This window comes from Bacillus cereus group sp. BfR-BA-01350 (genome assembly GCF_022663775.1).
In the GTDB taxonomy this organism is placed as follows: domain Bacteria; phylum Bacillota; class Bacilli; order Bacillales; family Bacillaceae_G; genus Bacillus_A; species Bacillus_A paranthracis.
Genome location: NZ_JAKUGD010000011.1, coordinates 115,343 through 173,013, shown reverse-complemented (window position 1 = coordinate 173,013; position 57,671 = coordinate 115,343). Strand labels below are relative to the sequence as shown.

Below are 57,671 nucleotides of genomic sequence, written 5' to 3'. Positions count from 1 at the left end.
ACACTCATCCTTTGTAATATATTTCCCATCAATTAGCTCTTTTAGCGAGGGAATTTTATTATGTTGTAGTTGATATACTTGTATTTGCGCTTCTATAGATTTCACATAGGCTTTACATCCTTTTCCTTCGACGGATGAGCGCTGCGTAACTACATTTGGAATAATTAATAGTAATAATACAGTGATGACGACCATAACTAATAACATTTCTAAAAGGGTAAACCCTTCCTCATTCTGCATGTAAATGCCTCCTATATAGAATTCATCATTTGAAACATTGGCATAATCATCGCTAAATACATAAGAACAACTATTGCTCCAATACACGTAAATAAAATCGGTTGAATAATCACTAACATACGTTTAATTTTTTGCTCCATCTTTTCCATAATCAGATCACTATAATCACCTAATTCAATCGCCAAATTACCGTTTGCTTGTCCATGTGTAATAATATAAGAAAGTTCTTCCTCATAATATCCGCTTTTAGCAATAATAGATTGCAACGGTTCTCCCGCAATTAATTGGCGTTCAATTCGCCCCGCTTCATATTGAAAGAACGGATGATATTTTTGCTCCATCATTATTGTTAGAGCCTCAAGTACTGATAATCCACCGTGTAATAAACCGCTCAATTGAGTGGCGAAATAATGCGAATGCTTTAAAATAAGAAATGTTTTTACGAGGGGGATACGAAGTATAATTTTTACTCGCTTCATATGTGGGAGTTTTCGAAAGTACAATATATATACACTACAGCCAATCATAACGATAAAAATTGTGCTAAAAATAAGATAGGGTAGTAGCTTAATTGTACTTAATATTTGTTCTGTGAATAACGGTGCTGTAGAACCAAATGAACTATATACCATGTCAACTTGTGGTAATAAAATGCGGTTAAAAATCAAAATCATGATTATTAAAAAGAACGCCAAAAACATAGGATACTGCATTATTTTCATCATATCTTTCCTATACTTATCCTTTTTATAAAGAAGTGCACTCCCTTGTTGCAACGCAAAAGAAATATCACCATGTTGCTCGGCATAAAATAAATAGCTTAACATCTCCTGATGAAACTTTAATTGATGAAAAGAATCGTGTAGACTTTTTCCATTCTTTAATCCATCAATCATGTGCTGCAATTGTACTTTCTTTTCTAAAGGTAATTGAAACCGTAAAAATTCTAATGCCTGCAAAAGAGAGTATCCTTTTTCTAATAGTTCTCCTAATCGTTTCAATAATATGACTTGATCACTTAAACTCCATATTTTCTTAAACATAAACATCCTCTTCTAAAAATCCTAAAGCGTATCCTTTTCGCAACGAAGACTCTAATGTCTCATGCTTGTACGTGACACATTCCCCGTTTGCTTCTTTAATCGCTTGTTTTAACTCATATCCATATAACAACTCATAAATACTCGCTTGCCTTACTTGCCTCATTGATTTACATACAGTTGAGCACTTTCTTTTGCAAAACGGACACTTCAATTCAACAAGTCGCTGTGCAGCTATAGCCAATAAAGATTGTTCAATCTCTTGCCTTGTTATGCCAAAGTCCATAAACCGAAGTATTGCTCCTTTCGCATCATTCGTATGCAGTGTCGTCATTACTAAATGGCCAGTCAAACTTGCTCTTATAGCGATTTTTGCTGTTTCTTCATCACGAATTTCACCCACTAAAATAACATCTGGATCATGACGCAAAATAGCCTTTAGTCCCGCCTCATATGTGATACCTGCTTTTTCATTTATTTGAATTTGTAATACATCGTCATTTCTTTTTTCAACTGGATCTTCCAGTGTAACGATGCGGCGTGTTTTCTTTTTTCTAATTACCTCTAATAATGCATACATTGTTGTTGTCTTCCCCGATCCAGTCGGTCCAGTAAATACGAGTAACCCATGGGAATAATGTAAAAAAGAAAGTAGTTTCTTCGCTGTACTTGGAAATAACGAAAGATGAGATAACGGCTGAATAGATGCTTGTAAATGAAGACGAATAACGAGACTTTCTTGATATACAGTTGGAAGCGTGGAAAGACGTAAATACACTTCCTGTCCATCCATTTGTAAATACAGTGAACCATTTTGTGGCTTCCGCCTCTCCCCTATATCCATGGATGCTAAAAATTTAAAGTGTGAAACAAGTTTTTCTCCAAAGTCCTTTTCAATGTATTGTTTCGTCATTAAATCTTTCCCTATGCGCAGTTGAATCACTACATCCTTCTGTCGGGGCACAATATGTAAATCCGAAGCTTGTACCCTACACGCCTCTTTCAAAATCGTATTCGCAAAGCTTTCAATTCCATTCATCATTTTCCCTCCCCACTATGTATATAGCATGAAAAAATTCATAAGAAAAATCGTTATTTTTGTATTTTCACTAGATTAAAAAGGAAAAATATGTTTGTGAAATTATGAACAATTTCCGAATTATTGTCTGAAATTACCTATACTCATGTTTATCTGTATTATAATGTTATTATCTTGGATAAAGTGATAAAGGTGGAGATCCTCATGGAACAAGCTTTAAAAATTACTGGTGTATTATCTGACCCAACTCGTTATTACATTTATAAATATATTTCTCAAAAACATAGTTACGTAACTGTACAAGAAATTGCAGATGAGTTTGAAATTCATCCAAACGTAGCGCGTTTACATTTATCTAAATTAGAAGATGTTCATATGCTGAAATCTGAAACGAAGAAAACTGGAAAAGGCGGACGACCAAGCAGATTATATGTATTATCTGAAGATGTTATCCAATTACAATTCCCATTCCGTGACTATCAATTGTTAGCAAGAATCGCGTTTAATTCTTTACTTAGCCTTGGTGCTGCTGGTGAAAAAGCGCTATACGAAACAGGGAAACAATTCGGGGCCGAATTAATGCAACAACATATGCAGCGTTTAAATGTGAGTGAAGATGCTTTAACAGTGGAACAAAAAGTTCAAATTGCAAAAGAAGCCTTTTCAACAGCTGGCTTATCACCTGCATTTGAATTAAGTGCAGATGGAACGAAAATTTTCTATGATGTACACAATTGTCCATTTAAAGAAGTTGCTGTCCATCACCCAACTGAAATTTGTAATATGCACGGAGATATGATGAAAGGGATTTTTGAAATCCTATTCCCTAACACGGAATTAACACGAAACGATAGTTTACTAGATGGATGTAAATCTTGTAATTATAAACTAACAATTTAATCTCTCATATAAAAAGAAGCCAATTATAATTGGCTTCTTTTTATATGAGAGAATATTTACAATAGTAAGAAAAATAAACTATAATGAAGTGAGGTTTACTTTTTTTAGAAAAGGAGGGAGATGGCATGGAGCGCATGTTTCGCGTTCTCGGCTTTTGGACTGGAATTTTCTCGGTTATGTTTTACGTAGGGGATATGCAACAGGCCGCACTACTATTTTTAGGACAAACAGGATTCTTCGTACTTTTAAGCTATTTAAAATTAACAGAGCGTATGTATATATACGTATTCGGGGCATATTTGACTGTTTTCTTCATAGGATTTACATACTACACGACATTCTTACTTGTCCCTGGGGCTGGACATTAAAAGGTGGCATTTTGCCATCTTTTTTTTAATTCCGGAATTCCCTAGTTGACTTATAGGTTTTATTGATTTATATTCTATATAACAGATTGGAATTAGGGGGAATCATCATGAATACACTGCTTGTCGGAATTAACGTTGCAGTCATGCTCATTTTAGTTGGCGTATTATATTATATGCAACGTAAGCATGTATCTTTTAATAAACGTGTATTTACTGCTTTAGGAGTCGGAATTATCTTCGGTCTTATATTACAATTTATTTATGAGCCTACTTCTAAAGTCATTATTGAATCAAATACTTGGTTTGGCTTAATTGGTAACGGTTATGTGAAGTTACTTCAAATGATCGTTATGCCACTTATTTTAGTATCTATTATTTCAGCATTTACCAAATTACAGTTAACGAAAAACCTTGGTAAAATTAGTGGTCTTATTATCGGAATTTTAATTCTGACTACAGGAATTGCTGCAGCTGTCGGTATCGCTGCAAGTGCAGGATTTGATGTATCTGCAACTGGTCTGCAACAAGGTAATGCAGAATCTGCTCGTCTGAAGCTAGTTGAAGAAAGATTTACTTCTATTGAAAAAACAACAATTCCAGATAAATTATTAGAACTATTGCCTACAAATCCATTTCTTGATTTAACAGGCGCTCGTCCAACATCAACAATTTCTGTTGTAATATTTGCAGCCTTTATCGGCATCGCCTTTATAGGTGTAAAACGAAAATATCCAGAACAAGCAGAGCTATTTAAGAAAATGCTTGATGCTGTATATGCAATTGTAATGCGTATGGTAACATTAATTTTACGTCTTACTCCATACGGCGTATTAGCTCTTATGGCAAAAACAGTTGCTGGTAGCGATATAAATGCTATTTTAAAACTTGGTAACTTCGTGTTAGCGTCTTACGTAGCACTTATCGTAATGTTCGTTATCCACTTATTATTAATTGCTCTATCTGGTTTAAATCCAATTCAATATTTGAAAAAGGTGTTCCCTGTATTAACATTCGCATTCACATCTCGCTCTAGTGCCGGTGCAATGCCATTAAATATTGAAGCACAAAAAGAAAAACTTGGTATTTCTGAAGGAATCGCTAACTTCGCAGCATCATTTGGAGTATCTATCGGACAAAATGGTTGCGCAGGTATTTACCCAGCAATGCTTGCAATGATGGTCGCTCCAACTGTAGGAATTGATCCATTACAACCACAATTTATTTTAACTTTAATCGCTGTCGTTGCAATTAGCTCATTTGGTGTTGCCGGCGTTGGTGGCGGTGCAACATTCGCAGCATTAATCGTACTATCTACAATGAACTTACCAATCGGTATTGTTGCTCTAGTGATCTCAGTTGAGCCATTAATCGATATGGGGCGTACAGCTCTTAACGTAAGTGGTTCTATGACAGCAGGTCTTATTTCAAGCAAATGGCTTGGTGAATTAGATCAAGATACGTACAATCAAGATGATACAAAAACTGGTGAAATTGCTTCATAATGAAAGAAAGACGCTAACATACAATTGTTAGCGTCTTTTTTATTCCGTTCCCTCTTTATAGATCTTATCTTGAGAATTATCACACCAAGTATTCTTCTAGCTGCTCTTTTAACTCCTCCTCAATCTCATCACAAGATTCATCAACTAGTTCCCCTACTTGCTTACTCCCAAAAATGTTTGATTGAATTGACATTCCTAAAAAGATTCTTTCGCATTTCCAAATTGAAATATTGTGAAATTCAATCATCTCTTTTTCTTCATCTAATATAGCTATAGCAACTGATGAATTATATCCCACCTCAAAGGGATTCTCTTTCTCTCTTGCAAATCCCATATCTAATTCCATGTTTTTTTCTATGTATAAATGCGAATACTCTTTATACAGTTTAAGTGATATTCGCTTTATTTCCTTCTCCATACACTGAATTTTCTCTTTTAGCTCCAATGTAAAATCCCGTTCTTTATACTTCATCTCCGTCTCCTTACACATAGAAAAAGAGAATACAATAACATATTCTCTTTCCTCACATATATTTCATTATCTCACAGCCCGTCCTTTTCACAAATAACCATTTTGTTCGCACCATTTATGAAATTGTCCTACATCTACTCCAACTAACACGATATCCTTGAGCTCTACATCAATACTTTGTTCTCCAATTACAATAGCAAACTGCGATTCTAATTTTGTCTCGTTTTTCTTTACAATTCCAATTCGGTTCCGATGCGCTCCATCTTTTATATATGCTTTTTGTCCTACAATATCAAAGTTCAAGATTTTCACCTCTTTTACTGCGCTCAAATTGGAAATACAATCTCCACCTCGGAAAATTTCCTTTCATTGCACTATTTCTCTATATATATGACGAAACAATAAAAGAGTCCTTCCTTCTTTACAATTATTTTTTCTTTGTTTCATTTTTGTGATTGAAACGTAAAGTTTATAATAAAATACACTTGGAAGCGCTTTCTATGTAATTTTTTATGTTATAATGTATAAGTAGAACTTCGTAAAGAGGGTTAAAAAAAATGAATACAAAAATGATAAAAAAAGTAATTGAAGCATTAAAAGTATATGGCTTTCAGAATGTATCATTCTGTGACAAAACGAAGCAATTTTTATTTCATAACGAAACAGATATTATGAGCGGCTATGCAGAAATAACATATAGTAGTCAATTTGAAAAATTCAACGTACAAATTCATCCTATTGAAACGCATCACCAAGCAGAGTTACAAGAGGTTGAAAGACATATACAAGCCTGTATAAGAAAAGTGGAATATTTAAACGCACTTCTTAGCGGACAAACGAAACTAGATGATAAAATTATTATAATGTAAAAAAAGAACGTGAGGTGATCACGTTCTTTTTTTACATTATACATTCATCTTTTCTTTCAGTTGTAATCCTGTAATAGACTCTAATACATCCATTGCTTCTCCAAATGTCATGTCAAAAATTGTTTTATCTTCTACGTATGGAAATTGTCTGAAACGCTTTTCTAACATTTTCACAGCATCCGACGTAAAGTGTGCACTATCGATGCCAAATTCTGTTTCAAGAAGAACGATCCAATCTAACACATGAAAACCTAATCCATTTACGAATGAAATAAGTTTTTCTTCTGACTGTGAAGATAAGAATACGTGTCGTTCCATCTCACTAAAAAGTTCTTCTCCTAAAATATCAGCTAATTCATCATCATGTTCGCGGTCAATGATTTCTTCATAACCATAATCATCTACAAGCTCCTCAACTTCTTCACTATCTGCAAAAAGTAATTGGCTAAGAAGTGCCTCTTTCTTAAATTCGCTATTTTGTACGACTTCTAAAAAGCTCGTTTCCCATCCATTTTCTAATTTCATATTATGTACTCCTTTATATATGTTTCTTATCATCACTGTACCCAAAAGATCACTTTTATAACCTTTTAGGTAGTTATTATTATTTCACATGATTCATAACATAAGATGCAAATTCTGCTGCATCTCCTTCAAAAATATTTATTTCTGGCAAATGATAGAACGTTGTTTGGAGCGGATTTCCTTCATGATATACATATATTTTTTTCTCTAACGCGATCGCCATTCCAAACTCTGTATGGCTCCCGTTTCCGCCATCTAATATAAGTAAAAATATATCCGCTTCTTTAATAGCATTCTTTTCTGCCTGACCAATTTCTCTTAATTGCTCTTGATTCACAGCTCTTTCGTTTCTTGTCCAATCATATGTATGGTGCCATCCTGCATATTTCAGTTCATTTGCTATAGAACTTACAAGATGTTTATTTTGGAATCCTGAAGCGATGTAAAAATTCATTTCTATACACCCCTTCTTTATATACGGGAAACTCCTTTTTAGCGTTACTTGCTATATAATAAAAAACGACTTCAAAAAAAATCCCCATCTTTAAAACTTATTTGCGTTTAAATGATGGGATGCCTCATGGTCTTCTTTTATTTTTTGTTTTTTATAACTTTCATCAGCTAACATTTCTAGTTCAGCTGTTATTTCTGATTTTTCAAGCTCTCTTTCTTGCGAAAACTTCCTTGAAATATAAACAATAACACTACCAACGTACAACACAAAGCATATAATAAGTGCAGTATTTTCATAGAGACTTAGCTCCAACACAGTCACTCCTAATCCATTCGTATTTTCACGCTTCATTAATTGGAATTTCCCTACTAATCTATTTGCTATTGTAACATAAAAATATCAATCCTTGGAATCTTTCATTATATTAAAAAAGGCATGATTGTTTCATCATGCCTCTGAAATATGTTGAATGATTGTTTGAATTGCTTCTTTTCCATTATATTTTTTTAGAGCTGTTTTATACACTTCATTATTTTGATTTAATTCTTCGACATGCCTTATAAGAGATTTCACAGTCACATCTTCTTCATACAATACGGAAGCATATCCTTGTCTCTCAAAAGACTCTGCATTTAGTATTTGATCTCCACGACTTGCAAATTTCGATAGTGGAATTAAAACCATCGGCTTTTGCAATGTTAAAAACTCAAAAATGGCATTAGAGCCCGCACGTGAAATAACAAAATCTGTTATGGCTAATATATCTGGCAGTTCTCCGTGTACATACTCAAATTGTTTATATCCTTCTTTATTTTGTAAACTATCATCAAGATTACCTTTTCCGCAAAGGTGAACAATTTGATATTTTTTCAGAAGTTCTGGTAACGCTTCTCGAACCGTTTCATTAATTTTTTTTGCGCCCAAACTTCCTCCCATGATTGTAATAACTGGCTTTTTACGTGAAAAACCTAAAAATGCTAAACCTTTTTCACGATTTCCCTTTAGTACTTCTTCACGTACAGGAGATCCTGTATAAATTACTTTTTCTTTCGGTAAATGTTTCGCAGCTTCTTCAAATGTAACAAATATTTTCGAAGCGAAACGGAGCGCAATTTTGTTTGCTAGTCCTGGCGTCATATCAGACTCATGTAATAAAACTGGTACCCTGTTTAACCATCCGCCTATTACGACTGGTACAGATACGAAACCACCTTTTGAAAAAATCACATCCGGTTTTAATTTTCGAATCCTTACATACGCGTCCATAACACCCTTCATCACAAGAAAAGGATCTTTTATATTTTTTAAATCAAAATAACGGCGTAGCTTTCCGCTCGCAATACTATAGTACGGAATGCCTTCCTTTTCTATAATCGTTTTCTCAATTCCTTGATGAGAACCAATATAAGAAATATCCCAATTCTGTTCTTGTAAATGTGGAATGATGGCTAAATTAGGTGTTACATGCCCTGCCGAACCGCCACCTGTAAAGACTATTTTTTTCATACGTCTCCCCCTTCTAGACTATAATACACTAAAATATCTTGCCTCGGGGTGAGAAAATACCATAGCCGTTACAGACGCTTCTGGCTCCATCATAAATCCTTCCGTTAATGAAATACCTATTTCCTCTGGATGAATTAAGCGAAATAACTTTTCTTGATCTGCGAGTTCTGGACATGCTGGATAACCGAAGGACACTCGTATCCCTCTATATTTCGTACGGAAGCGTTCTTCCATCGTCAATTCTGGCGAATCTGGAATCCCCCAGCGATCGCGAATGAGCATATGTGTTTTTTCAGCAAGTCCTTCTGCTAGTTCAAGCGCTAACGATTGAATAGCATGACTGCGTAAATAATCACCTTTCGCTTTCCACTCTTCAGCAATGTCACGAACACCTTCTCCAACCGTAACAGATAGGAAAGCAACATAGTCCATCTCATCTCCAACTGGGCGTAAATAGTCACCTAAAGTACGATATGGTGCTTTTCCTTGTCTTGGGAATGTGAAACGCTCTATAACACGCGTATGATCTTCTGGATCATATATTACAATATTCTGTCCGTCGCTTTGCGCTGGGAAAAATTGATACACTGCTTTCGGTTTTAACCAAGATTGTCCTTCCTGCAATAATTCATCTATTAAATCATTTAATTCATGCGCTCTTTTATCTCCCTCTCGCAAAAGTTTCTTCACACTTCCCTTTAGGCCAAGGTGATGTCCAAGCAGCATTTGTCTATTTAGAAATGGCGCGAGATGTGAAACAGGAACATCTCTTAATACAATTCGTTTTGTTGAATCCGGCACGATAACCTCAGCCTTCGGCAATGGCTCAATTACTGCTGGAATTTCTACTTTCTTCTCTTCTTTTGTTACGATATGAAGATGACATTCTTTTTTATCCTGCTTCATCTTCTCACGCTCTTCTTCTTTTTGAAGCTTATTAATAATATCCAGCCCCGTCATCGCATCACTCGCATAACATACGAGCCCTTTATAAGATGGCGAAATGCGATTATCTGTAAACTTTCTCGTTAACGCTGCCCCGCCTACAACAATTGGAATATCAATATCCGCCGCTTTTAAATCTTCAGCAGTCGTTACCATTTGTTGAGCCGATTTTACTAATAAACCAGAAAGACCTATAATATCAGGCTTCTTTTCTTGTACTTCTTGCACAATTCGATCCGAGCGAACATTAATTCCTAAATTAATAATCTCATATCCGTTATTTGCTAAAATAATTTCAACGAGATTTTTCCCAATATCATGCACATCACCTTTTACAGTTGCTAATAATACTTTTCCTTTTTTCGCACTATCGCTAGATTCCATATGTGGCTCTAAATAACTTACAGCAGCTTTCATACTTTCAGCACTTTGCAATACTTCAGCAACGATAAGCTCATTATTATTAAATAATCGTCCTACCTCATCCATTCCTGTCATAAGTGGGCCATTAATAATATCCAAAGGTTTTCTTCCTTCTGTAAGTGCGAGACTTAAATCTTCGTGTAAACCTTGTTTCGTACCTTCTACAATGTAATTTGCGAGCCTTTCATCAAGTGTTAATGTTTCTTGGACAACAACATCTTTCTTTTTTGCCACGCGATAGAAGTTTGTAAATTTTTCTAACGTCTCTTGCGTCGTTTCAAAAAGCAATGCATCTGCAAGGCGTTTTTCTTCATCAGGAATTGACGCATAGCGCTCTAATTTTTCCGTATTTACAATCGCGTAATCTAACCCTGCTTTCGTTGCATGATATAAAAAGACGGAATTTAACACTTCGCGACCAGCTGGTGGTAAACCAAATGATATGTTACTTACACCTAAAATCGTTAAACACTCTGGTAATACTTCTTTAATAAGGCGAATCCCTTCTATCGTCGCAGCCGCCGAGCCAATATACTCTTCATCACCTGTCCCTACAGGAAATACAAGTGCATCAAAAATAATATCTGATGGGCGTATACCATATTTCGTCGTCAATAACTCATAACTTCTTTTCGCAATTTCTAGTTTTCTTTCCGCACTTACTGCCATTCCATCTTCATCGATTGTTCCAACTACAATTGCAGCACCATATTTACGAAGAAGCGGTGTCACTTTTTTAAATCGCTCTTCTCCATCTTCTAAATTAATTGAATTAATAACAGCTTTCCCTTGAATATAAGTAAGAGCTCGCTCCATCACATGTTCATCTGTTGAGTCAATCATAATCGGTACTTTTAACACTTTCGTAACTTCTGCCAAGAAGTTTTCCATATCTTCTATTTCATCGCGGTCCGGGTCTGCCATACAAATATCAATAATATGAGCATTTTTCTTCACTTGCGCTCTAGCGATTTCAGCAGCCTCTTCAAATTTCCCTTCTGCTACTAATCTTTTAAATTTACGTGATCCAATAACATTTGTTCTTTCACCAACAAATAACGGTCTCATAGAGTCATCATATTGCAGTGCCTCTAATCCACTAACCCCATGTCCCGCTCTCTCTTGCTGTTCACGAGGTTTAAGAGACGTTAATGCGGATTTCATTGCTTTTATATGTTCTGGTGTTGTACCACAACAACCACCGATAATATTAACCCATCCTTCTTCAGCAAATCGCTTCACTTTTTCAGCGAGAGAAGATGGAGATTCATGATAATGTCCATCTTCATCAGGAAGACCTGCATTTGGATAACAAGAAATGTAACACTCCGATAAATCAGATAGAGAACGAATATGGTCTCTCATAAACTCCGGACCAGTCGCACAGTTTAATCCAACAGATAATGGCTTCATATGTTCTACCGATAAGTAAAAAGCCTCAATTGTTTGCCCAGCTAGAGTCGTTCCCATCGGTTCAATCGTTCCCGAAATCATGATAGGTACAACTGTATTTAGTTCATCAAAAGCCGCTTGAATTCCAATATAAGCAGCCTTCACGTTACGCATATCTTGACTCGTCTCAACGAGTAATACATCCACTTCTCCTTTCAACAATCCTCTTGCCTGCCGTGTATAAGCTTCAATTAATTCTTCAAACGTTACACCACCAGTAACACTAATCGCTTTCGTTGTCGGTCCCATTGCTCCCGCAACATATACTTCCTTCCCGCTTTCTTCGACTGCTTGCTTCGCTAAACGCGCTGCCTTCTCATTTAGCTCCTCGTCTAAATGAGATAACTCATAATCACTTAGTACAATATTGGTTGCCCCAAATGTATTTGTTTCAATAATATCCGCTCCAGCTTCAATATAGGCTTTATGAATCTTTAAAATAACATCTGGTCTTGTTTCTACTAAATACTCATTACACCCTTCGTACTCCTCTCCTCCGAAATCTTCCGCAGTTAAATCCTCTTGCTGGATCATCGTTCCCATTGCACCATCTAATATTAAGATGTTATTTTGTAATTTTTCTTCTATACATTTCATCAATTAATACCTTCTTTCACTTCTTGCTTTTCTCTCACATATTTAACAAGATGTTCTGTAATTTCATATTTTAAAAATGGTGTAATAAGATAAATGCCGTTAAAGTATTTCATCGCCGCATCGATCAATTCTTGAGAAATACGAATCCCTTCCTCAATTGCTGCCTCTTTCGTTTCATGTCCATCCATTCTCTCTCTTACTGCTTCAGGTAAAGTAATACCTGGCACCTCAAAATGAAGAAAATCTGCATTCCGTTTACTTATTAATGGCATAATCCCAATAAAAATAGGTTGTTCTAAATGCTTTGTCGCTTCATACACTTCTTCAATTAACGCGATATCATAAATCGGCTGCGTTAAGAAATATTCTGCTCCAGCATCTATTTTCCGTTCCATTCGCTTAACCGCTGCTTTTAAATGTCTTACATGCGGGTTAAATGCACCGCCCACAGAAAACCTTGTTGCCGGTCCAATGGATTTCCCTAAAACGGAACGCCCATCGTTCATTTCTTTAATCATTTTAATGAGCTCGATAGAGGACAAATCATATACAGAAGTGGCACCTGGAAAATCACCAACGCGCGCTGGATCTCCAGTTAAAGCTAACACTTCTTCCATGCCTAACGCTGATAATCCTAGTAAATGAGATTGTAGTCCGATGACGTTATGGTCTCTACATGTTAAGTGCGTCAATACCGGAATATCATGCTTCGTTAATAATGCTCCCATTGCCATATTCGAGATACGGGGCGATGCTAATGAATTATCTGCTAGAGTAATAGCATCTGCTCCAGCTCTTTTCAATGCTCTTGCGCCTTCAAAAAAACGCTGCGTATCTAACGTTTTTGGTGGATCTAATTCCACTACTACGGTCGTTTGTTTTTTTGCTTTCTCTGCTAAAGTGACATGAGCTTTTGAACGTTTCTCATGTGTATGAACTACTTTCGGTCTTTGAACCGTATCCTTTTCTATTACAGGCGTAACATTTAGAGTCGCACGTTTCATACTTTCAATATGTTCTGGAGTCGTGCCACAACAACCGCCCAATAACCGAATGCCTTGCTCAATAAATTTCGGTGTCATCGCTTCAAAATAAGCTGGACTTCCCTCATATACGTATCGTCCCTCTACATAATTTGGGAGACCTGCATTTGGATATGCTGACAAGTAACCATTTTTCGGAATCGATATCATTTTAAAAGCTTCCGTCATATGAAGTGGCCCTAGTTGGCAGTTCAATCCAACAACATTTGCACCGTAATCTAAAAGCTGTTTTAATATTTCATTTACATCATTTCCATTTTGAGTCGTACCCGCCTCATGTAACGCCAATTGCGCTACAATTGGAATATTTGTTTCTTTTCGTAACACCTGGACAGCATGAAGTAATTCAAACTCATCATAAAAAGTCTCTAATAGCAGTCCATCAACCTGTTCTTCTAATAATGCACTTGCCTGTTCCAGTAACATAAATTCTCGCTCCATATCAGTTGTCGTAACCGCCCCGATATGTTTCATACCACCAATTGTGCCTAAAATTGCATTTCTGTCTGTAACAGATGCTTTCGCCAGTTTTACTGCCGCTCTATTAATTTCAGTAACTTGATTTTCTAATCCATACATACGTAATTTCGCTTCATTTGCTCCGTACGTATTTGTTTGAATCACATCTGCCCCAGCCGCTACATATTGCTTATGAATCGATATAATTAAATCTGGATCAGATATATTCAATTCTTCAAAACTACTTTGCAAACCATGTGAATGTAATAACGTCCCAACCGCACCATCACCTATTACAATTCCTTTTGATAATAAATCTAGTAATTTCACAAATCTCCCTCATTTCTATCAATATAAAAAACCCCCTCTTCACTTTGAAGAGGGGGACATAATTGTTCCTCCTCTTATTATGCAAAACATTCGTTTTGCAGGTATTAGCACCGTTTCAAACATTTCGTTTGAAGGTTGCCGGGTTTCACAGGGCCTTTCCCTCCACCGCTCTCAATAAGAGTTTGTCTTTATTATTTTATTTATGTAGCTAAAAGGAAATGCGTTCCCCTTTTAACAATGTTTGTTAATTTTTTTATAAATTTAGCACGCACAAATACAAAAGTCAATGACACTTGCGGAAAAATAAAAATTATTTAAAATAAAGTTGCAATTCAATTATCTTTTGTTGTAAAGTTAAAAACATAATAAAATTTCATACGAACATTCTTATCTAGAGAGGTAGAGGGACTGGCCCTATGACGCCTCAGCAACCATTAACATTTGTTAATAAGGTGCTAATTCCAGCAAATTGTGAAAGATTTGACAGATGAGAAGAAGACTCTATTCAAACCGAAAGCCTTCTTCTTAGAAGGCTTTTTTATTTTATATTCAACTAATGGTTCAATTTAAAAAGGAGGAATTTTCACATGTCAACTATCGAAACAAAATTAGCGCAAATCGGAAACCGGAGTGAAACTACAACAGGAACTGTTAATCCACCTGTTTATTTTTCAACTGCTTATCGTCACGAAGGAATTGGTAAATCTACTGGATTTGATTATTCACGAACTGGAAATCCAACGCGCGGCCTATTAGAACAGGCAATCGCAGACTTAGAATGCGGTGAACAAGGTTATGCCTGTAGTTCAGGGATGGCAGCCGTTCTTCTGGTCCTTTCCCTATTCCGCTCTGGAGACGAACTTATTGTTTCCGAAGATTTATACGGTGGCACTTATCGATTATTTTCTGAGCACGAAAAAAAGTGGAACGTTCGATGTAGATACGTAAATACACAATCTATTAAACAAATTGAGCAAGCCATCACAACGAAAACGAAGGCTATTTTCATAGAAACTCCAACTAATCCATTAATGCAAGTTACCGATATTGCCGCTGTTGCAACTGTAGCGAAAAGACACGGACTACTTCTTATTGTAGACAACACATTCTACACACCTTATATACAGCAGCCATTAACAGAAGGTGCCGATATCGTACTTCATAGTGCAACGAAATATTTAGGTGGTCATAACGATGTACTAAGTGGACTTGTCGTTGCAAAAGGAAAGGAACTTTGTGAGGAAATCGCTCATTATCATAATGCCTCTGGTGCAGTCTTAAGTCCATTTGACTCATGGCTATTAATTCGTGGTATGAAAACGTTAGCGCTTCGCATGAGACAACATGAAGAAAATGCAAAAGCAGTTGTTGCTTATTTAAATGATGAGGATGGGGTGACAGATGTATTTTATCCTGGAAGAGGCGGCATGATCTCGTTTCGTCTGCAAGATGAAACATGGATTAATCCATTCTTACAATCTTTATCCTTAATTACATTTGCCGAAAGTCTCGGTGGTGTTGAAAGTTTAATGACATATCCAGCAACACAAACACACGCTGATATTCCTGAAGAAATTAGAACAGCAAACGGTGTATGTAATCGTCTTCTTCGATTTTCCGTTGGTATTGAAAATAGTAACGATTTAATTCAAGACTTAAAGCAAGCCATTAAACTTGTAAAAGAAGGTGTAAGAATATGAGTTATTCTATAGATACACTCTTACTGCACAACCAATATAAACATGACTCGCAAACAGGAGCTGTTAACGTTCCCATCTATAACACATCAACATTTCACCAATTTGATGTAGATACGTTCGGAAAATATGACTATAGCAGGTCAGGCAATCCAACTCGTGAAGCTCTTGAAGACATCATTGCTTTATTAGAAGGCGGAACAAAAGGATTTGCCTTCGCATCAGGAATTGCAGCGATTTCTACTGCATTCCTCCTCCTTTCACAAGGTGATCACGTACTCATTTCAGAAGACGTATACGGAGGAACTTATCGAATGATAACTGAAGTTCTCTCCCGTTACGGTGTTTCACATACATTTGTTGATATGACCAATTTAGAAGAAATAAAGCAAAACATTAAGCCAAATACAAAACTCTTTTATGTAGAAACACCTTCCAATCCACTTTTAAAAGTGACAGATATTCGTGCTGTTTCTAAACTTGCAAAATCTATTGGCGCCCTTACTTTTGTTGATAATACATTTTTGACACCACTATTCCAGAAACCACTTGACCTTGGCGCTGATGTCGTTCTTCATAGTGCCACAAAATTCATTGCCGGTCATAGTGATGTTACTGCCGGATTAGCAGTTGTAAAAGATACCGATCTCGCTCAAAAACTTGGCTTTTTACAAAATTCATTCGGCGCTATTCTAGGCCCGCAAGATTGTTCTCTCGTACTTCGTGGTCTAAAAACATTGCATGTACGTCTTGAGCATTCAGCTGCTAATGCCAATAAAATTGCACACTATTTACAAGAGCACGCTAAAGTTCAAAATGTCTATTATCCAGGATTACAAACACATCTTGGATTTAACATTCAACAATCTCAAGCTACATCAGCAGGAGCTGTCCTATCTTTCACTTTACAATCAGAAGACGCACTTCGCCAATTTTTATCAAAAGTAAAATTACCTGTCTTTGCGGTTAGTTTAGGGGCTGTCGAATCGATCCTTTCCTACCCAGCTAAAATGTCACATGCAGCACTATCGCAAGAAGCTCGTGATGAAAGAGGGATTTCAAATTCATTACTTCGGCTATCCGTCGGTCTTGAAAATGTTGACGATTTAATATCCGATTTTGAAAATGCCCTTTCTTATGTAGAAGAGCCTGTAAATGCATAGAAAGCAGAGAAGATATGAAATTAAGTTATCATATCTTCTTTTTTACGCTGATAAGTATATTTGTCAACCCTTCGTATAATTCATAAAAAAAAATGACAGATCACTATCTATTTCCAAGTAATGAATTAATTGATATATTAAGAAGTAAAAAAGGGGCAAAAATAATGGATACATGTGCAGATGTTTTAATCGTTATCGATTTACAAAATGGAGTATGTTATAGTGAGGAGCATTTATTTAATTTACAAAATTTACTTACAAAAGTAAATAAAAGAATTTCTTCATACAGAAAATCAAATAAACCAATTCTTTTCGTTCAACATTGTGATGATGATTTAGTACCTGAAAAAGAACTTTGGGCTATTCATTCAGATTTAGATGTTCAAAAACAAGATTTTTTTGTAAGAAAAACACATGCCAATTCTTTTTATAACACAAACTTGAAAGAGATTTTAGATCAATTATCTGTACATTGTATTGAATTTTGTGGTGCCCAAACAGAGTACTGTATGGATACCACGATTAAATTTGCCCATGGACTAGGGTACGAAAACTTCATGTTCCAGAAAGCAACCTCTACGTTAAATAATCCATTTATGTCCGCAAAAGAGACGATTGATTTTTATGAAAATATATGGAACCACAGATTTTTAAAATTGATGAAAGATGAAATCTAGAATACATAACTAACGTCTTGGTAATTATAAGATTTATCAGCTATATTCAAACATTTCATTTTCACCATAAAGAAGCTGACTACATTCGGCTTCTTTTCTTTTAACCTGTTTTATATTCTATATATAACATTATAATTCCTTTGTCATATTATTTTAAAAATTTCGTATATTCATTTGAAAGAATAAGAAAATCATGATAAAATTGTGTTACAAATATATCTATATCTTTCAATTTTTAAAATGCATCGAAATTTTCACCCAAAAATGTCATTTTACAAAACCGTGCTAAATTATCTACTTTATTTACATCAGGGTCTCTTTTCTTACAATTTCTTTACTTTAGGAATGTTTTTCTGCAACAACTGTTTTCTTTTCTTTAATTTTTTGGTATGTATATTATGGTATAACAGCTCACACGGAGGTGGAAAAGAACATGTTAGAAACCTTTCAAAAAGAAATAGAACTATATGAAAGCAATGCAGAATTATTGAAAGTACTTGCTCATCCTGTTCGCTTATGTATTGTAAAAGGATTAATTGAACGCGGTCCAAGCAACGTTTCTACAATGTACACTGGCTTAAACATGCCACAATCTACAATTTCACAGCATTTAGCAAAGTTAAAAAGTGCTAAAATCGTTTCAAGTGAAAGAAAAGGATTGGAAATTTATTACAAAGTAGAAAACGAGACAATTATTCAACTCGTTCGCGTATTATTGGGTTAGGGACTCATAGACAGAGAAAAAGGACGTATTTTATATTTTTTATCTCATATCTTTAATATAAATATATATCATGAGAGGAAATATATGATGCTACATAAGTCGTATTAAAAAACAAGACACAGAACTATGCTGTGTCTTGTTTTTTATATTTTCAAATACCGACCCAAGTGTAACTGTTGCATATGTTTCGTATGTATAACAACATCACATGCACTCCCTAATCCTCCGCTCAAAATCATAGAATGAACTGCACGATTTTGTTTTTGAATTTCAGAAAAAGGATTCCGATCTTGATGATTCGTAAGCAGCTCTAGTATTCCTGCTGCTAACAAAAACTCAGATTGTTTCTTATGCCATACCATATTCATACCTTGCAGGCTAAACATTTCTTTCAGTTCGTCCCAATGAATATGAGTAGTAAGATCCATTTCACCTGGATACGCTAAAGGATTACGAATTAACTTATGCTCGTAATATCCTCGTAAACTACCTTCTTGATGTGCAGGATGCATCCATTCTTCTTTTGTATATCCATAATCAACTGTAATACATACACCTCGTTGAAACCATTTCGCAATTTCTTTTATATATTCTTCCATCGCAATTGGCACTTCAAAACGCTGGCCTTCAGCGAGATGAATATTATATTTCAATAAGTATCGACCAATTCTTTTATGTAACGGCCTACATACTTCTGCAAGTTTCCCTTCCTCTGTGTACGTAACACGTACTTCATACAATATTCCATTTCTCTTCTCAATTACTTCAACAGGAAATGCATCAAATAACTCATTCGAAAAAAGAATCCCCTCGAACGATTCTCCCATTTCACTATGCGACGTATAATATGACACATTAGAAAACGAACAAAGAGTCTTTTGCTGCAATTTTCTATGAAAAGGGCTCATTTCAATTATCGAATAGTTTAAATCAATAAAGGTTTCCGGTGATAATTGCTTCCATTCTTGTAAAACATCATAGGCAAACCTTCCTGTCCCCCCACCAATCTCACAAATATGTGGAGCAACTTCACCATTTTCAACAAGACGAATAAAAAACTTAGCAAAAGTTTTTGCAAACACAGAGGATACGTTGCTACTTGTAAAAAAATCCCCTTGTCTTCCTATTTTTTCACGTTCTTTCATATAATATCCATGTTCCTCTGCATATAATGCGAGGTTCATATATGTACTGTATGAGATTGAATAATCCTTTTCTTTTTCCATCCATTCTTTTAAAATGAGCTCCATCCCCATACTAGCTCCTTACTGTAAAAATGGATTATTTTCTTTTTCAAAACCAATGCTTGTTTCTGGACCATGTCCACATAACACCGCTGTTTCATCAGGTAATACAAATAATTTCTCTTCAATACTTCCAATCAACTCTGCAAAACTTCCACCAGGTAAATCTGTTCTTCCAATACTCATTTGGAATAATACATCTCCAGAAAATACAGCATTCGCCTCTTTACAGTAATAAGAAATACTGCCTGGAGAATGTCCTGGTGTCTCAAAAATTTCAAAGTTAAATGAACCAATTGCTAATGCACCTTCTGCATCAATAATATGATCTGCTGGTTTTGCTGTAATGCTGCGATTCATCATAAAGATTTGAGAACCATTTACAGTTGCATCGCCTAACCAATCTGCTTCTTCTTTATGTACGTACACAGGAATATGAAAAGCGTCTCTTACCGCATCAACAGCACCAATATGATCAAAGTGAGCATGTGTTAATAAAACAGCCAGTGGCTTTAATTGTTCTTCTTGTAAATATGTAACGAGCTTCTCTCCTTCGTGACCAGGATCAAAGATAATACACTCATTTTGCTCATTCGTTAAAATATAAGCATTTGTTTGTAATGGGCCTAACGGCATTTGTATCCATTTCATATGAAAATCTCCTCCAATTATTAAACTTACTTTCAATGATACAACATTTTTTTCTCTTAGGAAAAGAAAGGATGCTATCTCGACAATCATTTTTAAAACATGTACAATATAAAAGAGTAAATATTCCAAAAACTCATATTAAGGAATGGGTAGACAGAGGAGGATATTGTATGGGCCTTGTTATTATTTTTACGCTTGTCACTCTGTTAGCTGTATTTGCTACGCTTAGAACACTTCGCGAAAAGAATTTTCTCGCGGGCGGCTTTGCAATTGCAACTGTACTCGTTTTCGGATGGTTTACAATCATGACTGTTCTATATAACGGGTACCCACCAGCAGCTTAATTCATTTACATGCTCGTTTTCATCAAGATTTCGCACAAAAAGAGGAAGGGTTTCCCCTTCCTCTTTTCATACTTCACAACTTATATCATCTTCGCTTCGTATTTGTGCTTTTTTACAAGCCAAGCTCCTCCGATAACACCTGCATCATTACCAAGTGTTGCAATAGCTAACTTCGTGCTCTTTACAGCACGTGAGAAAGCATATTGCTCAAAATAGCGTTGAATTGGTTCTAAAAGTGCATCTCCAGCTTTAGAAACGCCTCCGCCAATAACGATTTTCTCTGGGTTCAACGTGCTAGAAAGGTTCGCTACAGCTAATCCTAAATAAGAAGCTACCTTTTCTACTACTTCGCCTGCTAGTTCATCACCTTGTCCATGTGCTTCAAATACGTCTTTTGATGTGATACGTCCTTCTTCTGCTAACATAGAACGTAGAATACTTTCTTTATCAGTCTCTTGTATTTTTTGCATAGCAACACGCACAATACCTGTTGCAGATGCTACAGTTTCTAGGCAACCAGACTTCCCGCAATTACATGGGAAAGCATTCTCTGTAACGACTGTAATGTGTCCGATTTCACCAGCAGCACCGCTTACGCCGTGTACAATCTCTCCATTGGCAATTACACCGCCGCCAACACCAGTGCCAAGCGTCATACAAATTAAATCTTTTGCTCCTTCACCAGCACCTTTCCACATTTCACCAAGCGCTGCTAAGTTCGCATCATTATCAATCACAACAGGTAATCCTGTTTCTACTTCTAATAAATCTTTTAACGGATAGTTCTTCCATCCTAAGTTAACCGCTTCATAAATCATTCCAGACGCCACGTGTACAGGGCCAGGAGCTCCCATACCAATACCGATTAACTTACTTTTTAATTCGCCTAACTCTTCTAACTTTTTATCAATTGCTTTCGCTACATCAAGTGTAATATGTTTTCCTTGCTCATTTGTATTCGTAGGGATTTCCCACTTATGTAAAATTTCACCGTATACATTAATAAATGCTAATTTAATCGTTGTACCACCAAGGTCAACACCAACTAACCATTTCTCTTCCATGTTACTTACCTACCTTTATCTAATTCTTATTTAGCTCTTTTTGAATTTCTTGCTTCAATAAAAATAAAGCTGTTTGATAGTCTTGTGAATCGATTAGCTGTGATTGATTTAATTCACGCAATTCATCTTGCATTAATTGTAAATCTGCAATTCGATCTCCTGTATAAATAATCGTACCAAATTTCTTTAGCAATTGCTGAATATCATATATAGATAACATTTCATCACCCTCTATGCTCACTTACTATAAAAAATTATAATAAGAAAACGTTCACATATTTTATTATAATCAAGAAGAAAAAGTCTCGTCAATTTTTATTTGTCTATACAAGCCCATTTTTAACCATTGTTCCTTTTTCTGTAATAATTTTTTCTATATTTTTATCAAACGGCTCTATTGGAATATGGTCTACCATTTGAAAACTATAAGCTAATGATAGCGTTTTCCCTTTATAATGCATGAGATAACGATCATAATAGCCACCACCATATCCAATCCGTTCTCCTCGCTCTGTATAAGCTACACCTGGTACAATTTGAAGGTCAATTTCATCTGCATTCACTTCTTCCGTAAGCGCTGGAATTGGCTCACGTAAATTCATATACACTGTTTCCAATTGATCAAAATTACTAATTTGCCTAAAGGACATTGTTCTTGTTTCTTTATTACACTTCGGAACAACAACTTTCTTTCCTTCTTCCCAAGCTTTTTCGATAATAGGATATGTATTCACTTCATTTTCCATTGAAAGAGTGATTCCAATTGTTTTAGCTTCAGCCCACTCTTTTTGTGCATACAACGAAAATGCAATTTGCTCTGATAAAGTTGTATACCGTTCTTTTGATAAAGAATTCATGTGCTCTATTATTTGTTTACGTAAACGTAGTTTCTCTTCTCTCACACATTTTCCCCCTCACAGTGATACTTTGCTCTACGATGATAGTGTATCACTTTTAAGAGAGGAATCGAATAAAAAAAGAAACAGTAGGAAAATATTCCTACTGCTTACTTTGTTTCACGGTGTAACGTAGACTTCTTGTCACGCTTGCAATACTTTTTAAGCTCGATACGCTCAGCGTTGTTACGTTTGTTTTTCTTTGAGATATAGTTACGATCTCCGCATTCTGTACATGCTAGAGTAATATTCACACGCATTCTTATTTCCCTCCAGTACTAATAACTTAAATCAGACTATACTATAATACCACTTTTAAAATAAAAATTCTACACCTTTTGATATTGTCTAATTTTTTCTATAAGATTTTTCATGTTTTCCCTTGCTATTACTGGGTTTCTAGCATGTGAATACACTAAAAATTTCGGTTGTTTTGTGTCAGAAACGATATAAGACCACTCTTTTTCGGTATATTTGAACTGTACTCCTTCAAATATGCCTTCTTCCTTCCTTTCGATATCAGCCAATAATTTCCTCATCACCTTCCCTTTTTCATTCCACGAACATACAACTTCATCACAAAGTAAATAAAGCGGCGGGGATTGCTCTACTATGCTGAGAAAGGTTTTTCCCTGCAATGCTATTAACTCGAATAATTTTCCAATTCGATATAAAATATCTCGCTTCCATCTCGCTTGAAACGATTTTTTTTCATCCTGCGTATAAAATAGAAGATAACATTCTCCTAATTTCAAAGACATTGGGTAAATATTTCCTGCCGATTCCAGTAATAAATCTGGAATATCAATCTCTTCAAAATCCGTCCCTTGGTAAATATTACTATGATTATCATATAACTCGAAATAATTTCCTTGCTCTGAAAACATAAGCGCCATATTTGCTTTACTTGATTTCATCAAAGCTTTCACATGATCCTTTTGTTCGCCCGCATAAATCCACGTAACTGTGCATCCGAGCCTTTGCAAAAAGAGCATAAGCAAATGCTGTAACATATCATTTCTCTTATTAATAAGAAGATGGAACTTCTGTTTTTTTATTTTCTCAATATCAATACGCTCTAATACAGCCTCTATATAATTATGTAAAGAAACGTGTACTAGCTTATTCCGCCCCATTTCCTTCTCACATACGTAATAAAACGACTCAGACATATACACTTGTTCTATCGCTTTTTGCTGCTTATACGTTAACTGTGCCCCATCCTTACCATACAACTTTATAACAATCTCTTTTTCTTTTTCCGCTTGAATGAAAACCCCGCCCGCACATTGCAAATCTTGAATGCTGTACTGAAAAAGTGATTCGTTCATTTCTTTGCATTCCATCGTATGAATCCCAATACCATGAATTGCATGAAGAAAAAGATTTTTATAAGAAGTCGTTTCTATATGTTCTTGACTCCCGATTAATATACTTTCCCCTTTTGTAAAAAGAGATCCGTACGCCATCGCAACCTTTACAATAAATTGAGGCGTAATCTCCACATTACCTCTTCCTACAATGCGGCTTTTTTGCAACCATCCTGCACTCTTCTCACTTTCTTGAACACCAGCCGATCCTACTACCGAATGACTATCAATCGCCTTATATGGCCATAGTTTTCCCTTTTGCTTAATTACCGTACTTTTCCCTATATGACAATGGTCCGCTACAATGCTTTTTTGAAACAATGTAACATCATCTTCCACCATTGTATGTTCTCCTATTGTCGTTTCTAGTAACTCACAATATTTCCCAATGTGCGCATTTGCAAAAATAATACTCTTTTGAAGATGAGAATAACTTGAAACAACACTATTTTTCCCGATAATAGAGTATGGCTCAATTACAGATCCAGCACCAATTCTTGCTCCTTCACCAATAAAAGAAGGACCATGAATTTTCGTTCCTTTTCCAATCGTTACCCCTTCTCCCATCCATACCATCGGTAATACTTCCGTATATGGGATAGGTACTTGCAATTTTTTCGTTAACAAATCAAATTGTGCTTGTCGATATTGATCAAATGTACCGATATCTAACCAGTAACCTTCTGACAAATATGCAAATAATGCGTTCTTATTTGCCAATAACGGAAACACATCTTGACTAAAATCAAAAAATTCTCGGGGCGGTATGTAAGAAAAAATTTCTGGCTCCATAATATATATACCTGTATTCACAATATTAGAGACTACTTCATTCCAACTCGGTTTTTCTATGTATCGTGTAACCTCTTGTTCTTTGTTCATTACAACTAAACCAAATGAGAGTGGATTTTCTACTTCCTTTACAAACATAGTTACCATTCTTTTCTTTTGTTCATGAAACGTAATTCCTTCTGATAATTGAAAATCAGTTAACGCATCCCCACTTATGACAACAAACGGTTCATCCAAAAATTTTTCCGCTTGTTTGATACTCCCTGCAGTTCCAAGCGGTGGAGAGTCTTCAAAGTAGTACAAGTTAACGCCCCATTTGCTACCGTCACCAAAATATTGCTTAATAGCCGCACTCATATACTGAACAGTAATTGCAATCTCACGTATACCATGCTGACGCAATAATTCAATGTTGTATTCTAAAACTGGCTTTTCTAATAATGGCAACATCGGCTTTGGAGTATTACATGTTAATGGTCTAAGGCGTCGTCCTTTTCCTCCAGCTAAAATAACCCCCTTCATATACTTCAGCCTCCACTTATATAATGTTCAGTAACTTCATATACGATATGTATATTATCTACCCAGCATTAACTAGCAGTATAAAATAAAGTGAAACTTTAATCAGTGGGAGTTTTCTTCATCCCCTATTGATTATTAGCCTTGACCAATCGGGCCGGCAGGCAGTAAAGTTCCCCTTATATACATTCACCTTTCAATAACCGAAGAAAGCGCTTACTATTAACTTTTAAAATATTACTTAATAAGCGAATAACATATACGCCCTATTTTTTCCATTATATTATGATACATCTTATCATCATAAACTAAAGGAAACAACGAGCTTTTTTTGTCATGTTTTGACTAAAAAAAGCAGGTGATGTTTCACCTGCTTTTTTCTTTATTCATTTAATAAGTAATGCTTTCCCTTTACTAAATAAAAAACATTTTCAGCAATATTTGTAATATGGTCTGCTACACGTTCGATATATCTCGCTACAAAGGATAATTGTGTAATTTGTGTAATTGCTTCTGGTTGTTCTGGAACTGAAGATATAAATTCACGAATCGCTTTCCCATATATTTCATCAACAGAATCATCCATTTCGGCAATTTGCTTCGCAAAAGTTAAATTTTCTTGCTCATATGCATCTAGCGCTAACTGTAACATCTTATTTGCAATCGCAAACATCTCATCAAGATTGTGCAAACTAACAGACACGTCTTTTTCCCCGAGACGAATGGTTGATTTCGCAATATTAACAGCATGATCTGCAATCCGTTCTAAATCTGTCGCTGTTTTAATTGAAATGAAAATCCTTCTTAAATCACTTGCTACAGGTTGCTGCTTCGTAATGAGCATAAGCGCAAGATCATTTATTTCCTCTTCTAAATTATCCATACGATAATCACCATCTATTACCTCTAACGCTTTCTCTACATCCTTTTTATGAAGCCCTTCCATAGCAAGCAATAAAGCTTCTCTCGCTAGTTCACCAAGCTCAATCACCTTTTGCTGTAACGTTTTTAAATCACATTGAAATTGTTCTCGTACCATTGTTTCTTCCCCCTCAATATTATGTGCCACTATATATAACTCTCCTACCTAGCCTACTTATAATAAACCTTAAGATAGGAGAAGTATTACTTCTCCTATCTTAAATAAGGTAAAAATAAGAAATACCCTCTGTTAAGAGGGTATTTGCTCTTAGCCTTGCTAGCGACATCAACCGAATCGGCCTGTAATATAATCTTCTGTACGCTTATCTGAAGGTGTCGTAAATAATTTATTTGTATCTGTATACTCCACAACTTCTCCACTTAAGAAGAAAGCAGTTTTATCTGAAATGCGCGCAGCTTGTTGCATGTTATGCGTTACGATAACGATACTAAAATCTTTCTTTAACTCTTGAATTAATTCTTCTACTTTTAATGTTGAAATTGGATCTAGTGCTGATGTTGGCTCATCCATTAAAATAACGTCTGGTTCAATCGCTAAACAACGTGCAATACATAGACGCTGTTGCTGTCCACCAGATAAACCGTATGCATTATCATGCAAACGATCTTTTAACTCATCCCAAATCGCTGCTCCACGTAAACTTTTTTCAACAATTTCATCTAACGTTTTCTTGTCGCTAATCCCATGAATTTTCGGGCCATATGCTACATTTTCATAAATAGATTTTGGAAATGGATTTGGTTTTTGGAACACCATTCCTACATGTGTTCGTAATTCTTCAACTGGATATGATTTATCAAATATATTGCGCTCTCTATATTCAATTACGCCTGTAGTTCGCACGATTGGTACTAACTCTACCATACGATTTAATGTTTTTAAGTACGTTGATTTACCACAACCACTTGGCCCGATAATTGCTGTAACTTCATTCTCATGAATACTTAAGTTAATATCTTTTAAAGCATGGTCTTCTCCATACCATAAATTTAAGTTTTTCGTATCAAATACTACTTTCTTTGGCGCAGTCTCGATTTTCTCCTCGTTTTTCACCTGTACATTTACTACTGTTGCTACCATTTGAATTCCCCTTTCATCCATTTCCAACTTATTTTCGATTTCGTAACCATAGAACAACTATATTGATCAAGAGCAACAAACCTAACAAAACAATCATCCCAGCAGCTGCTACATACTGAAATTCTTCCTGTGGTCTACTCATCCAATTAAAAATTTGAATTGGTAAAACTGTAAATCTATCAAACATACTAAACGGAACATAATTTGCAAATGCAAGTGCCCCGATAACTAATAACGGTGCCGCTTCTCCAATCGCTCTTGATATCGCTAACGTACAACCTGTTATAATTCCTGGGAACGCATATGGCAATACAACTTGATACATCGTTTGCCACTTCGTAGCACCTAACCCGTAAGAAGCTTCTAATAATGACCTCGGTACAGATCGTATCGCTTCTTGACTCGCTACAACAACTGTCGGTAAGACGAGTAAGCTCATCGTCAGTGCCGCTGCAATAATACTCTCACCTAAGTGAAGAGCGTATACAAAAATGGTTAAGCCGAGTAATCCAAATACGACGGAAGGTACTCCCGCTAACGTTTGATTATTAATTTCTATTACCTTTTTAAATATAGATTCCTTCGCATATTGCTCTAAATAAAGAGCAGTTCCGACCCCAAATATAAAGGAGAGTGGTATAACAATACTCATAAATAATATTGTTCCTGACAAAGCTGCAGCAATCCCAGCTTCTTTCGGATTACGCGAAGCGAAGTTTGTAAAGAAATCTAACGAAAGGTAACTGACACCTTTTTCAAAAATTTGAAAAAGCAAAATAAGCAGGATTACTATTGAAAACAAAATTGCCATATAAAATAACAATTTGTAAATTCGATCTTTTAAAAAACGTGATGCCATATTTTCTTGTATTTTTTTATGATTCAACATGCGCATATTATGTCACCCTCCTAAAGCGGCGCATAATAAACTGCGAAATGATGTTCATTATAAAAGTAAACAAGAATAACGTTGCGCCTACAGCGTACATGCTGTAATAAGTAATTGTTCCATGCGGAGCATCACCTAAACTCACTTGCACAATATAAGCTGTTAACGTTTGAATAGAGTGTGTCGGATCGAGAGATACGTTCGGTGTGGACCCTGCTGCAATTACAACGATCATCGTTTCACCGATTGCTCTTGAAGCAGCTAATATAATCGCTGCCATAATCCCTGAGAAAGCTGAAGGAAACACGACTTGTTTTACCATCTCAAACCGAGTTGCTCCAAGTGCCAACGAAGCTTCTTTCGTTCCTTTTGCTACAGCTCTCATTGCATCTTCAGACAGAGATGCAATTGTAGGTATCATCATAAAGCCAATAACAATACCTGGACTAACCGCATTAAAAAACTGTAAATCAGGTATAATCCGTTGTAAAAGTGGTGTAACAACTGTTAATGCAAAAAAGCCATATACAATTGTCGGGATACCTGCTAATAGTTCTAACATCGGTTTTAATACTTTCCTTACACTGTTTGAAGCATATTCACTTAAAAATACGGCACACGCTAAACCGATAGGAACTGCTACGCACATAGCGATTGCTGTTACAAGTACCGTTCCACATATAAGTGGTAATATACCGAATTTAGGATTTTCAAAAAAAGGTAACCATTCTTTCTCTGTCAAAAAGGAGAGTAATGATATTTTTTTAAAAAACATTATTGTTTCATTAGAAAGCGTAAAAATAATTCCAAGTGTCGTCGCAATAGACACGCTAGCAATTATTTTTAGTAATAATGGAACGATTCGATTGATTCGCTGCGTTTTTTTTCTATGTTTTGTATTTCTTTCAATCAAATGTTGTACAGAAAATGTAATTTGACTTTTGTCATTATAAGCCAAAGATGAAAACCCCTTTCCACCCTGACATTACCTTTTTATTTCTGTTAACATCCGCAGCTGTTCATTGTATTTTTCTTTTGGTAATTTTACATATCCAACCTCTTCAGCAAGATTACCAACATGCTGAATCATAAACTCAATATAATTTGCTACATTCATTTTATTTCGGATAGATGCATGATTCACATAAGCAAATAGCGACCTAGATAACGGCTTATACTCACCTGATTGGATGGTATCTTTCGTCGGAAGTACACCATTCACTTTTATTGCTCTCACCTTATCTCGATTGGCCATATAATAAGCATATCCTACAAAAGCAATGGCATTTTTATCATTCATTACCCCTTGCATAATAACTTGATCATCTTCAGACAAAGAGACTTTTTTTACAATGCGACTTTTTTGTAAGATGACATTTTGAAAATAATCATACGTACCAGAGTCTACACCTGGCGCATAAAACTTTACCTGTTCACGTGGCCATGATGAATGAATTTGTGACCATCGCTTTTCACTTTCATCTTCACTCCATAATAGACGTAACTCGTCTACCGTCATATTATCTACCCAAGTATTTTGACGATTCACAACGATCGTAAGGCCGTCATAAGCGACTTCAAACGGTGTAAACTGAATGGAGTTTTTCTTCATTTCATTTTCTTCCACTTGTTTCATTACTCTCGAAGCATTATTTATATCTACTTCTCCTTTACTGAAACGATTAAATCCTCCTCCTGTTCCAGAAACACTGATGGAAATTTTCACGTTCGGATGCACCTTTGTATATTCCTCCGCTACTGCTTCTATAATAGGAAAAACCGTTGAGGATCCATCAACTCTCACTTCTCCCATTTCATTCACAGCAAATGCAGTAGACGTGCCAACATAAAAGAAACATGTCGACAGTATGAAAACTTTAATTGATGCACTTATCCATTTCACGTGTTCTTCCTCCTAGAAGTAACCGGAAATAACAGGATTACAGATATAAGAATACTGCTAAACTATTAATTCGGTTTTAATTGTTTGTAAAAGTTTTGTAAAGTTCCACAAGAATCCACATTAGGTAAATTATTAATCCGTAGCCACTGTTCATCTTCACTGAGGATTGGTCCATAACTTCCATAGTGAATGCATACGTATTATTTGCGAGGTCCCTTAAAATTCCGATATGATCTGCTTGTCCACTTTATTAAAACGTATGCATGAATCAAAAAAAAAAGCACACTATCTTTTCAGATAGTGTGCTTTTTTTACAACTTTTTTATTCATCATCTTGCTTTTTATTTTTCTTATCTATTTCCTCTTGTGTAGCTTCGCCATTTTCTACCTTTTTCAAATCAAAGTACGCGTCCATAATGTCACGACTAATATATCCGTTAATACCTGATTTATCATCTACCCAAGGTACAACAACAGAAAATGCTACTTCAGGGTCTTCAAGTGGCGCATAACCTACTAATGTTAAGTTATATGTTTCTTTACGCTCACCGTTTGCTTTTCTACCAATCTCTTTATCTCCGCCATACACAGTTTGAGCTGTACCTGTTTTACCAGCAGCTTTATATGATGCGCCTGTAAAGTATTTCGCAGCTGTACCACCAGACTCATTAAATACTTGTCTAAATCCTTCCTGAACACGTTTAATTTGTGATTCAGGCATATCAATACGGTTTAGTACTTTTGGTTCCATTGAGTGAACGACTTTTCCAACTTCGCCTTGTTTCGCTTCCGGTTGACGAATTTCTTTTACAACTTGCGGCTGCATACGGTAACCACCATTTGCAATTGTTGAAACATATTGTGCTAATTGAAGTGGCGTATATGTGTCATACTGTCCAATTGATAAATCTAATAAGAAACCAGGCTGATTTCCTCTACCTATTTGACCCGCAGATTCGTTTGGTAAATCGATACCTGTTTTTACACCAAGTCCAAACTGTCCGAAATAATAGCGCATCGTATCAAATGCTTTTTGTGGTATATCTAACGTACCACCTCTCACATATTGAACACCTGCGATATTCATCGCTGTTTTAAACATATATACGTTAGAAGACATTTTTAATGCTGTCAGATCATTAATAGATCCCATCGTCTTCCAAGAAGATTTTTTCGGCGTTCCTTTCAATACGATTGGTTCATCCAGTTGGTAGGAACCCGGTTGAATCGCTTTTGTTTGATATCCTGTAAGTACTGTCGCACCTTTTACAGTTGATCCCATCGGATAAGAACTTGTCATCGTTCCTAATGCGAAATCTTGCACTTTCGTTTCGCCATTTTCTTCCACTAACTGTTTCCCTGCCATAGATAAAACTTCACCATTTTTTGGATTCATCATTACAACGAATGCGCGATCTAAAAGAGGTTGTCCCCCTTTATATCTCAATAAATTTTTCGTGATAATTTCTTCTACACGCTTTTGTAATTCCATATCAATTGTTAAATTCAGATTGTTACCACTTTGCCCTTTTGATACATTAATCGTTTCTAAAATATTACCGTTTTTATCTGTAATATTTCTCACTTCCGCTTTATTACCGTGCAAACTATCTTCATATTGCTGCTCAAGATAACTTTTCCCTACGCGGTCATTTCGATTATAATCACGAACAAGATAGTAATCTAGTCTTTCTCTCGGTAAACCTTCATCAGACGTTGACACGCCGCCAAGTACACTTCGGAATAAATCATCATAAACATACTTTCGATCCCAATCAACATTCGTATCTACCCCTGGTAATGTTGCTAGATTTTCACTAATAATCGCATATTCTTGTTCTGTAGCATCCTTTTTAATGACTTGTGGCGTCATCGCATATCCGCCGTCCATTTTGCTTTTAATCGCTAGCACTTCTAAATCTTTTGCGGATAATTGATTCACTTCTTCTTCCGTCACGCGATTTCGTTGACGCTCATCTAATTCTTTATCGTCAATTTTTTTATCTTTAAGCTCTTGACGATCTTTTTTCGTAATTTTTTCTTGCGCTTCTTCTTTATGAATAGCAAGCCAATAATCTTTTTTATCGCGATCTGTTAATTTATCTGTCGGTACTTCAATCAAATCTGCTAATCTTTTCGCTGTTTCTAAGCGAGCCTCTGCAGTTGATCCTTTCATTTTTGTAAATGTAATCGTACGTACAGCTGCATTATCTACTACAGCTCGCCCATAACGGTCAAATATTTTCCCACGTGGTACAGGATTACTTATCGTCGAGTTTTCTTTCCTCTCCACTTCATTCTTATATTCCTCACCGCGAACAATTTGTACATAACCAAGCCTTACAATAACCGCGGAGAACATTAAAAACACGCAGAAAAACAGCACGTTTAACCGAAAAGGAACGTGAGTCTTTTTCTTTTGTTGTTTCTGTTTCTTGCCCATACAAACCCCCTCTACCAACAGCTATGTAATTTGAAAGGGACACCTTCATACAGGTGTCCTCACTGCTGTCTTACATCTTTTTCTATTCTAGCATAAAACAAACGATAAGTTAACCTTCTGGTTCTGTTTGATTCTGCGTGGTTCCTTGTGCTACAACACTTGTGTTCCCTGCATTTCCTTCATCATATTTGACATTTTTAACTGCAAAATAAATAAGAAAATGTCCAGCACCTAAAATACATAGTAAGAAAGGTAAACTCTTTTCAGGCGGAAAGAATAATACAGCACATAAAAAACTTAAAACTGAACAAATTCTCCCAGCATTTAACCATAATTCTCGGACAACAACATACTCTACACGCCACTCTCTCGCATTTTTCGCTCTACCAATTACATCATATGTCATCGATCCATATGGAACGAGTAAAATAGGGTATGCAATCGCAATGCATGCTGCATAAATAAGTAATTTTGTGTATGTAACATTGAATATAACTAAAAATACGACAGCATATAAAATAATGCCTCCAAGTAAAATTGCTTTTTTTCGCCACTCTTTCTTTAACATACGAGCAACTAAATAGTAACATACAAATGATACAGCAGAATTTACTAAGCTATATTTCCCTAATGCAAGCTCACTATCGGTTGCTAAGTACACGTATACTGAAATAACAAAAATGAATGTCCCCTCTCTCAATCCTTGGAAAAAATGAGCACGTGTAATTCTCCCCCAATTTTTATCAATCCGTCGCTCTTTCAAAACTTGTGTAACCTCATAACGACCTTCACATTCTCTCTTAGATACAAAAAAGCTTAAAACGACAGCAATTGCAAATAACAATAACGAGAGAAAGAATATGACCGTATAACCACTCCACTTCTCCATACGTGAAATTGTGTATCCAGCTGCTATCGGTCCAATCATGCCAGAGAAGGATGTAAGAAGCCCAAGAAACCCGTTAAAGAAATCTCTTGTTTCTGGTTCTGTAATCTCAAATGTTAATAAGTTAAACGCGAGCCAGTAAAAACCATATCCGACTCCTAAAAGAGCCCCCATTAATAAAATATAGTGAGAAGCGCTTTTCCCCGCTACTAAAACAACGATAAAAAAAATCGCTAACGTGCCTACGCCTATTCGTAACAGGATCGAGCGATCAATACGCTTCGCTAATTTCCCACCTATAAGAAATGTGAGGGGCTGCAATACAACGCTGGCCAAATTATACAAGCCGAGATTCACATAATTTTGTGTTTGTTTCCATAAATAAATGTTAACAAACGTATTCGATAAAGAAATTGCGAGCGTGTATAAACCTCCAATAAGGAGTAATAACACTAAATCCCGATTCACTTCAACGTCACCAATTATATGTTTCCACTTCATACACAACTCTCCTTTACTTCATGTTCTAGTCTTCCAAAGACAAGCTCAATTATGTAAAAGGAAAGCATAGAAAAAAGCTAGGAGCATTCTCCTAGCTTTTTCTATCGTTATTACAATTATTTTGCTTCTTGGTAACGTTTTTCAGCAGCGTTCCAATCTACAACGTTCCAGAATGCACCGATGTAGTCTGGACGACGGTTTTGATAATTTAAGTAGTAAGCATGTTCCCAAACATCTAAACCGATAACTGGAGTTTTACCTTCAGTTAGAGGAGAATCTTGGTTTGGCGTGCTTGTTACTTCTAACTCACCATTATTTACTACTAACCAAGCCCAACCAGAACCGAAGCGAGTTGCGCCAGCTTTTGCGAATTCTTCTTTGAATGCATCGAAGCTACCGAATTTCGCTTCAATTGCAGTTGCAAGTTCGCCTACTGGTTGTCCGCCGCCGTTTGGAGATAAGATTGTCCAGAAGAATGTGTGGTTAGCATGTCCGCCACCATTGTTACGTACTGCTGTACGGATTGCTTCTGGTACTTCGTTTAAGTTTGCAACTAATTCTTCTACGCTTTTGTCAGCTAATTCTGCATGACCTTCTAAAGCAGCGTTTAAGTTTGTGATGTACGTGTTATGGTGTTTTGTATGATGGATGTTCATTGTTTCTTTGTCAAAGTGAGGCTCTAAAGCATCATACGCATAAGGTAAATTTGGTAATTCGTGTTTTGCCATTGTTATATTCCTCCCAGTTTATGTATTGCCACTTAAGTGACATACAACTACATTCTACCCTAATTGCCATAGGGTGCAAACAAATAAATCACATTGTCTTGCTATCATTAAAGTAGCAAAATTCCCACTTCTTTTCAATTAAAATGCTCATATATTTCATAAAAAAAGCTCCCTTCTACAAGGAAGCTTCCTACTGACATAATAAACATGTGAAATGGATATGGACCCTGTAGGACTCGAACCTACGACCGGACGGTTATGAGCCGTCTGCTCTAACCAGCTGAGCTAAGGGTCCAAAATTATGTATGTAATAATACATCAAATAAAGGAATTCCTATCGGATATACCCTTTAAGAAATGTAAGATAAATTTACCATATAGAAAAGAAAACTGTCAATTGTATTTTTCTCATTTAAAAGAAGAAAATTAATAAAAAGAAATTTAGTTATCTCTACTATATGTAAATATAATATATCTTGAGATTCCCTAGATTCCTACGTTACAATGATTTTATACATACATAAAGGAAGTGAATCTATGTCCATATTTACCCAATTAGTCAAAAGCGTATATTCGCCTAAAGATATGGCGCTATTCCGTTTTCAAAAAATCGGAAAAACCATTTTGTATATTATGCTACTTTGTCTAATCACTACTATTCCAAGAACATTCTTTTACGGTAGCTTTATCCAAGATAGTGTTACTATGGTAAATCAAGCAATTGAAAAAGATTTACCTGATTTTAAAATCGAAAATGGTGAACTAAAAGCTGATATTGAAGAACCTATTCAAAAAGAAGAGGGAGATGCTCTTTTCGTATTTGATCCAAATACAACAGATATCGAAAAGTATCAAAATAAAACTGGTTTATTTATTTTAAAAGATAAAGTAGTTTCTATAGGAAATGGCCAGACGCAAACATACTCCTACAATGATTTATTAGGGACATCTCTTGAGAAAAAAGATTTGCAAGATTTCATTTCTGTATTCGATAGTATTTATCCAATTTTACTAGCTGTTATCGGAGTGTTAGTATATCTATTCCAATTGTTCATTACTTTCTTAGGAATTACTTTACTTGCGTTTATCGGTTCTGCTATGAGTGGTCAACGTAAATTATCTTATAAGCAAGTATGGACGTTAACTGCCTACAGCTACACAATTCCAACCATCTTCTTTATGATTATGGATTTATTCAAAATTGTTGTACCTGGCTCAACATTCATTTATATCGCAGTTGTTTTAATTGTTCTATACTTAACAATTAAAGAAGTTCCAAAACCGAACGAAAAAAATGCCTAAATAGGCATTTTTTTTTTGGACAAGCATATATTCCTAGCAAAGGAGTGAAGAATATGAAGAGATTAGGTATATTCTTATTCGTGCTTGTTCTTGGTTATATATTTTATTACGATATAAAAATCGGCACTTTACCGATGTTAAGTTCATATAAAAAGACAAATGCGGCCGAAACGATAAAACAAGAAAGTACAAATACAAAACAAAAGAAAGAAAACAAAGCGGAAAAAGAAACAGATGTCACTTATAAAACAATTGAAGTCAAAACAGGTGATACGGTTCTTTCCATTACAGAAGCGATTAATAAGAAGAAAATTCCTTCTATCGAAAAAGTAATTGATGATTTTAAACAATTAAATAAAAATACACCTGCTACAAAAATACAACTTGGAAAGTCTTATAAATTCCCGTTATATCAATAAGCAATCACTTAATCCTTGTCAATTACATAAAGGCGCTGATACAATAGTAAAAGTGAAACCGAGCACTTCGGTTTCTATAGCCCTGTATCACGTATACTATCATTGATATAAGGGACTAAATAAGAAACTTCTTTTATAAGGAGAGCGATCTATTCGTGAATGAAATGACTCATCGTACAAAAACACGTCCAGTTAAAGTCGGTAATTTAACAATTGGCGGTAATAATGAATTAATTATACAAAGTATGACAACAACAAAAACACATGATGTTGAAGCAACAGTTGCTGAAATTAAACGTTTAGAAGAAGCTGGCTGCCAAGTCGTGCGTGTTGCTGTTCCAGACGAACGCGCAGCAAATGCTATTGCTGATATTAAAAAACAAATCAACATTCCACTTGTTGCTGATATTCATTTTGATTATCGCCTTGCTTTAAAAGCAATTGAAGGCGGCATTGATAAAGTACGTATCAATCCAGGTAACATTGGTCGTCGCCATAAAGTAGAAGCTGTTGTAAATGCAGCAAAAGAACGTGGTATTCCAATCCGTATCGGTGTAAACGCAGGTTCATTAGAGCGTCACATTTTAGAAAAGTACGGATACCCAACTGCAGATGGTATGGTTGAGAGCGCCCTGCATCACATTAAAATTTTAGAGGACTTAGATTTCCATGATATTATCGTATCTATGAAAGCCTCTGATGTTAACTTGGCAATTGAAGCATACGAAAAAGCTGCACGTGCTTTTGATTATCCACTACATTTAGGTATCACAGAATCTGGAACGTTATTTGCCGGAACTGTAAAAAGTGCCGCTGGTCTTGGAGCAATCTTAAGTAAAGGCATCGGAAATACACTACGTATTTCATTAAGTGCTGACCCAGTTGAAGAAGTAAAAGTTGCGCGTGAACTATTAAAGTCATTCGGCCTTGCATCTAATGCAGCAACACTTATTTCTTGTCCAACTTGCGGTCGTATTGAAATTGATTTAATTAGCATCGCTAACGAAGTGGAAGAGTACATTTCTACACTACAAGTACCAATTAAGGTTGCAGTACTTGGCTGCGCTGTAAATGGTCCTGGTGAAGCTCGTGAAGCTGATATCGGTATTGCCGGCGCGCGCGGAGAAGGACTATTATTCCGCAAAGGGCAAGTCGTTCGTAAAGTACCAGAAGAAATAATGGTAGAAGAACTGAAAAAAGAAATCGACGTAATTGCTGCTGAAATGGCTGCTGAACGAGAAAAAGAAAAAGAAACACAAGAACAATAAAAAGAAGGTTGCCCACAACATTTGTGAGCAACCTTCTTTTATACGTAAAAAAGCTCGTCAGTTATAGAACTAACGAGCTTTTACTTTGCACATTTTGGACAACGTCCGTATATTTCAAACTTATGACCTGTTACTTCATAACCATTAAAATCTTTATTCATAAAATCCATCGGGCAAGAAGTAATCTCTTTCGTCCCTCCGCAATCTAAACAAATAAAATGATGATGATGTTCCATAATAGAACATGTAAAACGAAAATGTTTTTCACCATTTAATTCCGTTTGTTCTAAAACACCGATTTCAGCAAACACCGTTAAGTTACGATAAATCGTGTCAAAGCTAAGACCTGGATAATCATCCTTCATATGCTCTAAAACGTCCTTCGCCGTTAAATAACGATTGTGAGCTGCAAATAACCTGAGCATTTCTTCCCTTTTCCCAGTATGTTTGTATCCTTTATCTTTCATTAGGCGTAAAGCTTCTGTTAGATTCATATCTATCCCTACTTTATGCAGTTTTTTTCTTTTTCCATAAAATCGCACCAATTAAAATAAGAACCGCTATCATAACAATTGTACCACCTGGTGCTAAATCAAGTTGATACGAAGCAAACATTCCACCAATTACTGCAATTTCACCAAATAAAATGGAGAAGAAAATTGTTTGTTTAAATCCATTCGCAATACGAATACTTGCTGCAACTGGTAACGTCATTAATGATGATACGAGAAGAACCCCCACTACACGCATTGATACCGCAATGACAAGCGCAACCAATATAATGAAAATAAAGTGAATCCACTTTGCACTCAAACCGGTTGATACAGCGTATTCTTCATCAAACGATAGTAAAAATAACTCTTTGTATAATAAAGTAATCGTTACAATAACAACAATTGCTACAATGCCGATAATTATTAAATCCGTACTTGTTACAGCACTTACACTACCAAATAAATAACTAAATAAATCTGTGTTAAACCCATTTGCAAGTGAAATAAAAATAACGCCAATCCCCATTCCTGCTGAAAGAATAATTGGAATTGCTAATTCTTGATAATGTTTATATACAGTACGTAGTTTTTCAATAAGTAACGCCCCACCAATAGAAAAAATCATCCCCATATATAACGGATTTAAAAATCCCCCTGTGAAAATTGTTTTTTCTAGTAGTAAACTTGCAGCAATACCCGATAATGTCACGTGGCTTAATGCATCCGCAATAAGCGACATACGGCGAATGACAACAAATACACCTATAAGCGGCGCAACAAGTCCTATTAAAACCCCTGCATATAAAGAATTACGTAAAAAGTCATATTGTAAAAAATCTTGTATCATTATATCCTCCCGTGATGCTCATGCTCGTGTTCTAAACGATGAACATGGTGTCCATATAAGACGGACATTTCTGCATCTTCTAACTCTCGGAACTTTTCTACATTTCCATGGAAATGTAAATGTTTGTTTAAGCATGCAACATGTGTTACTTTCTCGGTAACAGCTCCCATATCATGCGTAACGAGAATTAATGTGATTCCTAGCCTTTTGTTTAAATCCTCTAATATCTCATAAAAACTTTCTACATTCTTCACATCAATTCCAACAGTGGGCTCGTCCAAAATAAGTAATTCAGGATCACTAACGAGCGCACGAGCAATAAATACGCGCTGTTGTTGTCCACCAGAAAGTTCTCCAATATTACGCCCTTGAAACTCACTCATTCCTACATCAGCAATCGCTTTTTCTACCTTTTTCTTATCGTTTTTCGTAAAAAAGCGAAACAGCCCTTTTTTCGAAACGAGTCCCATTGACACAACTTCAAACACAGTTGCCGGAAAACCAGAATTAAAGCTATTTGCCTTTTGCGACACATAACCAACTTTGTTCCATTCTTTAAACTTCTTACTATCAACACCAAACAAACGAATGCTTCCCTGTTTTGGCTTTAAAACGCCTAATAAACATTTTAGCAAAGTGGATTTCCCTGAACCATTTGGCCCAACTAAACCTAAAAAAGCTCCCTTCGGAACTTGCAAATTTATATCTTCTAACACATTTCGATCTTCATATCGAAATGACAATCCTTCTATTTCTAATATATTGTTCATAGCATCTCACCTATTTTAATTCAGAATGATTCCGATTTATATCTATTTGAATTATAGTACAGCTTATTATAGTTGTAAACCAATCTGCCTAAAATATATCTACTTTTTCAAGAAACCTTACTATTATAACAAAAAGCAGAGAAAAATTCTCTGCTTTCAAAAGATATTATAATTAATTTTTTAGTGAATAGCCGATTTAAACTTACCACCATTTGTCTCTTGTGTACTCATAATCGTAACAAATGCATTCGCATCAATTTCATACACAATTGATTTCAGCTTTGTCACTTCCAAACGCGTTACAACTGCATAGATCACTTCTTTTTCTTTATCCGTGTAACCGCCTTTCGCTACAAGCTTTGTAGTTCCACGACCAAGACGATGCAAAATCGCATTTGATACTTCCTCATATTGATCTGATACAATTAAAACAGCTTTCGTTTCATCTAAACCTTGAATGACTGTATCAATTGTTTTGAATGCAATGTAGTACGTCATAACAGAATACATCGCTTGTTCAACACCAAATACAAATGCTGCCCATGCAAAAATGAATAAGTTCACAAACATTACAAATTCGCCTACGGAGAAAGGTAATTTCTTCGTTAATAAAATACCCATAATTTCTGTTCCGTCCATTGATCCACCATGACGAATAACGAGCCCTACACCAAGACCTAAAATAAGACCACCAAACACTGTCGCTAAAATTGGCTCTGTTGTAAATGGCGGAACAGCATGTAACGTTGATTCAATAAACGCTAAAGCTACAATACCGAACGCCGAAGATAACATGAACGTTTTTCCAATTTGCTTATAACCCGAATACATAAATGGGATATTGAGAATAACGACCAAAGTAGAGAAACTTAACCACCAAATATTAGGAGTAAGATAATCTAATATAAGAGAAATACCAATAATTCCACCATCAATAATTTTATTTGGCATTAAAAATAATTCAATCGCTACCGCTGCGCATGCTGCTCCAAAAATAATCATAACTAAACGATACATAAGATGGATAACACTTTCTTTTCGATGTTGCTTCTGCTCCATAAGTCCTCCCTTATACTCTTTTTCTATAGTTTTGTCCTTATATTATAACATACGCTTCTTTTTCTCATGAAAAAAGAAGCTCTATATGAATATGTACAAGCTACGTACTCATATATTTCGATAGAAGAACGTGTGAAGGAGGATAACTCGATGAACCTCATTAAACAACTTGTAAATAAAAAATTAAATCATATTTCTACAAAGGAATTATTGAAATATAGTAAAGAATATGATGTTCCAATTACGACTGCACAAGCTGATCAAATTGTTGGACTTATGAAAGGAAAGAATATTAACATTTACGATAATGACGAACGACTAGCGCTCTTAAAACAAATAGCTCAAGTAACCTCGCCCGCTACTGCCCAACAAGTAAATACTTTATTTCAACAACTACTAAAATAAGGAGGGGATATTCCCCTCCTTATTGCTTATTGCGCTTTAATTTTCTCAAGAAGTCCTTCATCAAAAGTACCATTTTTCAGCATTTCGATTTCCAATTTATATGGCGGCTTCTTGTCCTTTTTATCTTCACCTACATATGGTGTTTCCAGAATTTTTGGTACGTGCATTAATTGCGGATGATGCACAATATGATGCAATGCTTTATAACCGATATGACCGAAACCGATATTTTCATGACGGTCCTTTCCTGCGCCGCGTACATTTTTACTATCATTAATATGAAGTACTTGTAAACGATCAATACCAACAATCTTATCAAATTCGTTTAATACACCGTCAAAGTCATTTACAATGTCATATCCTGCATCGTGCGTATGGCATGTATCAAAACATACTGATAGTTTTTCATTATATGTTACACCATCAATAATTTTTGCAATTTCTTCAAAGCTACGGCCGCATTCTGTTCCTTTTCCTGCCATCGTTTCTAACGCAATGTTCACCGTCTGATCTGGCGTTAATACTTCATTCAGCCCTTTAATAATTTGTTGAATACCAGCGTCTGCCCCTGCACCAACGTGCGCACCTGGGTGAAGAACAATTTGTTTCGCCACACCTAACGCTGATGTTCTTTCAATTTCCATGCGAAGGAAGTCTACACCTAATTGGAATGTTTCTGGCTTCGTCGTATTTCCGACATTAATAATATATGGCGCATGTACGATAATCTCTTCGATACCGTTTTGTTCCATATGTTTTCTTCCTGCTTCTATGTTCAATTCTTCAATTGGTTTTCTTCGTGTATTTTGCGGTGCACCTGTATAAATCATAAACGTCGTTGCACCGTATGAAACAGCCTCTTCACTTGCTGCTAATAACATTTTCTTACCACTCATAGAAACATGAGATCCAATCTTTAACATACAATCACCTCTTCAATATACAATAGATATAATGATAGCATAATTTGTAGAAATATGTAGTGAATTGTTTGTTCACAAAAAACGCACTACACAAATTTATATGACTATTTAAACAGACTATACTCTTCATTTACATTATCTAGATGAAGCGAAACTTTAATCAATATTTTCTATCCATATTGATTACGGCTCTCACAAATAGCTGAATAAAAAAAGATAAGGGAAATCCCTTATCTTTTTTTATTGCTATATTTTCTCTTCACTTTGTCACGTTCAGTTGCAAGTTTGCGTTTATAGTTTGGTTTTACTTTTTTCGGCTTTTTAATAACTTTCGTTGCCATAACGTCAAGTTCATCATTTGGTTTTTTACGGCTCTTACGACGACGGCGTTCACCTAAATCCGCCCACTCATCTCCGCGTAAATCTACATGTTTAAACTCAATATGACGTTGTTTTTCTAAACTATCTAGCGCTTCTTCGTTTGCTGGATCATAAATCGTCACTGCAATACCTGAATGCCCTGCACGTGCTGTTCTTCCAACGCGGTGAACGAAGAAATCTAAATCTGATGGAAGCTCATAGTTAATAACATGACTAATTCCTTCAATATCGATACCACGTGCCGCTAAATCAGTTGCAACAATATATTGGAATTCTAGGTCACGAATTTGTTTCATCATTTTTTTACGATCACGCGGTGATAAATCTCCGTGAATTCGTCCAACTTTTAAGCCGCGCTCCATTAATCCGTCAGCAACCTGATCTGCCATCTTCTTCGTATTCGTAAAAACAACTGCTAAATACGGTTTAAATTGTAGCAACATTTTATTCACTAAATCGATTTTGTTACGATGTTTAGACGGAACTAAATAATGTTCAATATTTCCAGCTGCAACTTGTTTTGGATTGATATGAATATGCTCTGGATTCTCCATGTATTTCTTCAGAAACGGTTTTAGTTTTTGAGGAATTGTTGCAGAGAAAACTAGCATTTGCAAGTTTTTAGGCATGCGTGCTGCAATCTTATCTACATCATGAATGAATCCCATATCAAGCATTAAGTCTGCTTCATCGACAATAATTGTATTTGCTTTATGAACAAACAGTGCTTGTTCTTCTACTAAGTCTTTAATACGTCCTGGTGTTCCAACTACAATATGAGGTTGTTTTTTCAACTTTTCAATTGATCGTTGTTTATCAGTTCCACCAATTAAACAACGTGCTGTAATCATTTGATCTTCCGCACAGAACTTTGTTAATTTCACGATTTCTTCGTAAATTTGTTGTGCTAACTCACGAGTAGGCGCTGTAATAACAAGTTGTACTTCTTCACGACCTGGGTTAATTCTGTTCAATGTAGGAAGTAAGTATGCATGTGTTTTCCCAGAACCTGTTTGGGATTGTCCAATTACACTTACACCTTTTTTCACGACCGGGAAAATTTTCTGTTGAATTCCTGTCGGCTCTGTAAAGCGTAGTTCACGAACTGCATCTATTAAAAATGGTTTAAAATCATACTGTGTAAAAGTTTGTTGTGTCATAAGTTACACCTTCTTTCTAAATTTCTACTGCGCGCACAAATCAGTCAAGTCTACATTATATCGAAATCTACAAGTAAAATCCATCTTTAGTTTAGGTTTTTACTTCAAAAACTAACCTTCTTCCCTCTTATTGCATATTGTATGTGTATATACCTAACTGAAGAAAGGAGGATTTCTCACATGTTTCCAAAATCCCCCATGAGGCAAATGTATCCGAATCCAGGGCAGCAACCTTATACACCATATCCAATTCCACAACTACCACCGATGGCACAAAAAAAGAAAGGATTTCTTGCTAAACTCTTTAAAAAACACGATCCAACCGAAGCTTTCATGCAAATGGTTCCGCCTTATCGACAAATGGAAGGACCGCCAATGATGCACCAGCAACCGCCACCTCAATATCGACAGCAATATCAGCAACAATACCCGCAACAATACCCGCAACAATATCAACAGCAATATCAACCATACATGCAGCAGCATCCCGAGCAAATGATCCCTCCTCAAATGTATGAATCAAACGACACACGCGGCGGTGCAGCAACTACAGACACATCAAGTAGCGGCATCGGTAGTTTTTTTTCGAATTTAATTTCGAATCCAACTAATATGATAAATAATATCGAAAAAGTATCACAAGTCGTTCAATCTGTAAGCCCTGTCGTCGAACAGTACGGTCCCATTATGCGTAACCTACCAAGCATTGTTAAAATTCTAACCTCTGGAAAAAGTACGGAAGAAAATCCAACCGAAGATCAAACTGAAGACGTAACAGAAAAGGTTGAGGTAGCAACTCCACATCCTCCATCCCAAAAAAGAAAAAGAAAAAAAATGGTGATTGAGCCAGTCATAGAAAAAGAAGTACGAGAGGAGCCTGTTCAAAAAATAGCAACAAAACCAAAACTATATGTGTAACAATCCTTTGTTTTCTATCCACTCCTCCTTTATAATGTAAAGGACTATGCACAAAAGTATCCCTTGTTTAGAAGGAGAGGATTACTCATATGAAAATTGTTAAAATTTCCCCTCGTGGTTATTGCTACGGTGTTGTGGACGCGATGGTTATTGCACGTAACGCCGCATTAGATACATCATTACCAAGACCTATTTATATTTTAGGTATGATTGTTCACAACAAACATGTAACAGATGCGTTCGAAGAAGATGGCATCATCACACTAGATGGTCCAAGTCGATTAGACATTTTAGATAAAATCGATTCTGGTACTGTTATTTTCACTGCACACGGTGTTTCTCCAGAAGTTAAACAACGTGCAAAAGAAAAAGGTTTAACAACAATCGATGCCACTTGCCCAGATGTTACAAAAACACATGACCTTATTGAAGCAAAGAAAGCTGAAGGTTACCATGTCATTTATATTGGCAAAAAAAATCATCCAGAACCAGAAGGCGCAGTTGGTATCGCACCTGACATCGTTCATCTTATCGAAAGAGCCGATGATTTAAAAACATTAGAAATTCCAACGGATAAAATTTTAGTTACAAATCAAACAACGATGAGTCAATGGGATGTTCAACATTTAATGGAGGACATTCAGAAGAAATTCCCAACAGCAGAGTTCCATAAGGAAATTTGTTTAGCAACTCAAGTTCGCCAAGAAGCGGTTGCCAAACAAGCTGATGTTGCAGACTTAACAATTGTTGTTGGTGACCCGAAAAGTAATAACTCAAACCGTTTAGCACAAGTATCGCAAGAAATCGCTGGTACGAAAGCATACCGCGTTGCGGACGTAAGTGAAATCAAATTAGAATGGCTACAAGGTGTCGAGAACGTAGCTGTTACAGCAGGCGCTTCTACTCCAACACCAATTACAAAAGAGGTTATCGCTTTCTTAGAGCAATATGACCCAATGAATCCTGCTACATGGGAAAGAGTTCGAAAAGTACCGTTACAAAAAATATTACCTCGTGTAAAAGTGAAAAAAGAACAATAATAAAAACCGTTGCCTATATGAGCAACGGTTTTTATTTTTCTTATACAAATGTAAATGGATCTGTATGTAACTGCGAAGCATGAATATGTACATTCAGTTTCTTTGCATCTGCTTTTTCTTGTAATTGCTTTTGTACACCTTGCTTCATTACCTTTTCAACGTTATGTCCTGGGTCGACGATATTTAAACCGAGCATCATCGCATCATGGGCAACATGATAATACATGTCACCTGTTACATATACATCCGCACCTTTAAATTTAGCTTGATTGATGTATTTGTTACCATCGCCACCAAGTACAGCTACTTTGCGCACTTTATCATCTAATTTCCCAACAACTCGCGCACCCTTTACATCTAACGATTGCTTTACATGTTCCGCAAACTGTCCAAGTGTCATTTCTTCTTGTAAATACCCTATTTTTCCAAGCCCTAACGTTTCACCTTTGTTATCAAGTGGATACACATCATAGGCTACTTCTTCATATGGATGTGCTGTTACCATTGCTTTAATCACTTTTCGTTGTAGTGAAGCTGGAATAATCGTTTCGATTCGCACTTCTTCTACGCGCTCTAACTGTCCAGTTTCCCCGATATAAGGATTTGTCCCCTCTTGAGGTACAAACGTACCTGTACCCTCGCTATTAAACGTACAGTGACTATAATTGCCGATATGACCAGCACCTGCGTCTCCTAATGCTTTTCGTACTTCTTCTGCATGAGTTTCAGGCACAAACACAACAATTTTTTTCATTTCTTCTACATATGTCGGTGCCAAAACTTCTGTATTTTGCAATCCTAACGCCTCAGCAAGTAAATCATTTACCCCGCCCTTAGCAACATCCACATTTGTATGTGCGGCATAGATTGCAATATCATTTTTAATACACTTTTCAATAATTTTCCCATATGCCTTATCTGTATGAATCGCTTTTAGCGGGTTAAAAATTAAAGGATGATGCGCAATAATGACATTCGCTCCTAATTGAATTGCTTCATCCACAACTTCTTCCGTTACATCTAACGCAATTAATACGTGCTGCACGGGTTTATTAAGCGCTCCAATCTGCAAGCCAATCTTATCTCCTTCCATAGCCAAATGCTTCGGATACATACTTTCAAATAACGAAATAATTTCATGGCCATTTGGAATTTTACTCATGATAAAACCTCCCCTATCATTTTCATTTTCGCTTCTACTTCCGCACGCTTCGCTTTTGTTTCTTCAGAATCAGCCGCACGTTCTAACTGCTTTAAAATATTTTGGAAGTTTTTTAATTCTCCTTCCCACTTTTCAACGAAAGCTTCACTTTTTTCTTTCATTAAAAATGGTCCCATAAATAATTCAGCCTGTTTATTTTCAGAGTAAGGAACCGTGATATTTCCTCGCTCCCCTACTAAAATCTCGTAAATTTTCCCATCTTCTTTTACGATTTTTTCATGGATAAGCTCCCATCCATTCTCAATAAACCATTCACGAATGTGATGCGCTGCAATATTCGGCTGTAAGATTAAACGTGTTACACCTTCTAATTTTTCTTTACCACTTTCTAAAATATCACGAATTAACGCTCCACCCATTCCGGCAACCGTAATTACATCTACTTCTCCTGGCGCGATAACAGCTAATCCATTCCCTTTACGCACATCTACTTTATCTTGTAAGCCACTTTCAGCTACAGTTGCCTGCGCAGAGCGAAATGGTCCATCTACAACCTCTCCAGCAACTGCTTTAGTAGCAATATTATTTATAATTGTATAACACGGTAAATACGCATGATCCGATCCAATATCGGCAACTGTAGATCCTACTGGTATTTCACGCACAACTTCTTCTAATCGTTTTGAAAGCTTTACTTCATTCATGTATTTCCATTACTCCTTCTCTTGTCAGTCTGTCTCCATGATAATGAATTTATAGTAGTTGTTGCAAGCCTATAACAACAATTCACTTCTCTATCATTCATCGTATTTTAGAAAATATAGAAAAACAAGCCTTTTGCTTAAGCAAAAGGCTTGTCATACGGAACTTTATTTTTTCTTCGATAACCAATCAGCTACTTTAGCGGCTTGATCAGCTGGAACTATATTCGGTGGCATATTGCCTTTTCCTTTCGAAAGAATTTCTTTAATTTCATCCTTTGAAAGTTTCCCACCAATTTTTTGTAAATTAGGTCCTACCGCCCCTTGTAACTGATCACCGTGGCAGCTCGTACAGCTTTGCTTCACAATATCCTCTGGCTTGGATGCTGTTTGTGCTGGCTTCCCGCCATTTTTTGCATCAGCTAACTCTTTAGATTTATTTAGCCCCTGAAATGAAAATACAAACATAACGATAATACCCAATGCTGCAATAAGAGCGAACGGAATCAGCGGATTACGTTTCATATCTCTTCTCCCCCCTCTATACCCCTAAATAGTTAGATGATTCAGTCATTTCCATTGTACTTGAAAACGCTCTATCAGAAAAGAGTAAACTACTAATCGTTAAAAAATATTCCATAAATTCAGTTTATTGTTTTTTATTATTATATCGCTTATTATTTCGATAATTATTAACGTTTCTCATCATATTTTTCACTTTTCTACATATATTTTTGTATAGAATAAACAAAATTAATCGAAAAATCGAAAAATGAGCATTTGCAAATCAAAAGACAATTCTGTAAAATAAATTACAAGAAATTGTAATCGTTGCTGATAGCTAAAGTTTAACAAAAATTAACAAAATAAAAAAGTTTACTTCACAAAGGTGAAGTAAACTTAAAGGTAGCCTATTCTAAGAAATCCTTAAGACGCTTACTACGGCTTGGATGTCTCAATTTACGAAGTGCTTTTGCTTCAATTTGACGGATACGTTCTCTCGTTACGCCGAATACTTTCCCAACTTCTTCAAGCGTACGAGTTCGTCCATCATCTAAACCAAAACGAAGACGTAGAACATTTTCTTCACGATCTGTTAGTGTATCTAACACATCTTCTAATTGTTCTTTTAGCAATTCATACGCTGCATGGTCCGCAGGCGATGTTGCTTCTTGGTCTTCAATGAAATCACCTAAATGGGAGTCATCTTCTTCACCAATCGGTGTTTCAAGAGAAACTGGCTCCTGTGCAATTTTCAAGATTTCACGTACTTTTTCTGGAGCAAGATCCATTTCTTCACCAATCTCTTCAGGAGATGGTTCACGTCCTAAATCTTGTAATAATTGACGTTGTACACGAATTAACTTATTAATCGTTTCAACCATATGAACTGGGATACGAATTGTTCTTGCTTGGTCTGCAATCGCACGTGTAATTGCTTGGCGAATCCACCAAGTTGCATACGTACTAAATTTGAAACCTTTACGATAATCGAACTTTTCAACCGCTTTAATTAGACCCATATTCCCTTCTTGGATTAAGTCTAAGAAAAGCATGCCACGGCCCACGTAGCGCTTTGCAATACTTACTACAAGACGTAAGTTTGCTTCTGCAAGACGACGTTTCGCTTCTTCATCGCCTTCTTCAATACGCGTTGCAAGTCGAATTTCTTCTTCTGCAGATAGTAAATCTACACGACCAATTTCTTTTAAATACATACGAACAGGATCGTTGATTTTAACCCCTGGTGGTACACTTAAATCATTGAGGTCGAATTCTTCTTCCGATTTTGCTATTTGGCGATTATTAGGGCCTTCGTCGTTGTCATTGTCGCCAACTAAGTCAATCCCTTGTTCACCTAAATATTCATAGTATTCATCCATTTGATCGGATTCAATTTCAAATCCATTCATGCGTTCTGCAATCTCTTCATATGTAAGAACGCCACGTTTTTTTCCGAGCTCAGTGAGTTGTTCTTTCACTTGCTCAAGGGTCATTTCAGTTTCAATTTGTTTAGAACGAGCTGGTTTGTCAGCCATCTGTTCCCCTCCTTACGCGAGATACAAACATTCATTATACTAAAAATTTATCAAAAAAGCTATTTTCTCGCTTTTTGATTTTGTAAATATGCTACATAATATTTAGCAGCCTCTACAGGATCTGTTTTTTCCATTTGTTTTATCTTGAAGATGATTTCCATCTTTTCAAGTTTTTCTTGATGACGTCTAAGCGTCTCCAAATGGCCTTGTAACACTTCTTCTGTGTATTCTGGATTAATAAATTCATCCGTCGAAATATCAGTAATAATATTTTTCAACTTTTCATCAGAGAGCCAACTTAAAAATGTTCCGACTGAAGGTTCATTTCCCTTTTCATAATATGCGTATAGTTCATATAAAATCCCTTTATGTTCTTCTGTATGAAAATCTTCTATGTGGGATTCCATACGAACGGCCACTTCTGGACTTTGCAACATATGGTAAATAATTTCTCTTTCTGCCCTTTCAAAACCTGTTAACTTCGGTTTTGTTTGAACAATTTGAGACGGCTTAGAAACCTGCTTTACTTGTTTTTGCTGTACCTTTTGTTCTTTGCGATATTGGTGCAATTGATTCAAAAGTGTTTCCATTGAATACGAAAATTCTTGCGATAATGACTTCAAATATGATTCTGCCTGCATCGCATCCTGTAACAACGATAACTCTTTTAAAACACTTTTCACATACTCTTCTTTGCCCGACTCATCTTGCAAATTTTTCCCTAAACGCAAATAATTTATTTTAAAACCAACAAAACTTATACTTGATTTCACAAGATTTTCAAAAGCAGTTGTCCCATATTGTTGCACATATTCATCAGGATCAAGCTTATCTGGCAAGGATGTAACTTTCACTTGGCAACCAACTTGCAACAATAATTGCCCTGCTTTCATCGTCGCTTCTCGCCCTGCTTTATCACCATCATAGCAAAGAACAACAGTTTCAACGTTACGTCGCAGAAGTTTTGCTTGTTCTTCAGTTAAAGCTGTTCCCATTGTCGCAACAGCTTCTTCCACACCACTTTTTACCGCAGCTAGTACGTCAGCATACCCTTCAAAAAGGACCACTTGCCCACGTTTTCTAATAAACGGCCTCGCTTGGTGGAAGTTATACAACAATTTACTTTTGTGAAAAATTGGTGTTTCTGGGCTATTTAAATATTTCGGAGTGTCATCTCCTAACGCCCTTCCACTAAACGCTATCACTTTACCTTGCAACGTATAGATTGGAAACATAACTCTTCCACGGAAGCGATCATAATGACTACCATCCTTCTCGCTTCTTATGAGAAGACCAGCTTGTTCCATACTTGATAGCGATAAACCTCTTTTTTGTAAAATTTTTGTTGCTGCATCCCAAGCAGGTGACGCATAACCAATTTCAAACTTCTCAATCATCTCTTTTGTAATACCACGTTTTAACAAATACGAAAGTGCTTCATTTCCTTCTTCTGTATTTACTAATAAATGATGATAATACTTTTTCAAAAGTTCATGAGCCTGTTGCATGATGACAGTGTCATCAGATATGTCTTCTTGTTGTCCTTGCCCTGATGTATACTCTGCAACCGCAATTCCATTTCTTTCACCTAGCTTTTGAACAGCCTCGGTAAAAGCCAGCCCTTCCATTTTCATTAGAAAGGAAAATACATTTCCACCTTCTCCACATCCGAAGCAATGAAAAATTTGCTTATCAGATGAAACAGAGAATGAAGGAGAATTCTCACCATGAAACGGACAAAGGCCGAAATAGTTACGTCCCTGTTTTCTAAGTTGAACGTATTCACCAATCACTTCGACGATATCGGATGATGTTCGAATTTGTTCAACAACTTCTTCAGGAATTCTGTTCCCCATAACTCCATCTCCGTGTCGTATTTTGTATTCGATATAAATTAAAAAATTCCTTTATAATTCGACAATATTTTTTCTAAACTTATTAGAAAGTGTTGTCGATCACATTATCAAGCGATTTTGCAGACTCTTTTCTGCGTAACTTCGCAGATACGTACCTACTATATAAAATTGTATCCATTTGCTCATCTATTACAAATGTACCTCATGGAGACAATACATATGTACTTTTTCATAAGAAGACTAGCAAGCACCATATCCTATGTGATCACGAGATCTGTTTTTTGCATGTTGATACATATAAAGAAATCAACTTTTGCTTACTCAGCATCTACATAGATCCAAATTCCCTCGCTGCTTCCTTAAACGATGAGCATACGATGTGACAAACAAAATTTTGACATGAAATTTCGTTCCAGCTCGCACAATTGTCAGCCTTCACAGTATATGCATCTGCATCAACTCATACCATATTGATGTTTTGCATATTTCTGTATTCTACATCCCTTCTGCGAATCCTTCCATAATGTGCGTTTTCTTGTATAGATTTTGTCGATTTAACGTAATTACATGTCATTTCTTAAATCCTATCCCTAGTTTATTCTGAAAAATTAAAGTCTAAACGTAAAATATAGGTTTTTATCACAATTTTTTATTATAATATATTTTCTTCAACTACGCTACATATCCCTTTATTTTTTCATCTTCTATTTCAGGATAGCGAAACCCTACCTTTAGCATAATAAAAAGACCGAAAAATATAAGCATAACCACTTCGCTATCATCTATTACGAAATCAGCAGGCACTGTGTTTCTCACGAGCGAAAAAAGCACATTCACCTTTGGTAAATGTGCTAAAACATTTTTTGGTTTTGCACTGCATTCACAATAATGTTAGCTGTTTCTTCAATCGCTTTGTTCGATACATCAATTACTTGACAATTTATTTTACTAACTACATTCTCAAAGTGATCAATCTCTTCTTTAATACGATTAATATTGGCATATGTTGCTCCATCACTTAGTCCAAGTGATTTCAATCGCTCTTTTCGAATATGATTTAACTTCTCTGGCGTAATTTTCAAACCGAAGCATTTTTCTTTAGCCACTTGATATAATTCTTCAGGCGGATCTACTTCTGGTACTAGTGGTACGTTGGCAACTTTCAAACGTTTGTTATGAGCTAAATATTGAGAAAGTGGTGTTTTTGATGTGCGCGAAATCCCAATTAACACGATATCTGCTTTTAAAATACCACGTGCATCTCTACCATCATCATACTTCACAGCAAACTCAATCGCTTCAATCTTTTTAAAGTATTCTTCATCTAACCTACGAACAACACCAGGCTCATATCTAGGCACTTGCCCGGTAATTTCTTCAATTTGATCGATTAGAGGGCCAATAATATCATATGCCTCTACACCTTCTTTTGCAGCCTCTGTCACTAAATATTGGCGCATGTCAGGCTTTACTAACGTAAAACAAATAAGTGCTTGATTGCTCTTAGCAATCGAAATCACTTCTTTTAATGTCCCTGTATCTTCTACATACGGCACACGTCTAATATCAGGAGCAAATGGGAATTGTCCCATTGCTGCTCGAACAACCAAATCAGCCGTTTCTCCTACAGAGTCAGATACGACATATACGATTTTATTATCCATTACATTACCTCACTTTAAACAAATTACACTTATTCGTTATTTACTAAGTTTACAAACGCACGTGTAATATTTGTTTTTGTAATTCGTCCAACCACTTCTAAACCTTGTTTCGTATCTTTTACAACTGGCATCGCATCAATCTGTCTTTCTATTAATTCCATCGCAATATCATATAAAGAATCTTCTCTACGACACATCGCAATGTTTGGCATCCTTGTCATGATAATATTAACCGGAAGTGAGGTTAAATCCTGCTTCCCTAAGCTAGCTCGTAATAAATCTTTACGAGATACAACGCCTACTAATAGAGTCGATTGATCTACAACGAATAATGTACCTACATCCTCTAAAAACATAGTACAAATCGCATCGTATACCGATACATTTTTATCAATTACAACCGGTCTAGATTGATAATCTTGTACTTTAATTTTCTTAACAGCTTCAGATAATAACTGCCCCCCAGTTTTACCCGTATAAAAATAACCTACGCGTGGACGTGCTTCTAAATAACCAGCCATCGTTAAAATTGCTAAGTCTGGTCTTAGCGTTGCACGTGTTAATCCCAATTGCGCAGCAATTGACTCCCCTGTAATAGGACCGTGATCTTTTACAATCTGAATGATATGTTCTTGCCGTTTATTCAGCTCTATGATAATCACCACCTTTAATGCACAACGAAAAAAGTTATACTATCTCTTAAATATTATATACTAAATATGCTATTCGAAAAAGAAAGGATGTAAAAAGGACCGTATACGGCCCCAAATTATATTTGAAACTTATCAAGTTGTTCTAAGAAACGTCTTGATTTCAAATAAATCCCGCAATATTCATCATAATATGTATTCAACACTAAACGCATTTGTTTTTTTGTGCTATCCTTCACTGATACATTGCCAAGTCTATGTAAATCGAAGTGGTAGAAAAGACGCAATAATTTATGAACGGCTTCCCCCACTGGTATACGATACTGATCTTGCTCAGCATGACGTGAGCACAGAAAACCGCCCTCCCTAACAGAGAAGGCGACAAAATCTGTTTCTTGATGACAAATCGCACATGTATCAAAGTACGGGCGCATCCCTAATACCGGAAGCATTTTCGTTTGATAAATTAATGATAATACTTCTGGATCAACACCCTCACACATATAATGCAACGTTTGATATAACATTTCAAATAAATATGGATTATGTTTTTTATCTTCTGTTGCTTTATCAGTTAACTCAACAATAAATGATGCATAAGCAGTTAAAAATATATCCTCGCGAATTTCTTTCATAGTTGAAATAATCTCGCCTTGTTGCAAAGTTCCAAGTCCAGATCCCATTTGAATAAGAAAATGACCATGTGTCATAAGTTGCGAAACAGATGCTAACCGGCTTTTCGGTTTTTTCGCTCCTCTTGCCATTGCACTTACCTTACCCAATTCTCTTGAGAATATTGTAACAATCTTGTTCGTTTCTCCGTAATCTGTCGTACGGATAACGATGCCCTCAACTTTTTGAAACATGTTCGTCACCATCCAAGGTTTGAACAAAACGGGTCAAGAAATTGGAGAGTCTAAATGCGCTAGCTCCTCTTCATGTTGATCCATCTCATCGTTTACGTCTTTTTCCATTTCTTTCAAAAGCAAATACGTCTCAATGCTTCCTGTTTTGGAGAAAAACTTCCAGGTAAAATCTAGCATAAGAATCCACCTTTCTCAATAAGCGTAGCCTATAAACCAATTTCCTTTGTTGTTATTAAATTGACCCATTTTGTCCATTTTCATGTGAGAAAAATTTTTCCTAATTTATCAAAACTCGTAAAAACCAATAATCAGCGGATGAACAAAACATCCGCTGATTACAGCTTTACTCTATTTTAATACTCGTCTTCGCGGAAACCAAGGTCACGAAGCTGAGACATTTTATTACGCCAATCTTTTTGCACTTTTACCCATACTTCTAAAAATACTTTAGAACCAAGTAATGCTTCAATATCAAAACGAGCTCGCTTACCGACTTCTTTTAACATCTTCCCTTGTTTTCCGATAATAATCCCTTTTTGCGACGGACGTTCCACAACAATCGTTGCATTAATATAAACTGCCCCGCCCTCGCGTTTTTGAATCGCATCGATAACAACAGCTACAGAATGCGGCACTTCTTCACGTGTTAAATGTAGTACTTTCTCACGAATAAGCTCTGCAATAATAAATCTCTCCGGATGATCCGTTACTTGATTATCTGGGTAGTATTGTGGTCCTTCCGGTAAATACTTTTTAATTGTACCAATTAGGGCCTCTACGTTATTACCGTCTAATGCAGAAATTGGTACGATTTCTGCAAAGTCATGTAATTTGCGATATTGATCAATTAGCTCTAATAATTGTTCTGGGTGAACTTGGTCAATTTTATTAATAACTAAAAATACTGGTTGTTTCGTTTCTTTTAACTTCTCGATGATGAATTCTTCACCACGACCAAAGCCTTCAACAGCATTCACCATAAATAGAACGATATCAACTTCTTTTAATGTCGTTTGCGCCATCTTCACCATGAAGTCGCCTAGTTTATGTTTCGGTTTATGTATTCCTGGTGTATCAATAAAAATTACTTGTGAATCATTTTCTGTATATACGCCTTGAATTTTATTACGAGTTGTTTGTGGCTTGTCACTCATAATAGCAATTTTTTGACCAATAATACGATTTAAAAATGTAGATTTCCCAACATTCGGTCTGCCAATAATAGAGACAAAACCTGATTTATAACCTTTTCTATTCATGTAAATCCTCCGCTAAAAATGCTCCTGGTAACAATTCCCCGACTGTTGTCTCTTGAACGTCACCATGTAAATTTGATAGGTATACTTTCGTATCCTGTTTACATAATTCTACCATAACTTGTCGACATGCTCCACAAGGAGGTACTGGACGCTTCGTATCCGCCACAATTGCGATAGCTACAAACTCTTTATCTCCTTCAGAAACCGCCTTAAATAAAGCTGTTCTTTCTGCACAGTTACATAAGCCATATGAAGCATTCTCAACATTACATCCACGATATACTTTTCCATCCTGCGTTAATAATGCTGCACCTACTTGAAATTTAGAATATGGTACGTACGCTTGTTTACGCGCTTCGATTGCTTCTTGAATTAATTGTTGACTATTCATATTCCCGCATCCTTCCTGTTCACAGCTGTGAATAGATACACTCTCTTATTAAAGGCCTTTACGGCACCTTCAAAGCTTAAGAAAAGCTTTGGAATGCAACTATACCACATACGGTAAAAAGATAATAGCACCAATTATAACGGCTATTATCGCAAACAATAAAACCGCTCCCGCTGCGACATCCTTTGCGACCTTCGCAAACGGATGTATATCGGTAGTCGCTAAATCTACTGTTTTTTCCACAGCCGTATTTACCATCTCTAAACTCATTACAATTCCTATTACAATAAGTAATACCATCCATTCTACTTTTGTAATATGGAAATAAAAGCCGCAGCATATAACAACAACTGCGGCTAAATAATGAATTTTCATATTTCGTTCATGACGAAGACAAAAGAATATACCAACTATAGCATACCCAAAACTATCTATAAGTTTTCCTTTTTTCATCGTCCTAATCCAAATGCTTCTAAAATTTCTTTTTGTCTTCCGAACATTTCTTTTTCATCCTCTTCTGTCATGTGGTCATAACCAAGTAAATGTAAAAAGCCATGTAACGCTAAAAAGCCAAGTTCACGATCAAAAGAATGTCCATACTCTTCAGCTTGTTCTTTCGCTCTCGGAATAGAAATAATAAGATCACCTAACATACGCGGCATCTCTACACCTACAATTTCCATTTCTCCTTCTCCCATTTCTTCCATAGCAAAAGAAATGACATCAGTAGGCTGATCCTTATCTCGGTAATCACGATTAATCTCGCGAATACGTTCGTTATCTACAAATGTTACTGATAACTCTGCACCATCCTCTATTTTTTCCATTTGAGCTGCTTTTCCTAATATCTCACGAATTAAATTCACATACTCTTCTTTCACTTCTTCTGTTTCATCAATGAAATCAATTAATAAACTCATTCTTTCTCCTTATCTTCCGGTGGTTCCGGATATGTAATACGCGAATGGAAAATACCATTTAACGTTTCACATAACGTTTTTCCAACGATTTGTAGTTCCTTAAATGTCAAATCACATTCACTAAATTGCCCATCTTGCAGGCGATCTTTAATAATACTTTGTACTAAATTATTAATTTGATCTGGCGTTGGGTGATTCATAGAACGTACCGCTGCCTCAACACTATCCGCAATACCAACGATTGCCGATTCTTTAGAAGTTGCTTTTGATCCCGGATAACGGAACATCTCTTCTGTATATTTTTCTTTATCTTCTTTAATCGCCTTATAATAAAAATATTTCAGGAGCGTTGTACCATGGTGTTGTCCAGCAATATCGATAATTTCTTGCGGAATATGGTATTCTTCGAGCATCTTTACTCCATCGGTTACATGAGCAATGATAATATCTTTACTCGTCACAGGATCTAATTTATCATGCGGATTTTCAATTCCCATCT

Annotated in this window: 62 protein-coding genes, 1 tRNA gene and 2 riboswitches (2 of these 65 running past the window's edge); of the genes, 15 read left to right on the top strand and 48 right to left on the bottom strand. The window is 36.0% G+C overall.

From position 1 onward, the window contains the following. The 3 genes in view from comGC to comGA are tightly spaced (at most 11 nt apart) and all read right to left on the bottom strand, a layout consistent with a single transcriptional unit that may run on beyond the window. Window positions 1–240: the 5' portion of a competence type IV pilus major pilin ComGC gene (comGC, locus tag MR147_RS21555; RefSeq protein WP_001178694.1), read on the bottom strand. The gene continues 60 nt to the left of window position 1, outside the view; the window shows 240 of its 300 coding nt (coding positions 1–240); it begins with the start codon at window positions 238–240; its stop codon lies beyond the left edge, outside the window. An 11-nt stretch (window positions 241–251) separates the two neighbouring features. After that, window positions 252–1,283: a comG operon protein ComGB gene (comGB, locus tag MR147_RS21550; protein ID WP_242304726.1), complete on the bottom strand. Its 1,032-nt coding sequence runs from the start codon at window positions 1,281–1,283 to the stop codon at window positions 252–254. Then, window positions 1,276–2,319 (bottom strand): competence protein ComGA, encoded by a 1,044-nt coding sequence (gene comGA / locus MR147_RS21545; protein ID WP_242304725.1) that lies wholly within the window; start codon window positions 2,317–2,319, stop codon window positions 1,276–1,278. Before comGA ends, comGB begins: the two co-directional genes overlap by 8 nt. A gap of 204 nt (window positions 2,320–2,523) precedes the next feature. Between comGA and MR147_RS21540 the strand changes: the two genes are divergently transcribed. The 3 genes from MR147_RS21540 (at window position 2,524) to MR147_RS21530 (ending at window position 5,089) form a co-directional block, all read left to right on the top strand. Further along, the gene (locus tag MR147_RS21540) at window positions 2,524–3,219 is read left to right on the top strand and encodes a helix-turn-helix transcriptional regulator (RefSeq protein ID WP_000434132.1); all 696 of its coding nucleotides are present in this window, start codon (window positions 2,524–2,526) and stop codon (window positions 3,217–3,219) included. A 125-nt stretch (window positions 3,220–3,344) separates the two neighbouring features. Continuing rightward, window positions 3,345–3,587, top strand: a complete 243-nt coding sequence (locus MR147_RS21535; protein WP_000440717.1) for a DUF2626 domain-containing protein — start codon at window positions 3,345–3,347, stop codon at window positions 3,585–3,587. A gap of 107 nt (window positions 3,588–3,694) precedes the next feature. Next, window positions 3,695–5,089, top strand: a complete 1,395-nt coding sequence (locus MR147_RS21530; protein WP_242304724.1) for an L-cystine transporter — start codon at window positions 3,695–3,697, stop codon at window positions 5,087–5,089. Window positions 5,090–5,168: 79 nt separating this feature from the next. Here MR147_RS21530 and MR147_RS21525 read toward each other — a convergent pair whose 3' ends face one another. After that, a complete protein-coding gene (locus tag MR147_RS21525) occupies window positions 5,169–5,561 on the bottom strand; it encodes a hypothetical protein (RefSeq protein WP_242304723.1) in 393 nt (130 codons plus the stop codon). Window positions 5,562–5,648: 87 nt separating this feature from the next. Continuing rightward, window positions 5,649–5,864 (bottom strand): DUF3912 family protein, encoded by a 216-nt coding sequence (locus tag MR147_RS21520; RefSeq protein ID WP_001008320.1) that lies wholly within the window; start codon window positions 5,862–5,864, stop codon window positions 5,649–5,651. Window positions 5,865–6,118: 254 nt separating this feature from the next. Here MR147_RS21520 and MR147_RS21515 point away from each other — a divergent pair, with 254 nt between their 5' ends. Further along, complete coding sequence (locus MR147_RS21515; RefSeq protein ID WP_001093243.1) at window positions 6,119–6,430, top strand: hypothetical protein; 312 nt, start codon at window positions 6,119–6,121, stop codon at window positions 6,428–6,430. 36 nt (window positions 6,431–6,466) lie between these two features. On the opposite strand, the gene MR147_RS21510 is transcribed toward MR147_RS21515, so the two are convergent. The 6 genes from MR147_RS21510 to MR147_RS21485 all read right to left on the bottom strand — a co-directional run bounded on the left by MR147_RS21510 (window position 6,467) and on the right by MR147_RS21485 (window position 14,164). Beyond that, complete coding sequence (locus tag MR147_RS21510; RefSeq protein ID WP_242304722.1) at window positions 6,467–6,955, bottom strand: hypothetical protein; 489 nt, start codon at window positions 6,953–6,955, stop codon at window positions 6,467–6,469. Between the two features lie 79 nt (window positions 6,956–7,034). After that, window positions 7,035–7,409 carry a nucleoside 2-deoxyribosyltransferase gene (locus MR147_RS21505; RefSeq protein ID WP_242304721.1) on the bottom strand — a complete coding sequence of 125 codons (375 nt, stop codon included), beginning with the start codon at window positions 7,407–7,409 and terminating at the stop codon, window positions 7,035–7,037. Window positions 7,410–7,499: 90 nt separating this feature from the next. Then, window positions 7,500–7,760: a DUF3966 domain-containing protein gene (locus MR147_RS21500; RefSeq protein WP_000817964.1), complete on the bottom strand. Its 261-nt coding sequence runs from the start codon at window positions 7,758–7,760 to the stop codon at window positions 7,500–7,502. A gap of 96 nt (window positions 7,761–7,856) precedes the next feature. Then, window positions 7,857–8,915 (bottom strand): undecaprenyldiphospho-muramoylpentapeptide beta-N-acetylglucosaminyltransferase, encoded by a 1,059-nt coding sequence (gene murG, locus MR147_RS21495; RefSeq protein ID WP_242304720.1) that lies wholly within the window; start codon window positions 8,913–8,915, stop codon window positions 7,857–7,859. An 18-nt stretch (window positions 8,916–8,933) separates the two neighbouring features. After that, complete coding sequence (metH, locus tag MR147_RS21490) at window positions 8,934–12,332, bottom strand: methionine synthase (protein ID WP_242304719.1); 3,399 nt, start codon at window positions 12,330–12,332, stop codon at window positions 8,934–8,936. Then, on the bottom strand, window positions 12,332–14,164 hold the full coding sequence (locus MR147_RS21485) for a bifunctional homocysteine S-methyltransferase/methylenetetrahydrofolate reductase (protein WP_000770334.1): 1,833 nt from the start codon (window positions 14,162–14,164) through the stop codon (window positions 12,332–12,334). The genes metH and MR147_RS21485 overlap by 1 nt, the downstream gene beginning before the upstream one ends. A 71-nt stretch (window positions 14,165–14,235) precedes the next feature. Next, window positions 14,236–14,345: riboswitch (SAM riboswitch) on the bottom strand. Window positions 14,346–14,548: 203 nt separating this feature from the next. After that, window positions 14,549–14,658, top strand: a riboswitch (SAM riboswitch). A 93-nt stretch (window positions 14,659–14,751) separates the two neighbouring features. Here MR147_RS21485 and metI point away from each other — a divergent pair. The 4 genes from metI (at window position 14,752) to MR147_RS21465 (ending at window position 18,425) form a co-directional block, all read left to right on the top strand. Continuing rightward, window positions 14,752–15,864 (top strand): cystathionine gamma-synthase/O-acetylhomoserine thiolyase, encoded by a 1,113-nt coding sequence (metI, locus tag MR147_RS21480; protein ID WP_074610941.1) that lies wholly within the window; start codon window positions 14,752–14,754, stop codon window positions 15,862–15,864. After that, window positions 15,861–17,024, top strand: coding sequence for a cystathionine beta-lyase (gene metC, locus MR147_RS21475; RefSeq protein ID WP_000122291.1), 1,164 nt, complete (start codon window positions 15,861–15,863; stop codon window positions 17,022–17,024). The genes metI and metC overlap by 4 nt, the downstream gene beginning before the upstream one ends. A 164-nt stretch (window positions 17,025–17,188) precedes the next feature. Continuing rightward, a complete protein-coding gene (locus MR147_RS21470) occupies window positions 17,189–17,701 on the top strand; it encodes a cysteine hydrolase family protein (protein WP_242304718.1) in 513 nt (170 codons plus the stop codon). 433 nt (window positions 17,702–18,134) lie between these two features. Beyond that, window positions 18,135–18,425 (top strand): ArsR/SmtB family transcription factor, encoded by a 291-nt coding sequence (locus MR147_RS21465; protein WP_000894375.1) that lies wholly within the window; start codon window positions 18,135–18,137, stop codon window positions 18,423–18,425. 143 nt (window positions 18,426–18,568) lie between these two features. Here MR147_RS21465 and MR147_RS21460 read toward each other — a convergent pair whose 3' ends face one another. After that, on the bottom strand, window positions 18,569–19,681 hold the full coding sequence (locus MR147_RS21460; RefSeq protein WP_074610544.1) for a class I SAM-dependent methyltransferase: 1,113 nt from the start codon (window positions 19,679–19,681) through the stop codon (window positions 18,569–18,571). Window positions 19,682–19,690: 9 nt separating this feature from the next. Beyond that, window positions 19,691–20,320 carry an MBL fold metallo-hydrolase gene (locus MR147_RS21455; protein ID WP_000871248.1) on the bottom strand — a complete coding sequence of 210 codons (630 nt, stop codon included), beginning with the start codon at window positions 20,318–20,320 and terminating at the stop codon, window positions 19,691–19,693. A gap of 170 nt (window positions 20,321–20,490) precedes the next feature. Here MR147_RS21455 and MR147_RS21450 point away from each other — a divergent pair, with 170 nt between their 5' ends. Beyond that, a complete protein-coding gene (locus tag MR147_RS21450; RefSeq protein ID WP_000524853.1) occupies window positions 20,491–20,664 on the top strand; it encodes a DUF2759 domain-containing protein in 174 nt (57 codons plus the stop codon). Between the two features lie 80 nt (window positions 20,665–20,744). On the opposite strand, the gene glcK is transcribed toward MR147_RS21450, so the two are convergent. The 14 genes from glcK to MR147_RS21380 form a co-directional block, all read right to left on the bottom strand. After that, the gene (glcK, locus tag MR147_RS21445; protein ID WP_000391706.1) at window positions 20,745–21,728 is read right to left on the bottom strand and encodes a glucokinase; all 984 of its coding nucleotides are present in this window, start codon (window positions 21,726–21,728) and stop codon (window positions 20,745–20,747) included. A gap of 19 nt (window positions 21,729–21,747) precedes the next feature. Next, entirely contained in the window at window positions 21,748–21,948 is a 201-nt protein-coding gene (locus tag MR147_RS21440) for a YqgQ family protein (RefSeq protein ID WP_000949156.1), read from the bottom strand. A gap of 103 nt (window positions 21,949–22,051) precedes the next feature. Next, window positions 22,052–22,630, bottom strand: coding sequence for a 5-formyltetrahydrofolate cyclo-ligase (locus tag MR147_RS21435; RefSeq protein ID WP_061132151.1), 579 nt, complete (start codon window positions 22,628–22,630; stop codon window positions 22,052–22,054). A 104-nt stretch (window positions 22,631–22,734) separates the two neighbouring features. After that, complete coding sequence (rpmG, locus tag MR147_RS21430; protein ID WP_001265616.1) at window positions 22,735–22,884, bottom strand: 50S ribosomal protein L33; 150 nt, start codon at window positions 22,882–22,884, stop codon at window positions 22,735–22,737. 69 nt (window positions 22,885–22,953) lie between these two features. Further along, a complete protein-coding gene (locus MR147_RS21425) occupies window positions 22,954–25,308 on the bottom strand; it encodes a sugar phosphate nucleotidyltransferase (RefSeq protein ID WP_074610549.1) in 2,355 nt (784 codons plus the stop codon). Window positions 25,309–25,687: 379 nt separating this feature from the next. Beyond that, window positions 25,688–26,344: a phosphate signaling complex protein PhoU gene (phoU, locus tag MR147_RS21420; protein WP_000251231.1), complete on the bottom strand. Its 657-nt coding sequence runs from the start codon at window positions 26,342–26,344 to the stop codon at window positions 25,688–25,690. Between the two features lie 168 nt (window positions 26,345–26,512). Next, window positions 26,513–27,328 carry a phosphate ABC transporter ATP-binding protein gene (pstB, locus tag MR147_RS21415; RefSeq protein ID WP_000226683.1) on the bottom strand — a complete coding sequence of 272 codons (816 nt, stop codon included), beginning with the start codon at window positions 27,326–27,328 and terminating at the stop codon, window positions 26,513–26,515. A 28-nt stretch (window positions 27,329–27,356) separates the two neighbouring features. Further along, window positions 27,357–28,223: a phosphate ABC transporter permease PstA gene (pstA, locus tag MR147_RS21410; RefSeq protein ID WP_001242545.1), complete on the bottom strand. Its 867-nt coding sequence runs from the start codon at window positions 28,221–28,223 to the stop codon at window positions 27,357–27,359. Between the two features lies 1 nt (window position 28,224). Further along, window positions 28,225–29,175: a phosphate ABC transporter permease subunit PstC gene (pstC, locus tag MR147_RS21405; protein ID WP_242304717.1), complete on the bottom strand. Its 951-nt coding sequence runs from the start codon at window positions 29,173–29,175 to the stop codon at window positions 28,225–28,227. Window positions 29,176–29,202: 27 nt separating this feature from the next. Further along, a complete protein-coding gene (gene phoX / locus MR147_RS21400) occupies window positions 29,203–30,120 on the bottom strand; it encodes a phosphate ABC transporter substrate-binding protein PhoX (protein ID WP_074610551.1) in 918 nt (305 codons plus the stop codon). 322 nt (window positions 30,121–30,442) lie between these two features. Next, a complete protein-coding gene (locus tag MR147_RS21395; RefSeq protein ID WP_074610554.1) occupies window positions 30,443–32,563 on the bottom strand; it encodes a peptidoglycan D,D-transpeptidase FtsI family protein in 2,121 nt (706 codons plus the stop codon). Window positions 32,564–32,672: 109 nt separating this feature from the next. Beyond that, window positions 32,673–33,950 (bottom strand): MFS transporter, encoded by a 1,278-nt coding sequence (locus MR147_RS21390; RefSeq protein WP_087954279.1) that lies wholly within the window; start codon window positions 33,948–33,950, stop codon window positions 32,673–32,675. A gap of 116 nt (window positions 33,951–34,066) precedes the next feature. Then, window positions 34,067–34,678 (bottom strand): superoxide dismutase [Mn], encoded by a 612-nt coding sequence (gene sodA / locus MR147_RS21385; RefSeq protein WP_001052031.1) that lies wholly within the window; start codon window positions 34,676–34,678, stop codon window positions 34,067–34,069. A gap of 221 nt (window positions 34,679–34,899) precedes the next feature. Beyond that, window positions 34,900–34,973, bottom strand: a tRNA-Ile gene (locus tag MR147_RS21380). 242 nt (window positions 34,974–35,215) lie between these two features. Between MR147_RS21380 and MR147_RS21375 the strand changes: the two genes are divergently transcribed. The 3 genes from MR147_RS21375 (at window position 35,216) to ispG (ending at window position 37,667) form a co-directional block, all read left to right on the top strand. Continuing rightward, window positions 35,216–35,980, top strand: coding sequence for a DUF1189 domain-containing protein (locus MR147_RS21375; protein WP_074610557.1), 765 nt, complete (start codon window positions 35,216–35,218; stop codon window positions 35,978–35,980). Window positions 35,981–36,033: 53 nt separating this feature from the next. Then, window positions 36,034–36,399 (top strand): hypothetical protein, encoded by a 366-nt coding sequence (locus MR147_RS21370; RefSeq protein WP_000825406.1) that lies wholly within the window; start codon window positions 36,034–36,036, stop codon window positions 36,397–36,399. 164 nt (window positions 36,400–36,563) lie between these two features. Then, window positions 36,564–37,667, top strand: coding sequence for a flavodoxin-dependent (E)-4-hydroxy-3-methylbut-2-enyl-diphosphate synthase (ispG, locus tag MR147_RS21365; protein WP_011040674.1), 1,104 nt, complete (start codon window positions 36,564–36,566; stop codon window positions 37,665–37,667). A gap of 80 nt (window positions 37,668–37,747) precedes the next feature. On the opposite strand, the gene MR147_RS21360 is transcribed toward ispG, so the two are convergent. The 4 genes from MR147_RS21360 to MR147_RS21345 form a co-directional block, all read right to left on the bottom strand. Next, a complete protein-coding gene (locus MR147_RS21360; protein WP_001054512.1) occupies window positions 37,748–38,161 on the bottom strand; it encodes a Fur family transcriptional regulator in 414 nt (137 codons plus the stop codon). A 13-nt stretch (window positions 38,162–38,174) separates the two neighbouring features. Further along, window positions 38,175–39,008, bottom strand: coding sequence for a metal ABC transporter permease (locus MR147_RS21355; RefSeq protein ID WP_000613831.1), 834 nt, complete (start codon window positions 39,006–39,008; stop codon window positions 38,175–38,177). Next, window positions 39,008–39,778 (bottom strand): metal ABC transporter ATP-binding protein, encoded by a 771-nt coding sequence (locus MR147_RS21350; RefSeq protein ID WP_001059652.1) that lies wholly within the window; start codon window positions 39,776–39,778, stop codon window positions 39,008–39,010. The genes MR147_RS21355 and MR147_RS21350 overlap by 1 nt, the downstream gene beginning before the upstream one ends. A gap of 180 nt (window positions 39,779–39,958) precedes the next feature. Continuing rightward, window positions 39,959–40,837 carry a YitT family protein gene (locus tag MR147_RS21345; protein WP_000435966.1) on the bottom strand — a complete coding sequence of 293 codons (879 nt, stop codon included), beginning with the start codon at window positions 40,835–40,837 and terminating at the stop codon, window positions 39,959–39,961. A 150-nt stretch (window positions 40,838–40,987) separates the two neighbouring features. Between MR147_RS21345 and MR147_RS21340 the strand changes: the two genes are divergently transcribed. Continuing rightward, window positions 40,988–41,242 (top strand): DUF2624 domain-containing protein, encoded by a 255-nt coding sequence (locus tag MR147_RS21340; protein ID WP_001048963.1) that lies wholly within the window; start codon window positions 40,988–40,990, stop codon window positions 41,240–41,242. 26 nt (window positions 41,243–41,268) lie between these two features. Here the strand turns inward: MR147_RS21340 and MR147_RS21335 are convergent, their stop codons facing one another. Beyond that, the gene (locus tag MR147_RS21335) at window positions 41,269–42,165 is read right to left on the bottom strand and encodes a deoxyribonuclease IV (RefSeq protein ID WP_000912469.1); all 897 of its coding nucleotides are present in this window, start codon (window positions 42,163–42,165) and stop codon (window positions 41,269–41,271) included. Between the two features lie 230 nt (window positions 42,166–42,395). Continuing rightward, on the bottom strand, window positions 42,396–43,706 hold the full coding sequence (locus MR147_RS21330) for a DEAD/DEAH box helicase (protein ID WP_000194030.1): 1,311 nt from the start codon (window positions 43,704–43,706) through the stop codon (window positions 42,396–42,398). Window positions 43,707–43,886: 180 nt separating this feature from the next. Here MR147_RS21330 and MR147_RS21325 point away from each other — a divergent pair, with 180 nt between their 5' ends. Together MR147_RS21325 and MR147_RS21320 are read left to right on the top strand one after the other, a co-directional pair. Continuing rightward, window positions 43,887–44,624 carry a YqfQ family protein gene (locus MR147_RS21325; RefSeq protein ID WP_242304716.1) on the top strand — a complete coding sequence of 246 codons (738 nt, stop codon included), beginning with the start codon at window positions 43,887–43,889 and terminating at the stop codon, window positions 44,622–44,624. Between the two features lie 89 nt (window positions 44,625–44,713). Then, window positions 44,714–45,664, top strand: coding sequence for a 4-hydroxy-3-methylbut-2-enyl diphosphate reductase (locus MR147_RS21320; RefSeq protein WP_000706669.1), 951 nt, complete (start codon window positions 44,714–44,716; stop codon window positions 45,662–45,664). 40 nt (window positions 45,665–45,704) lie between these two features. Here the strand turns inward: MR147_RS21320 and MR147_RS21315 are convergent, their stop codons facing one another. The 15 genes from MR147_RS21315 to MR147_RS21245 all read right to left on the bottom strand — a co-directional run. Beyond that, the gene (locus tag MR147_RS21315; protein WP_242304715.1) at window positions 45,705–46,826 is read right to left on the bottom strand and encodes a Nif3-like dinuclear metal center hexameric protein; all 1,122 of its coding nucleotides are present in this window, start codon (window positions 46,824–46,826) and stop codon (window positions 45,705–45,707) included. Beyond that, the gene (locus MR147_RS21310) at window positions 46,823–47,530 is read right to left on the bottom strand and encodes a tRNA (adenine(22)-N(1))-methyltransferase (protein ID WP_001006540.1); all 708 of its coding nucleotides are present in this window, start codon (window positions 47,528–47,530) and stop codon (window positions 46,823–46,825) included. Before MR147_RS21310 ends, MR147_RS21315 begins: the two co-directional genes overlap by 4 nt. A gap of 165 nt (window positions 47,531–47,695) precedes the next feature. Continuing rightward, window positions 47,696–48,052: a cytochrome c550 gene (gene cccA / locus MR147_RS21305; RefSeq protein WP_000828145.1), complete on the bottom strand. Its 357-nt coding sequence runs from the start codon at window positions 48,050–48,052 to the stop codon at window positions 47,696–47,698. Window positions 48,053–48,438: 386 nt separating this feature from the next. After that, entirely contained in the window at window positions 48,439–49,566 is a 1,128-nt protein-coding gene (rpoD, locus tag MR147_RS21300) for an RNA polymerase sigma factor RpoD (RefSeq protein ID WP_000764060.1), read from the bottom strand. Window positions 49,567–49,625: 59 nt separating this feature from the next. Next, on the bottom strand, window positions 49,626–51,422 hold the full coding sequence (gene dnaG, locus MR147_RS21295) for a DNA primase (RefSeq protein WP_000528216.1): 1,797 nt from the start codon (window positions 51,420–51,422) through the stop codon (window positions 49,626–49,628). A gap of 672 nt (window positions 51,423–52,094) precedes the next feature. After that, complete coding sequence (locus MR147_RS21290; RefSeq protein ID WP_154644226.1) at window positions 52,095–52,238, bottom strand: hypothetical protein; 144 nt, start codon at window positions 52,236–52,238, stop codon at window positions 52,095–52,097. Window positions 52,239–52,273: 35 nt separating this feature from the next. Beyond that, window positions 52,274–53,086 (bottom strand): pyruvate, water dikinase regulatory protein, encoded by an 813-nt coding sequence (locus MR147_RS21285; protein ID WP_000368943.1) that lies wholly within the window; start codon window positions 53,084–53,086, stop codon window positions 52,274–52,276. A 29-nt stretch (window positions 53,087–53,115) separates the two neighbouring features. Beyond that, window positions 53,116–53,748 carry a transcriptional regulator CcpN gene (locus tag MR147_RS21280; RefSeq protein WP_000583759.1) on the bottom strand — a complete coding sequence of 211 codons (633 nt, stop codon included), beginning with the start codon at window positions 53,746–53,748 and terminating at the stop codon, window positions 53,116–53,118. A gap of 107 nt (window positions 53,749–53,855) precedes the next feature. Continuing rightward, window positions 53,856–54,602 (bottom strand): DNA repair protein RecO, encoded by a 747-nt coding sequence (gene recO / locus MR147_RS21275; protein WP_000487010.1) that lies wholly within the window; start codon window positions 54,600–54,602, stop codon window positions 53,856–53,858. Window positions 54,603–54,635: 33 nt separating this feature from the next. Then, on the bottom strand, window positions 54,636–54,779 hold the full coding sequence (locus MR147_RS21270) for a YqzL family protein (RefSeq protein WP_000883924.1): 144 nt from the start codon (window positions 54,777–54,779) through the stop codon (window positions 54,636–54,638). Between the two features lie 176 nt (window positions 54,780–54,955). Next, window positions 54,956–55,861, bottom strand: coding sequence for a GTPase Era (era, locus tag MR147_RS21265; protein ID WP_001080241.1), 906 nt, complete (start codon window positions 55,859–55,861; stop codon window positions 54,956–54,958). Beyond that, a complete protein-coding gene (locus tag MR147_RS21260; RefSeq protein WP_074607036.1) occupies window positions 55,854–56,252 on the bottom strand; it encodes a cytidine deaminase in 399 nt (132 codons plus the stop codon). Before MR147_RS21260 ends, era begins: the two co-directional genes overlap by 8 nt. 99 nt (window positions 56,253–56,351) lie before the next feature. Next, window positions 56,352–56,705, bottom strand: coding sequence for a diacylglycerol kinase family protein (locus tag MR147_RS21255; protein WP_000715482.1), 354 nt, complete (start codon window positions 56,703–56,705; stop codon window positions 56,352–56,354). Next, window positions 56,702–57,172: an rRNA maturation RNase YbeY gene (gene ybeY / locus MR147_RS21250; RefSeq protein WP_000054692.1), complete on the bottom strand. Its 471-nt coding sequence runs from the start codon at window positions 57,170–57,172 to the stop codon at window positions 56,702–56,704. The genes MR147_RS21255 and ybeY overlap by 4 nt, the downstream gene beginning before the upstream one ends. Beyond that, window positions 57,169–57,671, bottom strand: partial view of an HD family phosphohydrolase gene (locus tag MR147_RS21245; RefSeq protein ID WP_000946450.1) — the end only. The gene runs 1,642 nt beyond the window's last position; the window shows 503 of its 2,145 coding nt (coding positions 1,643–2,145); its start codon lies off the right edge, out of view; its stop codon occupies window positions 57,169–57,171. Before MR147_RS21245 ends, ybeY begins: the two co-directional genes overlap by 4 nt.

Excerpts from the sequence above, each read along its gene's own strand:
- comGB (WP_242304726.1), bottom strand. The coding sequence starts at position 1,283 with ATGTTTAAGAAAATATGGAGTTTAAGTGATCAAGTCATATTATTGAAA.
- comGA (WP_242304725.1), bottom strand. The coding sequence starts at position 2,319 with ATGAATGGAATTGAAAGCTTTGCGAATACGATTTTGAAAGAGGCGTGT.
- MR147_RS21540 (WP_000434132.1), top strand. The coding sequence starts at position 2,524 with ATGGAACAAGCTTTAAAAATTACTGGTGTATTATCTGACCCAACTCGT.
- MR147_RS21535 (WP_000440717.1), top strand. The coding sequence starts at position 3,345 with ATGGAGCGCATGTTTCGCGTTCTCGGCTTTTGGACTGGAATTTTCTCG.
- MR147_RS21530 (WP_242304724.1), top strand. The coding sequence starts at position 3,695 with ATGAATACACTGCTTGTCGGAATTAACGTTGCAGTCATGCTCATTTTA.
- MR147_RS21525 (WP_242304723.1), bottom strand. The coding sequence starts at position 5,561 with ATGAAGTATAAAGAACGGGATTTTACATTGGAGCTAAAAGAGAAAATT.
- MR147_RS21515 (WP_001093243.1), top strand. The coding sequence starts at position 6,119 with ATGAATACAAAAATGATAAAAAAAGTAATTGAAGCATTAAAAGTATAT.
- MR147_RS21510 (WP_242304722.1), bottom strand. The coding sequence starts at position 6,955 with ATGAAATTAGAAAATGGATGGGAAACGAGCTTTTTAGAAGTCGTACAA.
- MR147_RS21505 (WP_242304721.1), bottom strand. The coding sequence starts at position 7,409 with ATGAATTTTTACATCGCTTCAGGATTCCAAAATAAACATCTTGTAAGT.
- MR147_RS21500 (WP_000817964.1), bottom strand. The coding sequence starts at position 7,760 with ATGAAGCGTGAAAATACGAATGGATTAGGAGTGACTGTGTTGGAGCTA.
- murG (WP_242304720.1), bottom strand. The coding sequence starts at position 8,915 with ATGAAAAAAATAGTCTTTACAGGTGGCGGTTCGGCAGGGCATGTAACA.
- metH (WP_242304719.1), bottom strand. The coding sequence starts at position 12,332 with ATGAAATGTATAGAAGAAAAATTACAAAATAACATCTTAATATTAGAT.
- metI (WP_074610941.1), top strand. The coding sequence starts at position 14,752 with ATGTCAACTATCGAAACAAAATTAGCGCAAATCGGAAACCGGAGTGAA.
- metC (WP_000122291.1), top strand. The coding sequence starts at position 15,861 with ATGAGTTATTCTATAGATACACTCTTACTGCACAACCAATATAAACAT.
- MR147_RS21470 (WP_242304718.1), top strand. The coding sequence starts at position 17,189 with ATGGATACATGTGCAGATGTTTTAATCGTTATCGATTTACAAAATGGA.
- MR147_RS21465 (WP_000894375.1), top strand. The coding sequence starts at position 18,135 with ATGTTAGAAACCTTTCAAAAAGAAATAGAACTATATGAAAGCAATGCA.
- MR147_RS21460 (WP_074610544.1), bottom strand. The coding sequence starts at position 19,681 with ATGGGGATGGAGCTCATTTTAAAAGAATGGATGGAAAAAGAAAAGGAT.
- MR147_RS21455 (WP_000871248.1), bottom strand. The coding sequence starts at position 20,320 with ATGAAATGGATACAAATGCCGTTAGGCCCATTACAAACAAATGCTTAT.
- MR147_RS21450 (WP_000524853.1), top strand. The coding sequence starts at position 20,491 with ATGGGCCTTGTTATTATTTTTACGCTTGTCACTCTGTTAGCTGTATTT.
- glcK (WP_000391706.1), bottom strand. The coding sequence starts at position 21,728 with ATGGAAGAGAAATGGTTAGTTGGTGTTGACCTTGGTGGTACAACGATT.
- MR147_RS21440 (WP_000949156.1), bottom strand. The coding sequence starts at position 21,948 with ATGTTATCTATATATGATATTCAGCAATTGCTAAAGAAATTTGGTACG.
- rpmG (WP_001265616.1), bottom strand. The coding sequence starts at position 22,884 with ATGCGTGTGAATATTACTCTAGCATGTACAGAATGCGGAGATCGTAAC.
- MR147_RS21425 (WP_074610549.1), bottom strand. The coding sequence starts at position 25,308 with ATGAAGGGGGTTATTTTAGCTGGAGGAAAAGGACGACGCCTTAGACCA.
- phoU (WP_000251231.1), bottom strand. The coding sequence starts at position 26,344 with ATGGTACGAGAACAATTTCAATGTGATTTAAAAACGTTACAGCAAAAG.
- pstB (WP_000226683.1), bottom strand. The coding sequence starts at position 27,328 with ATGGTAGCAACAGTAGTAAATGTACAGGTGAAAAACGAGGAGAAAATC.
- pstA (WP_001242545.1), bottom strand. The coding sequence starts at position 28,223 with ATGCGCATGTTGAATCATAAAAAAATACAAGAAAATATGGCATCACGT.
- MR147_RS21395 (WP_074610554.1), bottom strand. The coding sequence starts at position 32,563 with ATGGGCAAGAAACAGAAACAACAAAAGAAAAAGACTCACGTTCCTTTT.
- MR147_RS21390 (WP_087954279.1), bottom strand. The coding sequence starts at position 33,950 with ATGAAGTGGAAACATATAATTGGTGACGTTGAAGTGAATCGGGATTTA.
- sodA (WP_001052031.1), bottom strand. The coding sequence starts at position 34,678 with ATGGCAAAACACGAATTACCAAATTTACCTTATGCGTATGATGCTTTA.
- MR147_RS21375 (WP_074610557.1), top strand. The coding sequence starts at position 35,216 with ATGTCCATATTTACCCAATTAGTCAAAAGCGTATATTCGCCTAAAGAT.
- MR147_RS21370 (WP_000825406.1), top strand. The coding sequence starts at position 36,034 with ATGAAGAGATTAGGTATATTCTTATTCGTGCTTGTTCTTGGTTATATA.
- ispG (WP_011040674.1), top strand. The coding sequence starts at position 36,564 with ATGACTCATCGTACAAAAACACGTCCAGTTAAAGTCGGTAATTTAACA.
- MR147_RS21360 (WP_001054512.1), bottom strand. The coding sequence starts at position 38,161 with ATGAATCTAACAGAAGCTTTACGCCTAATGAAAGATAAAGGATACAAA.
- MR147_RS21355 (WP_000613831.1), bottom strand. The coding sequence starts at position 39,008 with ATGATACAAGATTTTTTACAATATGACTTTTTACGTAATTCTTTATAT.
- MR147_RS21350 (WP_001059652.1), bottom strand. The coding sequence starts at position 39,778 with ATGAACAATATATTAGAAATAGAAGGATTGTCATTTCGATATGAAGAT.
- MR147_RS21345 (WP_000435966.1), bottom strand. The coding sequence starts at position 40,837 with ATGGAGCAGAAGCAACATCGAAAAGAAAGTGTTATCCATCTTATGTAT.
- MR147_RS21340 (WP_001048963.1), top strand. The coding sequence starts at position 40,988 with ATGAACCTCATTAAACAACTTGTAAATAAAAAATTAAATCATATTTCT.
- MR147_RS21335 (WP_000912469.1), bottom strand. The coding sequence starts at position 42,165 with ATGTTAAAGATTGGATCTCATGTTTCTATGAGTGGTAAGAAAATGTTA.
- MR147_RS21330 (WP_000194030.1), bottom strand. The coding sequence starts at position 43,706 with ATGACACAACAAACTTTTACACAGTATGATTTTAAACCATTTTTAATA.
- MR147_RS21325 (WP_242304716.1), top strand. The coding sequence starts at position 43,887 with ATGTTTCCAAAATCCCCCATGAGGCAAATGTATCCGAATCCAGGGCAG.
- MR147_RS21320 (WP_000706669.1), top strand. The coding sequence starts at position 44,714 with ATGAAAATTGTTAAAATTTCCCCTCGTGGTTATTGCTACGGTGTTGTG.
- MR147_RS21315 (WP_242304715.1), bottom strand. The coding sequence starts at position 46,826 with ATGAGTAAAATTCCAAATGGCCATGAAATTATTTCGTTATTTGAAAGT.
- MR147_RS21310 (WP_001006540.1), bottom strand. The coding sequence starts at position 47,530 with ATGAATGAAGTAAAGCTTTCAAAACGATTAGAAGAAGTTGTGCGTGAA.
- cccA (WP_000828145.1), bottom strand. The coding sequence starts at position 48,052 with ATGAAACGTAATCCGCTGATTCCGTTCGCTCTTATTGCAGCATTGGGT.
- rpoD (WP_000764060.1), bottom strand. The coding sequence starts at position 49,566 with ATGGCTGACAAACCAGCTCGTTCTAAACAAATTGAAACTGAAATGACC.
- dnaG (WP_000528216.1), bottom strand. The coding sequence starts at position 51,422 with ATGGGGAACAGAATTCCTGAAGAAGTTGTTGAACAAATTCGAACATCA.
- MR147_RS21285 (WP_000368943.1), bottom strand. The coding sequence starts at position 53,086 with ATGGATAATAAAATCGTATATGTCGTATCTGACTCTGTAGGAGAAACG.
- recO (WP_000487010.1), bottom strand. The coding sequence starts at position 54,602 with ATGTTTCAAAAAGTTGAGGGCATCGTTATCCGTACGACAGATTACGGA.
- MR147_RS21270 (WP_000883924.1), bottom strand. The coding sequence starts at position 54,779 with ATGCTAGATTTTACCTGGAAGTTTTTCTCCAAAACAGGAAGCATTGAG.
- era (WP_001080241.1), bottom strand. The coding sequence starts at position 55,861 with ATGAATAGAAAAGGTTATAAATCAGGTTTTGTCTCTATTATTGGCAGA.
- MR147_RS21260 (WP_074607036.1), bottom strand. The coding sequence starts at position 56,252 with ATGAATAGTCAACAATTAATTCAAGAAGCAATCGAAGCGCGTAAACAA.
- MR147_RS21255 (WP_000715482.1), bottom strand. The coding sequence starts at position 56,705 with ATGAAAAAAGGAAAACTTATAGATAGTTTTGGGTATGCTATAGTTGGT.
- ybeY (WP_000054692.1), bottom strand. The coding sequence starts at position 57,172 with ATGAGTTTATTAATTGATTTCATTGATGAAACAGAAGAAGTGAAAGAA.